This window comes from Wolbachia endosymbiont of Ctenocephalides felis wCfeJ (assembly GCF_012277315.1).
Classification (GTDB): Bacteria; Pseudomonadota; Alphaproteobacteria; order Rickettsiales; family Anaplasmataceae; genus Wolbachia.
Genome location: NZ_CP051157.1, coordinates 864,557 through 922,227, shown reverse-complemented (window position 1 = coordinate 922,227; position 57,671 = coordinate 864,557). Strand labels below are relative to the sequence as shown.

Below are 57,671 nucleotides of genomic sequence, written 5' to 3'. Positions count from 1 at the left end.
CTATGCAGCATGGAGAGGCCGCTTAGAGGTTGCAAGGTTCTTGATAGAAAAAGGATCTGATATCAATGCTGCAGACACTTCTACTGCTGGTAAAAAGCCTACACATGTTGCTGCTGAAAATAATAGTGAAAGTGTTATAGAGTTTCTTCTTGAAAAGGGAGTGAGCGTTGATGAGGCTGATAAAAATGGTTGGACACCACTACACTATGCTGCTAGGTTCGGCCAACCAGAGGTTGCAAAATTTCTGATAGAAAAAGGAGCTGATATCAATGCTAAAGATAAGAATGGTGGAACACCGTCAAATATCGCGATCGATCAAAAATATGACGATGTTGTAGAGTATTTACAACAAACACAATTAGGTTTAGATAAACAATTGTTGGCTGCAGTACAAGGTGGAGATTTTAGGAAAGTTAAAGATCTTGTTAATCAGGGTGCTAATGTTAATGCTAAAGGTGAGGATGGTGAAACACCTTTGCATTTTGCCGTTCAGGAAGGCAATCTGGATATGGTTCAATTTTTCCTTGATAAAGGTGCTGATATTGAAGTTAAAGACAGATATGAATGGACACCTTTACACTTTGCTGCTTCCAGTGACAAATTTGATGTAGTTAAGTTTCTATTTGATAAGAACGCTAATATTAAAGCTAGAGATATATACGGCAATATGCCTCTACATGTAGCTGCTCGGTATAGTAATAAGTTTGAAATAGTTGAATTTCTTTTAGATAAGGATGCTAATGACATTAATGACGTAACTAATGATTGCTCGACGCCTTTGCATGCAGCTGTGCAAGGAAACAAGTTAAGTATAGTCGAGCTCCTTCTTGATAGAGGCGCTAGCATCAGAATTAAAGACAAATATAATAGAACACCTTTAAACTTAGCTGCTAAAAAAGGTTACGTAAATATAGTACAAGTAATAGAACGAATGCAATTAAATTTAGATGAAGAATTGTTGGCTGCTGCAGAAAGTGGTGATCTCAATAAAATCAAAAGTTTTATCACTCAAGGTGCCAATTTAGATGCTAAAGATAGTAACGGTAGTACTCCTTTACATTATGCTTCCTGGAATGGTAATTTGAGCGTTGTAAAACATCTTGTGGAAAAAGGAGCTAATTTAAAAATTAAAAATCTTGATAATAGAACTCCTCTGTATGATGCTTCTTTAAATGGTCATTTAGATATAGTAAGGTATCTTGTTGAAAAAGGTGTTGATGTTAATGTTGCTGATGAAGAAAATAGGACACCACTTCATTGTGCTGTATCGGAAGGTCATTTAGGTATAGTCAAGTATCTTATAAACAATGGGGCTAATTTTAATGCTAAAAACAGTGATGGTAAAGTACCGTTAGACATTGCTAAAGTTAGTGAAGGAAGAGGAAAATCCGCACAACGCAAATGCCGTTATCATCATGGGGGTCACGATTGTTATCATGGTCACTTATCAAGTAATCAACCTGAGATAGCAGCAAGTAGTAGTACAAGACCATCTTTATGGATAAATGGTTTATTTGATTGGGTAAAGAGCTCAATAGGTGGATTGTTAAGTTCTAAACCTGTAGGAACATCAAATACTATAAATTCAATCTCACAAGCTGATGCGCAAATAGATGTAAATGGTACAATAATGTTACTTGATTTATTGATCAGAAAAGTTACGGGTCAAAAGTATATTTCTACAGAAGATCAGTCTATATCTCCACCAGAAGCACAGGGCTATGCATTAAATATTACGGAGGAATTTAAGAAAGTAGTAGAGCAAGCTGGATTAAAAAGTGGTGTATCAATGCATCGATTAAATATTGATTATATGGGAATGCAGAAAGAGATTACTAGAAAAGTTATGAGTGGTAAATTTAATGAAATTTCAGGGATTTTAAAATCTTATGTAGAGAAAGCGTGTCCTAGTGAAGAAGCTGGTAAATTAAGTCCGAAGAAATTTGACAAGTTTATAGCTCAATTTAATAAGGGTCTGCTAAATCAACCAATAGAGCAGATATTACACAACGGAGATGATAGATTAGAAGTTGATGGTGGAAAGCAAATGAGTTTAGAGCCTCAAAGTTATTTAAGTAATGCTTCTATTCAAAGCCATTCGAAGGACAAAGTATCAACTTGTCTTTCTGATGTAGGAGTAACCAAGCTTGGAAATACTTTGAGTAAGTAGATGAGAATATGGAAGATATGATACGTCAAATAGTGAAAAGATTATAATAGAATTTAAAGTAAGGGTAGCCAAAATAATTAGGGATACCAGACCAAGTTTGATGGTTCTAATACTAAAATGGGTGAAGTAGACATTAAATGCTAAGTGGTTAATGTACTTTCCATATTAAACTTACAGCACGTAGCTTTGATATAGAAGTTTGGGTAACGTTATGATAGTAATTTATATAATTCTATGTGCAATCTTTATAGCCATTTTAGACAGTTCACTAGATTCTTAATTACGGGATATATCTAACTTAGGAAAGGTTTTCATAAATGTTAAAGTGAATAAGTAAATATTATGTTTTTTCTTTGAGTTGTAAAATTTCAGAATGAGAGAGACCAGTAATTTGAGCTATAACATCTATAGAAACACCGGCCTTGAGTGAGTTTCTTGCAACTTCAATTTTACCTTCAATTTTACCTTTTTCATGGCCGATTTGGATGCCTTCTAGTCTACCTTTTTGAGTAGCATCATCGAGTTTTTGAGCAAGGACAGCCTGTTCGTCACGAATGCGCTTGATCTCTTGTTTATAGGCAATAAATTCTTTTTCTGACCAGTTGAACCTATTTAGTTCTTCATATGCTCTTTTAATTATTAGATCACTTCCTATTATTCTCTCTAGCTCTTCTTCACTAGTTTCATCTGCATATCTAAAAAAGTAGGCCCACTTTTCAACTATACTTGAAAAAAGAACATCAACAATGCTTTGTTTTTTAGAAGCAATATCAGGGTCTTGAATAGTACCTAAGAACTCTATATCCTGTATTGTACTTTTGCCAGTGGAGCCAAGAATATCATTAAGAAAGTGAATAAGGATATCTTTATTTTTTTCAGTGCCAAAGATGCGCTTGAACGATATATCATTTTTTGGATCGAGAAACTTCGAAAGAGCCATGAGAGAGTAAGGTAAAAAGCATTAATAATTATACACAATTCTGAAGAAATATTCAACTAAAATTAAACTACAGGAGAGCTTGCCATAAAATTTTGGCCTGGGTTTTTTACAATTATTTCTGTTTTGAAATTAGTGAAGATGCCTAATAGAGATTGATTTTTATTAACATTAAAGCTATATCTTCATCAGACTGAGAATTGAAAATATGGCAATAATTCTTTTAGACACAAAAACTATAAATCGTATAGCAGCGGGAGAGGTAATAGAGAGGCCAGCAAGTGTAGTAAAGGAATTAGTAGAAAATGCAATAGATGCTGGAAGTGCAGAAATAGAGATCAAAATAGAAAGTGGTGGGCGTAACTTTATCACTGTGACAGATAATGGAAATGGAATAGAAAAGGAAGATTTGGAACTTGCGTTTATGCGCCACGCTACTTCAAAATTAAGCGATAGTGAGTTAATAGAGATCAAGCACCTTGGGTTTAGAGGAGAAGCTTTACCTTCAATTGCAGCAGTAAGTAGAATGAAATTATCATCTAAGGCAAGTGGAGCAAAGGAAGCATGGTCTATAAGATATGAGGGAGGAGAAAAAATAAGAGAGATTACCCCTTGTTCTTTGTTGCAAGGTACATATATTGAAATTCGTGACTTATTTTTTGCCACACCAAATAGATTAAAATTTCTAAAAACCGAGAGGGCAGAAACACAAAGCATTGTTGACATTGTAAATAACTTAGCGATGATTAACTATAGTATTGGGTTTACTCTCACTTCCGGTAATAAAAAGCTCTTAAAATATGTTAAGCAAACTTCATTATTTAACAGATTATGTGAAACAGAAGAAGAATTTCAGAGCAATTCGCTGGAAGTTAAAGAGGAAGAAGACGGCATCAAACTTACGGGACACATCTGTAAACCAACTATCAATCGAGGCAATTCAACTCAGATCTATACGTTTGTTAATAGAAGGCCAATAAAAGACAATCTACTTGTTGGTGCAATTCGATACGCATATCATGATTTGATTCCAAGCGACAGATATCCTTTTGCGGTGCTGCACTTAGAAATACCATACGATCAAGTAGATGTAAATGTGCATCCAAATAAATCAGAAGTAAGATTTCAGAATAAGAGGCTAATATATGAAATAGTGAGAAGAGGGCTGATTAAGACATTATCAAAGAGAATAGGTAGTCCTGCAGCAAACGATGTTGGCGGATTAGGAATGACAGAAAAAATTGTGAGAAGAGCAGCTTTTGATGCTAGAGAAGGAAGCAATGAATTAATTAATAATATAAAGAACAGAAAAGAGAAAAGTAGAAAAGAGTTCTACGAAAGGAGACCAAGTTCTGTAGAGAATCGACTAATAAAAGAGTTTGCTGCACCGAATAAAGGTTTGTCAGAAGGGTCAGGATTGCTTGAAATGCAGAAACTTGCATCACAAAAGGAAACAATAGCCAAGGAAGAAAAACAAGTTAATTTAATAGAGAGCTACCCTCTAGGGTTTGTACGCTGTCAGGTCTACAACACTTATATAATTGCTGAAGGTCTAGACAAACTAGTTGTAGTCGATCAACATGCGGCCCATGAGAGGTTAGTGTATGAGTGCTTAAAACAAAAATCAAACATAAAAAGGCAAGAACTGCTTTTTCCTGAAATAGTTGAAATTAAAAATCAAGCAGGAATGGAGATGGTTGAAATTTATAAAGATAAGCTTTATGAAATGGGTTTTGAGATTGAGATCAAAGCAGAGAACAAAGTTATAGTGAAAGGGTTTCCAGCAATTTTGGGAGCAATAGATGTAAAAGAGATGCTGATAAATATAGTTGATAGATTAACAGAAATAGAAGATACGCTGCCTATAGAAGATAAAGTGAACAAAATATTGGCCACAATCGCGTGTTACGGATCAATTAGAGCAGGAAGAAAAATGAACTTTGAAGAGATGAATGAGTTGCTAAGGCAAATGGAAGAAACACCAAATTCTGGGCAGTGTAACCATGGCAGACCAACGTATATAGAAATGAAACGAAGTGATATTGAAAAATTATTTGAGAGGAGGTAAAAGAGCTCGAAATTTAACGTCAACATTTAGTGGAAATTTCATATTAACCTGTGTAATGTTTATTTTTGTGAAAAAGAGTGACCACTAATCACGATTCCTTAGACTATCAAGTAGGACAAAAAGTAAAATATTGGAGGTTGAAGCGAGGTTACACTCAGGAGGCTTTAGCTGAAAAAATTGGTACAACACGTCAGATAGTATCACAATATGAAAAAGGCACCCGTAGAATTTCGATTGAGAAACTATATGCCATAGTGGAAGCATTATCAGTAAGTATTAAAGATCTCATCCCAATACCAAAAGACTACCTTGCAAATGAAGGAGAAGAGATATCAAATCTGATGAAAGAATATAAAACAATTAACGATCAAGAGTTACGTAAAGTATTTTATTTATTAACCAAATCTACCCAACTTAGTGAAAAAAATAGTAGAAAAGCAGAAAGAATAGAAATAGCAAAAAATTTAACTAAAGCAGGAATTTCTGTTGATGTTATCTCAAAAATAGTCGGATTATCTGTTGATGAATATACCAAGAAAAAAAGCGGTTTTTCATTCTATAAAATAGGAGCAAAAATAAAGGAATGGAGGCTGAAACGTAAATATACTCAGGAAGATTTAGCAAAGAAAATTGGTGTAACACGTCACAAAATAAGCAAATACGAACAAGGAAAAACTACTATTCCACTTTATACATTATACGATATAGCAGAAGCATTATCGATTAGTATTATAGATCTATTACCTGAATTAACAGAAGACGACAAAGTAGAAAATGAGCTACCTAGTATAATTGAAGAATACAAGAAAATTGAGAGTCAGGAATTACGCCATGCGTTAATCAAATCGTTGTCTAAGGGCATACGAATTTATGAGAAAAAAATTAGAAAAGCAGAGAGGATAAAAGTCGCCAAGGATCTAGTAAAAGAAGGAATTTCAATCGATACTATTTTACAAACAATAGGTGTCTCTTTTGGTGAAATTCAATGAGCTGGAATTATTAATATTTTCTACCTTTACATAAAAAAATAAATAAAAAAATCTGAAAAATTGACTTGACTTCGCCCGGAAACCACGGTTTTATGCCAACGCTACTAAAAAAACAGTAGTAAATAATTAAAAATAAACAGTATTTAAAAAGAGGTAATTTTTATGAATAATAATAAAAAAAGTAAAGATAGTCGTAGACAAGAAATAGAGTTCAGAGCACTAGAAAGCGAAGGACAAGCACTACTTGATCGTGAAATAGTGGAAACATTTCTGAGTAAAGTGCATGACAATGAAGAAGCCCGCATTATTGCTAAAAGACTAATAGATAATTTTGGAATGAGAGGAATTTTAGGTCAGGAAATAGATGACTTAAGAATTGCAGAGGGAGTAAATGATTCCACAGTAGCAATAATTTTATGTCTGAGAGAGGCTTCAAAAAGAGCATCAAAAGAAGAATTAAAAAAAGGACCTGTGATGGATAACCTGGAAACCATTGTAAAATATTTAATAGTGAGTATTGGCTATTCAGATAAGGAAAAGGTAAAAATATTATATTTAGATCACAAGGGCTGTTTAAAAAGGGAAGAAGTGTTTACTGGTACAGTAGATCAGGCACCAGTGTATATAAAGAAAATAGCAAAAAAAGCATTACTACAAGATGCAACATCAATAATAATGGCACATAACCATACAGAAGGAAGTGCAGAACCATCTGACAAAGATAAAGCAGCAACTAAAGGCTTAGCTTCAGCATGTAGTACTGTAGACATTAGATTATTTGATCACATTATTATTGCGGGAGAACACTACTACAGTTTTAGGGAAAAAGGACTGTTATAGTTGAAAGAGAGAAGAATGTTTCTTATCTAACTGGAGAAGCTCTAAATTTCTCTCTTGAACAAAATGGTTGCAACAATGCTCACTTATGTTTATAATGAGCATAATAGTGTACACTTAAGTTAATAATAAAGCAACAAATGGTATCGTATACTTAGATGATACTTTAATATTGGAGGTTAGTATGGTCAAAATAAAAAGCTTAAAAGGCTTGAATAAAAAGCAACGGGATAAGTTACATAAAGATATATTAGCTGCTATGGAAAATAGCACTAATGTATACCAACCAATTGCTATAAACAAGGTTAATGAGGTTAAAAGACCTATGCCTTTTCCTAGTGGAGATAGCTTCGAAAACCAAATCAACTTGGGAAAAGGCATTGATCGTATTTATGGCACAAAACCTACGAAAAATCAAGAAGATTATCCGGAGGGTTTAAAAGCGTTACTTAGTAAGGTGGCAGAAGGAAAAATCAATAAGATTTATATTCATGCACTTGATCGTTTGTCACGTGATGGTAGAGATCAAAGAGATGTAATAGATGAATGTAAAAGAGCACAAGTAGAAATAATCTCTTTAGATTGTAAGATTGATAATACTCCATCATCCAATTTGCTAGTGGATGTAAAAGGAGCGGTAGCAAGGCATGAACTTAGACTAATCTTGGAGAGAAGTATGAGGGGAAAACTTCATGCTGCAAGAGAAGGTCGTATAAGTGTAATAGGTAGTGCGCCTTTTGGCTATGATCGTGTTAGGCATGTAGACAGAGAAAAAATAAAATTTGAAATAAATGAAGAGGAAGCAAAAATAGTGCGAGACCTGTTTAAGTGGGTAGGTGAAGAAAGAATAAGTATAAAAGAGGCTGTAAGAAGACTGAAAGAAAGGTGTATCCCTTCCCCGAGAGGTAAGAGAGTGTGGAATGTATGTACAATTCATAGAATATTGAGGAATCAATCATACAAAGAAGAAGCAGCATATGGTAAGACAAAAGTAGGTCCACTAAGAAAAGCAGTGAGAGCAAGGTGGAGAGTGCGCAAAAAAAAATATTCTGTGTATAAGAACAAAGAAGAAGATTGGATAAAAATAAGAGTACCAAGGATAGTTGAAGACGAATTATTTAATATAGTACAAAAACAACTTGATGAAAATAGAGAGAGAGCAAGAGTACGACAAAGTGGAAAAAAGCATCTATTACAAGGACTAATAGCATGTGGGTATTGCAAATATAATTATTATATAGCAAGAAATGCTATAGGAAGCAGATACTATCGTTGTAGTGGCATAGATGCAAATCGTTTTGGTGGGACGAGGGTATGTAACAGTAAATCAATCAGAGCAGAGATACTAGAAATAATTGTATGGGACGAAATAAAAAAGACACTAAAGGGTCCAGATGCAATTGCAAGGGAGTATAAACATAGGCTTTTAGAACATAAAAATGGACAACCAAATGATGAGCTTGAAAAAGAAAGAGGCAAATTAGAACAAGGTATTAAAAGACTAGCTTATGTTTATGCTCGAGGACACATAAGCCAGGAGGAATATGACCAAGAAGTTGAGGGAATGGAGAAGAGGCTAAAAGTAATTAGAGAGCAGCAGGAAAAAATGGTCGATGAAAAGGAGCTGCAGAGGAAATTAGATTTTACCATAGGTAGTATAGAAGGCTTTGTCTCTGGGATTAGATCAGAACTTGATCAAGCAGATTGGGAGATTAAACTTGATATAATTATAAAATTAGTTAGATACATTAAAATTGACCAAGATGATATGCATCTAGTGTTTCGATTTCAAGAACTCGCTATGGAAATGCAAAGAGAAAATGTTCAACATCATATCGGGATTCCTTGTCATTTTAACCTGCACAGATTGGGAAGTTAAACAAATAGCTTCAGTACTATGATAAGGGTAAGGGCGGAGGTTGTCAAGTAGTTTTTTATGCCGGAACTCTTGAACAAGTTTTTGTTCCTCCTGAGTAAATTAATGCTATTCTTTTATTACTGGTCTGAAGTTTTTTTATGTTCATACACTTGCGCGTTCACAGTGTTTATTCACTGCTTGAGAGTTCGGTTAAAATTGAGGAGCTGATAGGCCTTTGTTTACAGAATAAAATGCCGGCAGTTGCAATTACTGATTCAGGTAACCTGTTTGGTTCGCTCGAATTCGCAGAATATGCAGCAAGTAGAGGAATACAACTAATAGTAGGATGTAATATTGTAGTTCGCTACTCAGAACAAAATTTACCCATATTGCTACTTGCAAAAAATGAGCAAGGATACGCTAATTTGGTCACTTTGGTAAGTGAGTCCTTTAGAAAGCGCGAAAATAGCAACGATATTCCTTACGTTGATTTTGATGAGCTACTTAGTTTTAATACAGGGTTAATTGCTTTAACCGGTGGATATGATGGCATATTGGCTCAACTGCTATTTAGGCAAGATAAAGAAACAGTTGAAAAACTGCTTTCAGCATTCAATGGTCATTTATACGTTGAATTGCAGCGTCATGGGCTGAGTAAAGAGCTGGAACTTGAAGAAGTCTTTATAGACTTTGCTTACCAGCATGATATACCGCTGGTTGCAACGAATGATGTATTTTTTCCCAACAGGTCTGACTACGAGGCTTATGATATATTAACGTGTATATCAGAAGGAAGTTATGCTCTCGAGAATAACAGGAAAAAGCTAACCACTGAGCATTATTTCAAATCTGTGGCGGAAATGGAGGAGCTATTTAGCGATATTCCCGAAGCGATTCATAATACCTCAGTAGTAGCCAGACGGTGCTCTTATATGCCAAGAAGTAGGCAGCCTATTTTGCCTAAATTTCCTTGTCGAGAGAATAAAACTGAGAATGAAGAACTGAAGGAACAGGCAATTGCGGGGTTGAAGCTGCGTATTGCAAAATCCTCTTCTGTCACCAGAACACCCTCCACTGTCATCCCAGTACTTGATACTGGGATCCAGAGAGATTCCAGCGTCACGCGCTGGAATGACACCAAACCAGATGATGACACACAACATGATATCGATATCAAGCAATACTACGACCGGTTAGATTATGAACTGAGTGTAATAACTTCAATGAACTACGCTGGCTACTTTTTGATAGTTTCTGATTTCATTCGTTGGAGCAAAGCAAATGGCATTCCGGTTGGTCCAGGAAGAGGTTCAGGTGCTGGATCAATTGTTGCCTGGGCTCTGCAGATTACAGACCTCGATCCAATAAAATTTGGTCTGATCTTTGAGAGATTTTTGAACCCTGATCGTATATCAATGCCTGACTTTGACATCGATTTCTGCCAAGAAAAAAGGGATTTAGTTATTGATTATGTTCAAAAAAAGTACGGTTATGTCGCTCAAATAATCACCTTTGGAAAATTACAGGCAAGAGCCGTGCTACGCGACGTTGGAAGGGTATTGCAGATGCCTTATGCTCAGGTGGATAAAATATCTAAGATGGTTCCGTTTAACCCGGTAAACCCTGTAACTCTATCACAAGCGATAGAGTTTGATCAAGATCTGCAGAAAGAACGAGATAGTGATGAGGTAATTGCAAAACTCCTTGATATCTCTCTTAAGCTTGAAGGAATATATCGTCACGTTTCAACTCATGCGGCTGGAATTGTGATATGCGATCAAAAGTTAGAAAATTTTGTTCCTATTTATTACGATCCAAATTCGGCTCTGCCAATTACTCAATACAGCATGAAATATGTGGAGAAAGCTGGACTAATAAAGTTTGATTTTCTCGGACTTGGTACACTGACGCTGATAGATCATGTATGTCGTTTAATTAATCGTGATGAGAAAAAAATTGATATTTCTTCAGTTCCTTTGAATGATCAGAGAACCTATGAAATGCTCTCAAAAGGTGATTCAATTGGAGTATTCCAGCTTGAAAGTTCAGGCATGAGAGAGGCTTTAATCAAGTTAAAACCAGACTGTATTGAAGATATTATCGCTTTGATTTCCCTTTACCGCCCAGGACCAATGGATAATATTCCAACTTATATTGCAAGAAAACACGGGCTTGAAAAACCGGATTATATTCATCCGTTGCTTGAAGGAGTATTAAAAGAGACATTTGGAGTAATAATCTACCAAGAACAAGTGATGGAAATAGCACGTATTCTCTCTGGATATAGCTTAGCTGAAGCAGATCTACTAAGGCGTGCTATGGGTAAGAAAATCAAAGAAGAGATGGACAAACAACGTGAACTTTTTATCCAAGGAGCAACAAAAAATGGTGTTGACTATGATCGGGCAAGTTATATTTTTGACCTTGTTGCGAAGTTTGCCGGTTATGGATTTAATAAATCTCATGCGGCCGCATATGCGGTGATATCTTACCAAACAGCTTATCTTAAGGCTAACTATCCGTTAGAATTTTTTACGGCCTTAATGAATCTAAATATTGATGATAGAGATAAGCTAAATTTATTTTATCATGCTGCAAAGCTCTGTGGAGTCGTTGTCCTTCCGCCTGATATAAGCAAGTCTCAAGCTGAATTTTCGATAGAGGGTGAACACATACGCTACGGCATTGCTGCTTTGCGTAATGTTGGCTTCTCGATAGCAGAAGAAATAGTAAACGCACGTTCTAGTGCTTGTAAGGATATATGGGAATTCATTCAAAATTCAGGACATATAATAAATAAAAGAGCGCTAGAAAGCCTGATTAAATCTGGAGCGTTTGACAGTGTACATCAAAACAGAAAGCAGCTATATGAGTCAGTAGATACATTGATTTACTTTGCAAATAAAAACAGGCAAGATAAGGAATCGAATCAAGCTGTTTTGTTTGGCAATCTTGATGTTCTCAAGCCGAAACTTGAGGATGTAGAAGACTTCAATGAAGAAGAAAAATTAGAACATGAGTTATTTTCGCTGGGATTTTACTTAACTAATCACCCACTTGAAAAATTTAGAACCCTTTTGAAAAAACTAAATATCGGATTTATCGGAGAGAGTAGAACAGCAAAAACTGCTGGTGTAATATTAAATGTGCGTATGAGAACCTCAGAGCGTGGAAGATTTGTCATACTCACACTTTCTGATCCACATAATGTTTCTGAAATAGCGTTTTACAATAATGAAATAATAGAAGAGAAGAGGAATTTATTTTTACCCGGAACATTTGTTATCATTGACCTTGAGACTTCAGAGAATACGACAAGATTAGCGGGAAAGGATATATCTGAATTTACGGAAAGGATCACTTCTGTAATGAAGAGGTTAGTGTTAACTGGGTGTGCAAATTCACAAACAGTTGCTAAGGAATTAAGTTCGGTACTGAAAGATGGAGGCAGAACCAAAATCATGCTGGAACTTCTGCTTGAAAAGCATAAAGTGAGTATTTTGTTACCAGGTGCATATTCAATTACCCCTCAAGCTGTTTGTGAGATATCCAATTTAAGCTGGATTAAAGGCATAGAAATTGATACAAATAGCTTGCTTATATAAAAAAGCTTTATATAATGAAATATTTAATCGATATTAAAGGAAAGTATAGTGAATCTTTATGAATTTACTTTTATAGCACAACAGGGCTTATTACAGCAAGAAGTAGAAGAAATGGTCCAAGAGCTAGGTGTTTTATTGAAGAACATTAAAGCAGATGTTATGCTTCAGCAAATCAAGGGCATTCTCAAAGAAGGAAATAGCAAGCTTGCAAAACAGGAGTCAGAGGTACGTGCTAAAAACATACAAGAAAGTTTAGTTGATTATTCTAATTTTTTGGAAGATTTTGCAAAAATTTTATGGGTTGAGTTGGAAGAAGGTTTTTCAAATTTGAAAGAAGTAGAATCAAAAATTGATAAGGAATTGAAGGGTAGTCTAAAAGGTTTAGGAATAACACAAGATTTTATAAAACTTCCGGAGAGTAACAAGCAAGTTGCTAAGGGTGTATTTATTCGCAACACAGTAAATACTTTAAAGGAAAATATTTCAGAGCATCTAATGAAAATTTTTCAGGATGTTTTAAAAGATTATGAGGGTGCGGGTCTAAACCGGTTGAGTAAAGCATTAGAAGTGCTTTTAGGAAATATCGAGGCTTCAGGGTTGATAAAGTATGAATATTGGGGTCTGTTAGATTTCGCATATCCAATAAACAAGATGAAAAGTGGTCATTATTGTATGATGTGCATAAGTTCTACTTCAAATATTATGGATGAATTTGTGCGTAGAATAAAACTTAATGAGAATGTTATTCGCCACTTATCTGTACAGGTTGATAAATTTTTTGAGGGTAAATCTCATATGATGAATAAACAAGTTGAGGAGCAAAGCGCATAATGACAAGAAGAAGAAGTAATTTTAATGATTCTTATGTATCTGTAAATAATAGGACTGGGTTTAGGCGTTCTAAAGCTTGTCCTCTTGCTGCATCTGAAGACGAGGATATAGATTATAAAAATATAGACTTGTTATCTAAGTTTACCTCTGACTACGGTAGAATATTACCCAGAAGGTTAACAAGTGTGTGTGCAAGAAGGCAAAGGAAATTACGCTTGGCAATTATAAGAGCACGTTTTTTAGCCCTTGTTCCTTATTGTACTAAAAAAGTTTAGGTGATTTATGTTGGTGATTTTAAAGGAAAATATAAGAACCCTTGGTAAGTTAGGCGAAATTGTGAAGGTGAAGCCTGGCTACGCACGTAATTTTCTTTTTCCGCAAAAAAAGGCAGTTAAAGCCACTAAAGAAAGTATAGCAAAACTGGAGGAGCAGCGTTCCTTTTTAGAGGAGGAAAATATAAGAAAACTGAATTTAGCAAAGGAGCTAGCATCGTCTCTTGCTAATAAGTTTGTAATATTGGTGAAGCAAGCTTCTGAGGATGGTAAAATTTTTGGTTCTGTAACAACAAGAGAAGTTGCAAGGTCTTTGTCGCAAGAATGCGAGGTAGATCACCGTAAAATATCTTTTAATGGAATACAGATAAAAAATTTAGGTGAGTACCAAGTGAATATAGAGTTTCACAGTGAAGTGGTAGTACCAATTACTATGCATGTTGTTAGATCAGAAACAGATGCACATGAGTTGAGGCAAGTAAAATTGCAAAGTCAAAAGTCACAACAGGAGGGTCAGGAGCAAGAAGATACAAATAATGGTAGTAGTGAATAGAGATATATCAACTGTCCATGCCATTCTACTGCCTTCTCATGTCATCCCAGTGTCAAGCACTGGGATCCAGTTTTTTTCACCATGGACATTATTTTATACTTCTAAAATCCATTGTCCATTGAATAATTTGCAGATACTTTTATATCTGAATTCCAGTGTCAAGCGCTGGAATGACGCCATTTGCTATGTAAACTTCTTTCAGAATTACGGTGATTATATAGTTATTGGAAGAAATCAAAAATGATCCCACGCTATAGCCGAAAAGAAATGTCTTCCATTTGGGAGGAAAGCAACAAGTTTAGTATATGGCTTAAAATAGAAAAATTAGCGTGCAGAGCTCAAGCAAAGTTAGGAGTGGTTCCAAGTGATGTCGCTGAAAAGCTTTCTGGTGCTATTAAATTTGATATTGAGCGTATCAATGAAATCGAGTCCACTGTAAAACACGATGTTATAGCTTTTCTCACATATATTGCTGAAAAAGTGGGAGTTGACGTTCGTTATCTCCACTACGGGATGACGAGCTCTGATATATTAGATACGTGTCTTGCTGTGCAACTGAAAGAGTCATGTGATATTCTACTTGAAAATCTAAAAAATTTACTTGCAGCATTGAAAAAAAAAGCTGAGGACTATAAAGATATCGTCTGTGTTGGGCGCAGTCATGGAATTCATGCAGAGCCAACAACACTTGGATTAAAGTTTGCCAGGTTTTATGCAGAATTTAAACGCAACTACCAAAGGCTAATTAATGTACAAAAAGAGATCTCAACTTGCAAAATATCAGGTGCAGTAGGTAATTTTGCGAATGTTGACCCGTTTGTTGAAGAATATGTAGCAAAAAAAATGGGACTTATACCTGAGACTATATCCTCTCAAGTAATTCCTCGTGATAGGCACGCTGCGTTCTTTTCAATTTTAGGGGTGATTGCAAGTTCAATGGAAAATGTTGCTGTTGAAATTCGTCATTTGCAAAGAACTGAAGTTGGAGAAATTTTTGAGTATTTTTCCACTGGACAAAAGGGAAGTTCTGCTATGCCACACAAGTGTAATCCTATTTTAAGTGAAAATCTAACTGGACTTTCACGTTTAATACGTAGCTACGTATTTCCTGCACTGGAAAATGTTGCATTGTGGCACGAGCGAGATATATCACATTCGTCTGTGGAAAGATGTATTGCTCCTGATGCTTGCATAGCAATGGATTTTGCTTTAGTGAGATTGACAGATTTAATAGATAAATTAGTAATTAATGAGGAAAATATTAAAAAGAACTTAAATTCAGCAAAAGGTTTAATTTTCTCACAACGTGTATTGCTTGAGTTAGTAAATAGTGGTCTAACTAGGGAAGAAGCGTATAAAATTGTTCAGAGCAATGCAATGAAAGTGAAACAAGGCAACAGTGATTTTCTGTCCGAATTGAAGCAAGATAAATCCTTGCTTGGAGTTATTGACTTTGAAAAACTTGAATCTTTGTTTGATTTTGCTTATTATACAAAGCATATAGACCATATATATAACAAGGTCTTTAATTAGGCTGAGTAGCTCAGTTGGTAGAGCAGGAGGATCATAATCTCTTGGTCGTGGGTTCAAGTCCCTCCTCAGCCACTTATGTTGATATATCCGGCAGAATATTTGATTTGTATATTTTACGAAATTTGCACGTAGGTGTTATTTGCAATATATACTTGAATAAAAGTGAATAAGAAACCTTATTATACAGGTTTAGAGTTATAATTTATTTTTACATCTACACCTTGACCCAGTGTAACCAATAAGTTAAGCAAGTATTCTAGAGAGAATCCTTCAATTTTTGATTTATTAATCTGGGATACTTTAGGTTGATCTATTTTTAGAGCAGTTGCTGCTTTTTTTTGTGTTCTATATCTTTTATTTATTAGTTGTGCAACAATCTTTATCAATTTCAGTTTTGTATCTTTTATATCACCTAGCTCTATCACTATTGGATAACTTAATTGTAAATTTTGCATAACAAAAACTTCCTCATAAAAAAATTACTTTAATTTTTCTTCTTTAAATACTACATGCTTTCTGACTACTGGGTCATATTTTCTAAACTCCAGTTTTCTAGTAAGTTTTTTTGGGTTACGCTTTTTTACGTAAAAATAGCCCGTAGATTTTTCTTCGCCGGTACTTGTTGTCTTAGTTGCGCTGCTAACTAACTTAACAAGCAAAGAAGCATTTTTTTTTGCCATACTTAGTATAATAATATAAATTCTGTGCGAGTTTATTACATGAAACACTAAAAGTCAACTACTTTGTATCTTTGAAACAGTGTAGGTTGCAAAATTCTTGACAATCGACAGTACATCGAATAACATGAAATTAATTTCAGAACGAAAGGCAAACGGTAAATAAGTGGCAAATAGTGGTAAAAGGTTACTATTAATAGAAAATTCTATCTGCTCTGATGAAGTGAGAGTTGCTTTGTCAGTCAATAATAAGGTTGTAGAGTTTGAACAGGAATTCAAGGACAAAAGGCAGTTAAGAGGTAATATATACGTTGCTTATGTAAAGCGTATAGAGCCCTCTTTACAAGCCGTATTTATTGAGTATGGGAAAAATAAGCAAGGTTTTTTATCTTTTTCCGAAATATCTCCGGATTTTTTTAATATTCCAGATAAGGAGAAGGAAACTTTTTTTGAGAGCTGCTTAAAAGATGATTGTACAGAGGAGAGTAGCGGTACATCAGCAAATATTTTTTCAGATTCTATAGCTAATAAGAATGTCAATGAGTCTGGTAATGGTTTTGTGAGGGAAGTATCTCTACATAAGAAGTACAAATTACAGGATGTTATTGCAGTCAATCAAAAGGTGTTAGTTCAACTAACTAAAGAAGAACGAGGCAATAAAGGGGCATCATTTACAACTTACATAACTTTAGTAGGCAGATATTGCGTTTTTATGCCGAATTCCACAAGTAGGGGGGGAGTATCTCGCAGAATTGAAGACGCTAACATCAGAAAGCAGTTAAAGGATGTGCTTGATTCAATAGACTTGCCAAAAAGGTCAGGTTTAATAATAAGGACTGTTGGTGCAGGAAAAAGTAAAAAAGAAATTGAACAGGATTACAATTATTTATTTTCATTGTGGCAGGACATCCACAACAAAGCCTTTTCTGCAAATGTTCCATCGTTGATTTATAACGAGGCAGACTTGATTATGAGGTCTATTCGTGATTTTTATAGCAATGGTGTAGAAGTTATAGTATCTGGAAGGGAAGCTTTTGAAGCAGTAAGACAATATACTAGGAATGCATTAAAGGGTAGTAAGCTACGTTATAGGTTGTATAGGGGTTCTGTCCCAATCTTTACTTACTACGGAGTCGAAGATCAAATTTCTGAGTTATATAGCAATAGGGTAAAATTACCATCTGGTGGGTCCTTGATAATAACTTTAACTGAAGCATTTGTTTCAATAGATGTAAACTCGGGAAAAATGACAGGAGAAGACAGTATAGAAGAAACAGCTTATAGAACCAATATGGAAGCAGTGCCTGAAATATCAAGGCAGGTGAATCTGAGAGGCTTATCGGGATTAATAGTAGTAGATTTTATCGATATGTTAAGATATCAGTACTGTAGGGCTGTCGAGTCCGCTATTAGACAGGCGTTTAAGGATGATAAAGCGAGAGTCCAGTTTAGCTACATAAATGACTTTGGGTTAATGGTATTTTCAAGGCAAAGGATTAAGCCAAGCATACAGGAAATTAATACCACAGAATGTCCACATTGTATGGGAGTCGGAAAAGTAAAATCAAATGAAGTAATTGTTGCATCGATATTAAGAGACTTACAACACTTTGCTACTAGAAATCGCAATAGATCATTTGATTTGGCAGCACACGGTTCAATTATCTCACACATTTTCAATAATAAGCGCGATACAGTTTTTACGATCGAAAAAGAGTTTAATATTAAATTGAACGTTATTGCTGATAACGGTTTGAGTATTGACACATTCATTTTAAAACGAGGGGATGACGTTAGCGTAAATGATTGTAAGCCGCTACAAAACTCTGGTTACAAAATTGAAAGCGGTAACAATGAGAAAACTGATAATTCCGGTGGGTTACAAAATAACTTTTGGTTAACTAAGTGGCTTTCACGCCTTTTGAGTTCTAATAGTTAGCTAAGAATCCTAAAAGGGACTTGTAATTGACGAATTTCATACTTATATATTCTCATATCAAGTAATATTTATAAGGGAGTGTTCATTATGGGAAGAGCAATAGGTATAGATCTTGGAACGACAAACTCTTGTGTTGCAATAATGCAAGGCAAGGATACGAAAGTAATAGAGAATAAAGAAGGGGCAAGAACTACTCCATCTATAGTTGCATTTACTTCATCGGGAGAGAGGTTGATTGGTGCTCCTGCAAAAAGACAAGCAACTACAAATGCAAGCAATACCTTTTTTGCTACTAAGAGATTGATAGGTCGTCAATATAGTGATCCCGAGATAAAAAATCTAAATGTGCCGTATAAAGTGTTTGCAGCAAAAAGTGGTGATGCATGGGTTAAAACAACTGATAATAAAGAATACTCTCCTAGTCAAATTGGTGCATTTATACTGCAAAACATGAAAGAAGCAGCAGAGGCTTATCTTGGGGAAGAAGTAAAGGATGCTGTAATAACGGTACCAGCTTACTTTAACGACTCTCAACGCCAAGCAACAAAAGATGCAGGAAAAATTGCTGGATTGAACGTACTTAGGATAGTGAACGAACCAACTGCTGCAGCACTTGCTTATGGTCTTGATAAGAAGCATGGGCACACAATAGTAGTATATGACCTTGGTGGTGGTACATTTGATGTTTCAATACTTGAAATAGGTGACGGAGTTTTTGAGGTAAAAGCTACGAATGGCGATACTCATCTTGGCGGTGAAGATTTTGATAATGCAGTAGTAAATTATTTACTAGATGAGTTCAAAAGAAGTAATGGCATTGACTTAAAAAATGATCCGATGGCTATGCAGAGAATTAAAGAAGCTGCAGAAAAGGCGAAAATTGAGCTGTCAAGCGCAATGGAGACAGAGATAAATTTGCCATTTATTACAGCTGATGCAAGCGGTCCAAAGCACTTGAATATGAAATTAACAAGGGCGAGGCTTGAAAGCTTAGTGAATGATTTAATTGAGAGAACTATGGTTCCTTGCAAAAAGGCTCTTGAGGATGCTGGTTTGTCTGCTGGTCAGATAGGTGAAGTGGTGCTTGTTGGGGGCATGACTCGTATGCCAAAAGTAATAGAGAAAGTTAAAGAGTTTTTTGGCAAAGATCCTCATAGAGGAGTAAATCCTGACGAAGTTGTGGCAATTGGAGCTGCAATACAAGCAGGAATTGTTCAAGGTGATGTAAGAGACGTACTATTGCTTGATGTGACACCACTTTCTCTGGGTATTGAAACTTTAGGGGGAGTGTTTACTCCGCTTATTGAGCGTAATACTACGATTCCTACTAAAAAATCTCAGGTGTTTTCAACTGCAGAAGATAACCAAACAGCTGTTAACATTAAGGTTTATCAAGGTGAGAGGAAATTGGCAGTTGATAATAAACTACTTGGCCAATTTAGTTTGGAGGGGATCCCGCCTGCTCCTCGTGGAGTGCCTCAAATCGAAGTAACGTTCGATATAGATGCAAATGGAATAGTGCATGTTTCTGCGAAAGATAAAGCTACTAAGAAAGAGCAGAAAATACGTATTCAGTCTTCAGGTGGTTTGTCCGATGAGGAAATAAATCGCATGGTAAGAGAAGCTGAAGAAAAAGCACAAGAAGATGAGAAACGTAAGAAATTTATTGAAGTGAAAAACCAAGCAGATAGCTTAGTTCATTCTACGGAGAAGTCTCTGAAAGAATATGGTGATAAAGTTTCACCAGAAGATAAATCTGCTATTGAAAATGCAGTTAATGAGTTAAAAGAAGCTAGCAAGTCTGATAACATTGATGACGCTGATTCAATACAGCAGAAAGTTACCAGTCTCTCTCAATTATCTATGAAGCTTGGAGAAGCTATGTATAAAGAATCTCAACAACAAGGTAGAAAAAACTCTGCCAATTCATCCACAACAGGTAGTGAGGAAGAAAAAGTGGTAGATTTTGATTATCAAGACATAGATAATAAAGAAGAGAATAAATAAGGATGATAAGGGGAAGATGTTTTGATGACAGGAGAATAATGCAAGAAATTTATTTCAATCTTTGACTTTTTTGAAAACAATATAAGCTAAAGTGACTGAGGTTTACAATGATTTAGTGAATCATCATTACAGCTTGTTGTATGTATTCTTACGTAATAATTCTTTCATGAGTTGGTATTTCCAACGTATAATAAGAACATTTTCGTTGTGGTAAGGATTTCTAGTATGTATATTAATAAGTCTTGTATTCAATAAGTAATGAAAGTAATAATTGTTATGATAATGTTATTGTGTAACAGTTACGCAATGGCAAGCGAAAGAATAAGTCTAGTGGGTAAAAAATTGTCTCAAGGGTATGTAGCTCCAGTGCTTACAGAAAACAGTGTTATTCTGGCAGATAAGTATGGTACTTTATATTCTTTTGATGTTAATAACTCAAAAGTTCTGAATTGGAAATTGCACCTTCCACACAGAGAAAAAATCGGTAACATGAGTCTATCACGCTATGGAGGAAATGTTTTCCTTATAGTGGATAACGTTCTACACGTAATAGATGCAAGAACTGGTGAAGTCCAATGGGAAAAAGAGTTGAGAGCTCCAGCAAGAGGAAAAGCAGCAGTAATAAATAATAAATTGGTAGTATTAACCATTGATAACTACCTACATGTGTTTGATATAAAAGATGGCAACTCTATTTGGGCTTATCAAAATGGTATTAATGAGGTTAGGGGTTTATATTCTGTATCGCCTGCAATTTCTAATGATAAGATAATAGCGCCATTTTCAAACGGTGAGCTAATAGCTTTTGATGAAGATGGCAAAAAATTGTGGAGCCAAAAGTTGGTTACAAATCTTTTGGATACACAGCTTACAGATGTAACTACTACACCAAGAGTGCTCGGTGATATTTCAGTAGCAACAAGCAATTCCTATATCTATGGTATTGACGTAAAGTCAGGAAATATTTTATGGTCAAAACCCTTGCAAGCGAAAAGCGTATCAGATATTTTGTCATATTATAGTCCTCTTATCCCTGCGGATAAACAAAAATCCGGCGGTAGAATTTTTATAGTTACTAAAGATAATAAAATAATTGGCATTGATATACAAAACGGAGAAACAGTTTGGACGTCCGATTTAATAGAAAACACGCAATTGTTTGCTCCAATTATATATGCTCATACGTTATGGGTAACGAGTAATAAAGGTTCTATATTCGCTTTTCCTGGATCTAAAAGCACAGGAAAAGCAATCGAAGTACCTGGTAATGTGTTTCATGCTCCAGTATTTATCCATGACAAGATATATATAACAACTGAAGGAAATGGTGTTTATTCTTTAGAAAATAGGTTTGTTTTTTATGACTGATTATGATCTGATTGTTATAGGTGGTGGCCCAGGCGGTTATAAGTGTGCTATCACTGCTGCAAAGCTTGGATTGAAGGTTGCCTGTGTAGATAAGAACAGTATTTTTGGTGGCACGTGTTTGCGAGTCGGGTGCATACCGTCTAAGGCGTTACTTCACTCCTCTTATCAGTACGTTCACACGAAAAATGACCTGTCAAAACTTGGCATAAAAGTTAAGGATGTGAGTTTTGACTTAAAAGAAATGTTGAAATACAAGGACGCCAGAGTTCAGGAACTTGGAAAAGGCATAGAATATCTGTTCAGTCTTCACAAGATCACTAAAATCAACGGACTTGGGAAAATTACTGCTTTTGATCGGGATAATCTTGGAGTTTCAGTTGAAGGCAAGATGTTGAAGACAAAAAATATAGTAATTGCAACCGGTTCTGATGTTAGTTCTCTGCCAGGAATTAATATTGACGAGAAAAACATCATTTCTTCCGCCGGAGCATTATCTTTAACTGAAGTACCAAAAACTCTTGTTGTGATTGGAGCGGGAGCAATAGGACTTGAAATGTCCTCTGTATGGAGTAGACTAGGATCTGAGGTTACTGTGGTTGAGTTTCTTGATAGAGTTGCTCCAGCAATGGATAGAGAACTCAGTAAGTCTCTACTTTCTAGTCTGCAAAAACAAGGAATAAAATTCTTACTCAGCGCTAAAGTTGAGGAGATAAAACAAAATAGTAATTCTCTCAGTATAAAAGTTTGCTCTACTCAAGATAGCCAAATAAACACTATAGAGGCAAACAAGGTGCTCATTGCAGTAGGTCGCAAACCATGCACCGAGGGTCTTGGTATTGATGAGAAGGTGGAGAAGGATAATCGTGGTTTCATTCAAGTTAACAGCGGATATGAAACTAATGTGAAAGGAATATTTGCTATTGGTGACGTGATTGGTGGAGCAATGCTTGCTCATAAAGCAGAGGAGGAAGGAGTGGCAGTTGCAGAGATAATAGCAAAGCAGTCACCTCATGTTGACTATGGGATCATACCATCTGTTATTTACACTCACTCTGCGGTTTCTTCAATTGGTAAAACCGAAGAAGAGCTGAAAAGTACTGGTCGAAAATATAAAGTTGGCAAATGTCAATTTGCCGCAAATGGCAGAGCAAAAATCACCGATGATGCCGAAGGATTCGTGAAAGTACTAACTTGCAGCGCTACAGATACAATACTGGGTGTACATATCATCGGAGCATATGCTGACACACTCATTAACGAAGCAGCAGTTGCAATGGCATACGGCGCAGCAGCAGAGGATATATACAGAATTTGTCACTCTCACCCTGATATAAACGAAGCTTTCCGCGACGCATGTATCGATGCCTTCTTCAAAAAATAACCTCAGTTCGATCATCGAAAATTGGCATGAGTGGCTGAGGTGCAATAGGTCTTACTCACCTAACACTTTAGAATCATACATGAGGGATTTGAAAGATTTTATAAATTTCCTCGGTACTCATATTGGTGGAGAAGTAAATGTTGACTCTTTAGAAAAATTGAGCGTACCTGAACTCAGAAGTTGGCTGAGCTTTCGTTATGCGAGAGGCGTGAATGCGAGATCTAACACTCGTGCATTGTCAGTAATCAGAAATTTTTTCAGGTATATAAAAAACAATTATGAAATAAACAATGAGGCTGTATTTTCCCTATCAAGGCCGATTCAAAGAAAAACTTTGCCTAAAGCATTATCAATATCTGATATAAAAACTTTAGTAGACTTCTTCTTGCATAACTATTACTTGCAAGGGACTCACTCTTCTTTGTCATTCCAGCATGTAGTGAAGTTATCTGACCTTGGCAAACCTTGGGTAGTAAAAAGAGAAATTGCAATTATTGTTTTGTTATATGGTACAGGTCTGAGAATCAGTGAAGCGCTGAGTCTTAGAGTCAGTGATGTAAGTGGCGAGAACCTAATAATTACGGGTAAGGGAAACAAACAAAGGCAGGTATTTATTCTTCCGGTAGTAAAAAAGTGCATACAAGAGTATATAAAAGCTTGTCCCTATTTTGGCATTGCTAATGAAGAACAATATCTTTTTGTGGGAGTAAGAGGAAAAAAATTGAAAAGAACTTATGTCGCTAATCGTTTACAGAAAATAAGAAGAATATTAAATTTGCCAGAAATCCTATCTCCACATGCATTCCGTCATAGTTTTGCTACTCATTTGCTTCAGGAAAATGTTGACATAAGGTCTATACAACAACTGCTTGGCCATTCAAGCCTTGAAACTACCCAAGTTTATACTCACCTAAATTATCAAGATGTTTTTAACATGTATAAAAATTTTCAGAAGAGCTTGGAGAAGAAGCCAAAACCATTTTAATTCGAGGATTATCAGTAATGCCACTAGGTCCTATGTCTTGCTCATTTTTCTTGCATAAAAGATAACACCCTATTAAAAAAAGGCCCAGTGCAACAACAGCAAGCGGAATACATATTTCCAAGTCAGGTATTGTTAAACATGCGCCAACAGTAAATGCCCCAGACAATATAAAAAATACAGAAGCGTGGTTACTTTGCCTTTTACCAGGAGCGCTTGCCTCTGAGGATTTTTTGTTTTTAAAATTTTGGTTTTGAGCTCGAAGTTGAGCATTTTCTTTAGTAAGTTGATTTACCTGATTAGTAAGAGTCCTTATTCGTTTTTCTTGTTTTTCTTGGTTCAAATCTCTTGCACTATTTGCTTCTTTATGTATAATCGTGTCCAGTTCTTGCTCTTTTTTTGCAAGGTGAGCCTTTGTTCTTTCAAGTTCATCTCTAAGATTTTCAAGTTGACTTTTTTCCCTAGTCAGTTGGATTACTTGATCTGTCAGAACACTCATTCTTGTTTGTTGATTCAATTTCGCCCGTTTGATACTATTCAGCTCTCTTTCCTTTTCTGCAAGTTGAGCTTTTGCCTTTTCAAGTTCGTCTACAAGTTCTTGTACAAACTCTTCAAAACCTACTGGTGTATCATTCATGTCTGCTAAAGACTGTTCCACACTTGCAGGAAATTTTTCATTTAAATAATTCTTAATAGATTTAATTGGATCGCCAACATCTTTCAACGCAACAACAACAATTGCATAATTCATAAAGCGATTATCTTCTACTAATTTTTTCACATCATCTAAATCCTTGCTATTAATGGCATCAGTCAATTGCTCTGTCATAGCTTGTTTGATTATTTGTTTTAACCGTGGATTTTGCTCTATAGCTTGTATTGGTTTCATTTGACTAAAATCTAGCTCTTTATGTTTTAAAAGTTTAGTCAGTACTTCTTCTTTATTTCTCGTTACTATTTGTAAACACGATTTGATAATTAGGCTAAGTGGTGTTTCTATTTCTCCATTTTTGTTTCTTTCCCAGCAGTTAGGATTAAGCTTTTGGCTCAAAAGCATTTTCGCTTGGTAAATGCTTTTGCCAGCAAGAGCATCTAATAACTGCTTTCCTTTTTGTGCTTTTTGTGTTTCTACTGTAAGATGCGAGAAGTCTTTTCTCTGTTCTCTTCCAATTTGTTCAACATATTCTTTGGGAGTATAACTCCTGTTCATCCCATAACAATCATTATAATCATTTTTAATGTCTGAATTCAAATTAGGATGTGTAAATAATATCTGTACAAAATTCCTATTTTCCATGCGGAAGGCTAGATGTAGAGCTGTATTATTTTCTTTAGGCTCTTGAATATTAACATTTAAATCTTGATGCTGTAAAAGTAACATCATCATTTTCAAGCATATAGGGCTGTTATTGTTACTTATAATAATAGTCATTAGTGGTGTATATCCATCATCAAACGCATTAACATCTGCACCTTCTGCCAGAGCTTGCTTAAAATCTTCTAGGTTTTCAGCATCAATAGCGCCAAATAACTTTTTTGTTGATTCATCTAAATTAGACATATCAAATCCTCCTAATAACTCACTAATATCACCATACAATAAAAAAAAGAAAATAACAATGAACCTTTATTTCCTTTCAAAAAGAGCTATCTAGTATATTTTCTATTTTTTAACTCTTTGATCACTTACACATTCTAGAAATTTTTCTGCATCAAGTGCAGCCATGCACCCAGTTCCTGCGGCAACTACTGCCTGGCGATATATTTTATCCTGAACATCACCTGCAGCAAACACCCCTGCTCTACTAGTTAAAGTTGTTCCAGGTTTTGTAATTATATAACCCTGCTCATCCATTTTAACAAAGCCCTTAAAAACACTTGTATTTGGTGCATGCCCAATGGCAATAAATACCCCATCCAGTTTCAATTCCTGGATTTTATCGGTTTCCGTTGATTTAATTTTAATGCCAATCACTTTTTTTGGATTTTCTTCTCCATGAATTTGCTCCACAGTATGGTTCCAGATGACTCTTATCTTATCGTTTTTAAAGAGTCTATCTTGCATTACTTTCTCTGCTCTTAATTTGTCGCGCCTATGTATTAATATAACTTCTTTGGCAAATCGAGTTAAAAATATCGCCTCTTCAACAGCAGTATTTCCACCACCTACAACAGCTACAATTTTATTCCTAAAAAATGCACCATCGCAAGTTGCACATGCTGAGACTCCGTAACCTTGAAATTTCTTTTCACTCTCCAGTCCAAGCCATTTCGCTTGCGCACCAGATGCAATTATAACTGCATTTGAATAATAGTCGTGAGTATTACCGAAAGACTTAAACCTATGTTCATTAGAGCCGTCAAGTTGTTCGACACTCTTTATTTCATCATCTATTATTCTTGCCCCAACTTTCTCTGCATGCAACCTCTTTTGCTCCATAAGCTCTGGACCTTGTATCGAAATAAAACCGGGATAATTTTCAACATCTGTAGTAATCATAAGCTGACCACCAGGTTGCATTCCTGTTATTACAATCGGCTCCAAGTTCGCACGTGCTGCATATATAGCAGCAGAATAACCCGCTGCTCCAGAGCCAATAATAAGAACTTTTGTACTAAGTTGCCCCATCTATAATTCTTCACTATATGAATTTAGATAGTCGGCTACTCCTTCATCGCTTGCCTGCATTGCTGGCTTACCTTTCTTCCACCCTGCTGGACATACCTCACCATGCTTTTTGTTATGCTTAATTGCATCAATAATTCTAATAAACTCATCGATATTACGTCCTAAAGGCAAATCATTTATCGACTGATGACGCACGATAAACTCATCATCGATAACGAAAGTTGCTCTCAGTGCAACTGAGTCATCGTGTAATACTCCATAATCTCTTGATATAGACTTTTTGATATCAGACACCAAAGTGTAGCTAATTCCTCCAATACCACCATCATTAACTGGAGTTTCTCGCCATTTATGATGTGAGAACTTTGAATCTACGCTTACTCCTATAACTTCGACATCACGTTTTGAAAAATCCTCTATTTTGTTACTAAACGATATTAACTCAGTTGGACAGACAAAGGTGAAATCAAGTGGATAGAAAAAAAGGACAGCATACTTACCTTTTACATGCTTACTCAGACAAAAGTCATCAACCATTTCTCCGTCAGAGAGAACAGCCGGAGTAGTAAAATCGATAGCAGATTTTGTCACAAGATTCATAAACAACCTCTTCATTTTAAAACAACTGTAATTTTATACCATGATGAATTTATATGCAAGTTTTCTTTATCCTTTAAGAATTTTTCTAATTAGTCAGTTCTACCAATCCAGAAGATACCTCAAGCTAGCAATGGACCATCAGGTATATTACCAATTACATTAATTTGATTTAATATTTTATTAGTGGGGTAGAAATAGTTTTTTATAAATTCCTTATATATAGTTGTCAATTTGTGTATATCGTCCACTGACACGCATTCGTTTACCTGATGTGCAGTTTTATTGATCATCCCAAATTCAATCACTGGGCAAACATCTTTGATAAATGCAGCGTCAGATGTGCCGCCACTTGTGCTCAGTACAGCGTCGATATTGGTAACTTTATTTATTGCATCAAGCATAATATCAGTATCCCTCTCGGGAGTAGAGAGAAAAGCGTCCCTACTGTTATACATGGAGAGTTTATAATCGTTAGTCACACTGGAGCATATTTCATCAATTAACTTATATAAACCGCCAGGTGTTTGCATATTGTTGTAACGAATGTTGAAGTTTGCAGTTATTGAATCAGGTATTAGATTGTCGGTATCATTTCCAACATCAATAGTAGTAATCTCGCAATTTGAAGGCTGAAAATATCTATTACCATGATCAAAAGTAGTATTTTTCACCTTATCTAATATCGACATCATCTTATATATTGGATTATCAGCCAAGTCTGGGTAGGCAACGTGCCCTTGTTTTCCATGGCAAATTAATTTGAATGTTGCAGAACCTCTTCTGCCTATTTTTATAGTATCACCTAGTTTCTCGCTACTGGTTGGCTCAGCAACTATGCAATAATCTATCTTTTTTTGCTTACTTTCCATCCATTCTAAAACTGCCTTTGTTCCATATTCTTCCGTACTCTCTTCAGCGCTGGTAATCAATGCACTTATTGAACCATTGAATTGAAACTTTTCCTCAATTAAATTTACCATGGCAGTAATAAATGCGGCTACTCCACTTTTCATGTCAGATGCTCCTCTTCCATACAACATTCCATCCCTCACTTCCGGCTTAAACGGATCGGACTGCCAATCCTTCAATTGGCCTGGCGGTACAACATCAACATGGCCCGCAAAACATAAGTTTGGCACCCCATTTATATATTTAGCATATAGATTTTTGACCTTAGTTTCACTATCACCAAACTCTAAAATCCTACAGTCAAAACCACTTTTCTTGAGAATTGCTGCTATATGCTCTATTGCTCCATTATCCCTTGGTGTTATACTCTTAAAAGAAATCAATTTCTTAGTTAGTTCTACAGGGTCAATCTTCATATCAACCTTGAAATACTGATATTACTATATTGTAGACATCTTATGCACTATTTAAAGCAAATATTACACCAAGCCAAGCAAACTCTTATAAGGGAAGTAATAGTAGATCATCACCTCGTTGACAATATCTATGAAATATGCACACAACACGGAAATGATATTTTCTTAGTTGCAGACGAGAATACGGTAGAGCTTTTGAATAAAAACGTACTTAATAAAATCTCTCATCTAATTGTTCCTAGTAATACCATTAGGCCTCTTGCAAAATCCTATATCATCTCGGATGCTTCCAAAATTCTGTTATCCCAGTGCTCCGACACTGGGATCCAAAAAAAAGAAGTATGGATTCCAGTGTCAAGCACTGGAATGACACCAGGTAGAGAAACGACACCGAACAGTGTTGCTTCTCTCGAAACCGTCAATCTAGTTAGAAACAAGGCAAAAGATAACGACTTAATAGTTGCATTTGGTAGCGGCACTGTTAATGATATTTGCAAGTATGCAAGCTACCTCGAGAAAAAAGATTACATATCGTTCCCAACAGCAGCTTCTATGAACGGCTATACCTCTGCAAATGCTTCAGTATTAGTAGATGGGCATAAAAAATCGTTCGCAGCACATCTTCCCAAGGCAGTATACATTGACATCAATATAATCGCCAATGCACCACTGTGCCTTACATTAAGCGGATTTGCGGATTTTATCTGTCGTTCAACAGTAGAAGCCGATTGGCTATTATCTCATCTGCTACTTGGCACAGAATATAATGCATTACCTTTCGCACTTGTTCGCGATCTGGAGAAAATTTTGCTTAGAGAGCACCTAGCACTTGCAAAAAGAAGTAAAAAAGTGGTCTTATTGCTTATGGAAGCCTTACTAATCTCAGGACTGGGAATGGCAATATCAAAAGGTAGCCATTCTGCAAGCCAAGGAGAGCATATGATAGCTCATGCAATGGAAATGGTAACAAAAGATTATTCTTCACTACATGGTGAAAAAATTGCTGTTACAACGCTCACCATGGCTAATTTGCAGGAAAAGATATTATCAATACAAAATCCTACCATGAAACCAATAAACTACTCTGGTGTCATTCCAGCGCGTGACGCTGGAATCCAGAAAATAAAGTATGGATCCCAGTGTCTGGGCACTGGGATGACAGAAGATTTAGCAGAGTACTTTGGCAATACCGAATTTATAAAAATTTTAAAACATAAGCAAATTCTGCAGCAAAAAATTGGAGGGATCCTTCATAAAGAATGGAATAATATTTCCAGCTTGATTAAACAAAATTTACTGCCTGCAAAACGCCTACAGAAAATATTTGAAGATTTATCAATTCCACATTTGCCAGAGCACCTAAGTTGGAACAAAGAGCAATATTGCAAAGTGGTCAATCTTGCATTTGCAACAAGAGACAGGTTCACCTTTCTTGACTTGGCTCACTGCATAATAGAAGAAAGTGAAGTTTTGTAGCAAGAACAATCAGAAAATTATTGACACCTTATTCCCTGGTGAACGCTCTACTTTACTTTCCAGCTCCAGTTCTAAGAGAGCCATTAAAGCCAAATTTGTGGACAGTCCACTTGTTAAGATAAGCTCATCTATATCAATGGGTACTGAGTTGATATGACTCACTATAACGGACTTTGCTTGTTGCAATTTTTTCTGTTTCCCATTTTCCTGGTTAACGTGCTCAATATCAAATAGGCTCTTTTGCCGAGGAGGTAAACTAAACCTAATACTCTCTATTATATCGTCAGCGGATTCGATAAGTTTAGCACCATTCTTAATTAAATAATTGCTACCACTAGAGCGCAAGTCCAAAGGAAAACCAGAAACTGCAAACACTTCCCTTCCCTGATCCAAAGCAAAATTTGCTGTTATTAAAGAACCGGAACTTTTTGATGCTTCAATCACTGTTACACCGAGTGATAAACCAGATATAATACGATTCCTTTGAGGAAAATACTGAGGCTTTGGTTTAGTTGCAAATGGAAGCTCAGTTATAACCAATCCACCATCTTCAGTGATTTTCTTGTATAGATCAGAATTTTCTTTTGGGTACACTACATCAATTCCACTTGCTGTAACAGCAATGGTAGGATGATTTTTGTATATCACACTGTTCGCTGCAGTGTCGATTCCCCTTGCAAGCCCAGAAACAACAATGAACCCTGCTTCACTCAAATCAAGTGCCAGCTTGCTGGCAAAATTTCTCCCATTCACCGAAGAATTACGACCACCGATTATTGCAATTATCTCACGACTTAATAACGACACATCGCCAAGTGCAGTTATTACAGCAGGACAACCCGGTATATTTCTTAAAATGTCAGGGTAATCTGGATCACATGCAGGTATGATTTTAGCTCCAATTTTTTCCGCACTATCGATTTCTTTTCGTGCATCTTGAATGCTATATATCTTTTTATCGTTAGTAAGCCCATTCAGATATTTTAATGCTTCCTCCAACGATCCACACGCCCTTAGCACACTATAAAACTTCGTTGGTCCTAAAGCCCTAGCTAGGCTCAACCATATCTCTAATTTTTCATTATTCAATTTATTTATCTTCATAAAGGGATTTTCTTTCAATTACTTAGAAGATACCCAATATTTATTAGCATTTAAACTATAATAATAACCAAAAGACTTGAATTTCTTATTAGTTTAGTGTACCCAAGATGTACAAATATACATTACTTTATGACACATTTTGTTACGGATAAATGCATAAAATGTAAATATACAGATTGTGTAGAAGTGTGTCCTGTTGACTGCTTTTATGAAGGCAAGAATATGCTCGTGATTAATCCAGATGAATGTATTGATTGCGGAGTGTGCATACCCGAATGTCCGGTAGATGCAATTATAACTGATGATTCAATAAAAGAAATTTTAGAACTAGATGAAGAGTTACTGAGCAGTGAACAAAAAACTTTCAAGTTGTTTTATGACATAAATGTGGAATATTCACAGAAGTGGCCAAACATCACGGCTAAAAAACAACCTCTGGATGAAGCAGAAGAGTATAAAGAAAAAAAAGACAAAGCAGCTTATTTTGGCGAAAATCTAGAATAATGCTACTGAAAGAAAAGGAAACTCCCACGGTTGTTGTTTTTGATTGCTGGTAGTGGGGGTGTTGTTTATGTTTTTAATATTATTCAATACCAACTAATCCGTTAAAGCATAGTAGAACGGAGATTTGTCAAATCATCGGTAAATCTCAGTTACTTTAGCTATAACAGTAGGTTTCTATTGAAGGTAAGAGCACCTTTATGTATGCTATATAGTAAAATATAGAGTGACCATGGTTCTAACTATAGCAATTTTGAGTGGTGGATTCTCTCGTGAAAGGGAAATATCACTGATGAGCGGAAAAGCGGTAAAAAAGGCGCTCGACAACCTTTCGTATAATACAATAGAAATAGATGTTGACAGCAACATTACTGAAAAGCTGAAAAAAATTAATCCCGATCTTGCTTTTATTGCTCTGCATGGAACTTATGGTGAAGATGGCTGCATTCAGGGTTTATTAGAAATTTTAGGTATAAAGTATACACACTCGGGAGTCATGGCTTCAGCTATTGCTATGAATAAAGCAATGTCCAAGCATATATTCCGGTCCCTCGGTATTGATACTCCAAAAGGATACATAATTAGTCGAGAAGATGTACTAAAAAACAATATTAAAATTGAATATCCGTACGTCTTAAAACCAATTAATGAAGGCTCGAGCATTGGAGTGCACATAGTTTTCTTGCATGATGATTATTTAAAATTAAGAAACATGTTTTGTTCCATTCCAATGCGTGACCAGGAAAAAGAAAAACGGATCCCAGTATCAAGTACTGGGATGACAAAAGACTATTCAAGAGATTTGATGATCATAGAAGAGTATGTACCTGATGTAGAGTTACACACTGCTGTATTGCTAGATGAGGCAATTGGCACTATGGAAATACGACCAAAAAATAAATTCTATGATTATGAAGCAAAATATACAAATGGATTTGCAGAGCATATATTTCCTGCTGAAATTCCTGATGATATATATAAAATGACCTTGGAATATGCATTGAAAGTTCATCAGTTTCTAGGATGCAAAACTCTTTCTCGTTCAGATTTTCGTTATAACCCTAAGGATAACACTCTCAAAATGCTTGAGATCAATACACACCCTGGTTTTACTGAGTTATCGTTAGTGCCAGAAATTGCAAAGTTGACAAAAGGAATCAATTTTAATGAATTTGTTAAAATTATCGTTGAAGATAGTTTGCAGCATAAAAGTATTGGAGACCAAGTGAATGCTAAGCAGTGTTACTAGAAGCCAAAGGAGTTTTCTCCGTAAGTGTGCTTTGGTTATCATAACAGCACTCTTTCTTACGCTAGTACTCTATAGCTCACTTGATAAAATCACAAATCGATTTAATTATTACCTCACTTGGTGTAATGATCATTTATCCAGTTTGTTACTCAGCAGTGGATTTTCAATCGATGAAGTAGTTGTAACTGGCAATAAATTCACAAACGAAAAGGACATTTTAGGTTTAGTAGATAAAACGCAACCGATTATGTATGTATCGCTTTCAAGACTTGCTGATAACATACAGTCCGCAAGCAAATGGATAAAATACGTAAGAATTTATAGAACTTTGCCCAACACCTTACATATTAACATAGATGAACATAAACCGTTTGCTCTATGGAAAGATGGTAACAGGACTTCAGTAATCGATTACGAAGGTAAAGTGATTGTAGATGACTATCCAATAGATAATCTTGTTGTGATTACAGGACAAAACTCGCTATCGAACCTAAAATTTGTTCAAGATATATTAAAGAGCAAAACTCAATTAAGAGACCATATTTCTTCTTGTGTTTATGTAGGGGGAAGAAGATGGAACATCATACTTGATAACGGTTCCACAGTCAAACTGCCTGAAGATAATCCTAATGGCGCATGGGATTACTTAGGCCATCTGCAGAATACAACTGATTTCACTTTTAGCGATTGGAGCATAATTGATATGCGTATTATTGATAAAATCTTTGTAAAACGCTAACTCTACATCTAATGCTTTAGTGTGTCCAGCTCAGAAAAGTTACCGTCTTTATCTTTTACAGAGGAAGATGGTGTACTATTTCCTGTATCGTTCTTGATTGGAATAGTGGGCCGTATCAAAGCAATTTTTATCACTTCATCAATGTTCTTGACAAAAACTATGTTGACCTTTTCCTTAATATTTATAGGAATTTCTTGTATATCCTTTTCATTTTCGCTAGGTATAATCACAGTTTTGATAGACCCTCTGAGTGCTGCAAGCAACTTTTCTCTCAAGCCTCCAATAGCCAAAACTCTACCCCGCAACGTTACTTCACCTGTCATAGCAACACTTTTATCAACTGGTATATTTGTCATAAGAGAAACAATAGACGTACATACTGCGCTACCAGCAGAAGGTCCATCTTTTGGTACAGCACCTTCAGGTATATGCAAATGTATATCGTTACTTTTAAATTTTTCAGGCTTTATTCCAAAAAACAGACAATTTGACCGGATATAACTATATGCGGCTTTTATAGATTCTTGCATCACCTCTCCAAGTTTTCCCGTGTATTTTATTTCTCCTTTACCTGGAATCAGGACTGACTCTATCGTTAAGATATCACCACCTGTTTCAGTGTAGGCAAGTCCAGTTACCACTCCTACCAAACTCTCATTTTCTGCAATACCAAAGGTATATTTACGTACCCCTAAATAATCCTGTAAATTGTCAGTTCCTACAGATATTTTCTTACTTTTATCAGTCAATATTTTTTTAACTGCTTTTCTCATGAGCTTCGCAAGCTCCCTTTCCATACTACGAACGCCACTTTCACGTGTGTACAAACGTATCAACTTATAAAGCGCATCGCCAGTAATACTCCATTCCTTTTGACGCAAACCATGCTCTTCCTTCAACTTGGGAATCAGATGATATTTAGCAATACTAACTTTTTCATCCTCAGTATAACCAGACAATTGTATGATTTCCATCCTATCACGTAAAGGATACGGCAAGTTTAAACTGTTTGCTGTAGCTACAAACATCACACTTGAAAGATCAAACTCAACTTCTAAGTAATGGTCCGTAAAGTGCTTATTGTGCTCAGTGTCCAAAACTTCAAGCAATGCAGATGCAGGGTCACCACGCGAATCAGAACCCATCTTATCTATTTCATCAAGTAAAAAGAGCGGATTGCATGAACTGGCTTTTTTCATGTGTTGAATAATTTTGCCAGGCATTGAACCAATGTAAGTTTTCCTATGGCCACGTATTTCAGATTCATCACGCACACCACCAAGAGCGATGCGGACAAAATCTCTTCCTATTGCTTTTGCCATAGATTTAGCTAAAGAAGTTTTACCAACACCAGGTGGTCCAACTAAACAAAGTATGGGACCCTTTATCTCTTTTACCCTCTTTAATACTGCTAAAAATTCTATTATCCTATCTTTTACTTTCTCTATACCATAATGATTTTCATCTAGGATTTTTTTAGCTGCGTTTAAATTAATTTTTACATCCTTGTATTTGCCCCATGGCAGGTCAAGTAACCAATACAGATAATTAGATATAACTGTAGCTTCAGGAGAAATGGGATTCATTTTCTTATATCTCTTCAACTCAGTGATGACTTTTTCTCTTGCTTCCTGGGAAAGTTTTGTTTCACTTATTTTTTTCTCAAATTCATTTATTGTATTTCCTTCTTCTCCATTTTCAAATTCGCCTAATTCTTTCTGTATGGCTTTTAATTGCTCGTTAAGATAGTAAGCTTTCTGAGTGCTCTCAACTTGTGATTTAATTGTTTTATATAAACGGTTTTGTGCATTCAAAATGCTTATTTCTCTCTCAATCAAAGTAAAAGCTTTTCTTAAACGCTCTCCTGGACCGTAAGTCTCAAGTATACTTTGTTTATCTGATGCTTTTATATTTAAATATGAAACTATTGTGTCCACGAGCTGATCAATTTCTTTGATTTGCTCTATGGGATTGACAACAACTTCAGGCTGATTTTTCTTGTTCAGCTTGCACCAACTATCAAATGCATTTATAACAGATCGCCTCAAAGCCTCCAGATCAACATTATCTTCATTTTCTTCACATTCATCATGATGACTTAACTCCACTTTAGCTTGCAATAAGGTATGAGAGCTAATATACTCTAAAATTCTTCCTCTACTTACTCCTTGGATTACAACTTTTACTGCATTGTCAGGTAATTTTATTAATGGTTGTACAATATTTGCTAGCACGCCTACTTCATAAAGGTCTTGTGGCCCTGGATTATCAATGGAACCATCTCGCTGCGTCACAAGAAAAATCTCATTTTTACGACAAACATTATTAATTGCATACTCCAACGCATTAATAGATTTTTCTCTGCCTATAAATAAAGGAACCACTATATTTGGAAAAATTACTACATCTCTTAAGGGTAACACTGGTAATACAGCAAAACTAGAGTCTACAGCACATTCAATGTTCATAACACATGCTCCCAATTAATCATTAACTGTTATAACACTGCTTTTGTTACCATGATTAATCACTGCTTTTCCTAATTCTACCATTTCCTTAGTGATTATTATTGTACTGCCTTCAAGACCTCCATTTCCAGCTGTATACATAACATCAAGCAAAAGTGATTCTAAAATAGCACGTAACATTCTTGCGCCTGTTTTATAACTCATAGCCTTTTTAGCAATCGCAGATATTGCTTCATCTGAAAACTCAAGGTTTACTTTGCTAAACGCAAGTAATGCCTTGTATTGTTTTATTAGTGCATTTCTTGGTTCTATTAATACATGTATTAGATCTTCATGATCTAACTCATCTAAAACAGCAGTTATTGGAACCCGCCCCACAAATTCCGGTATTAAACCAAATTTGATCAAATCTTCAGGTTGAACATCATGTAAGGTATTTTTTTTCCTTTGCTCTTTAGACCGGCTGATATCCGCCCCAAAGCCAACTGATGTTCCTCTTTCTCTCGCTTCAATGATTTTATCTAAACCTTCAAAAGCTCCCCCACAGATAAACAATATATTATTAGTGTCCACTTGTATAAATTCTTGCTGTGGATGTTTCCGTCCCCCATGCGGTGGAACATAAGCAACCGTGCCTTCCATAATTTTAAGCAAAGCTTGCTGCACTCCCTCACCTGAAACGTCACGTGTTATTGAAGTGCTCTCAGATTTTCTTGTGATCTTATCTATTTCGTCTATAAACACTATACCGCGCTGTGCTTTTGCAACATCGTAATTTGCAGCTTGCAATAGACGTGACAACACACTTTCTACATCATCACCTACATAACCGGCTTCTGTCAAAGTTGTTGCATCAGCCATAGCAAATGGTACGTCTGAGACTTTAGCGAGTGTTTTAGCCAATAAAGTTTTACCAGAACCAGTGGGACCGATGAGCATTACATTCGATTTTTCGATCTCAATGTCACTTATAGAGTGAATTTGTGCCATGGATTGACAATGGTTATACATAGCTACGGACAAAACATGCTGTGCATGTTCTTGACCGACAACATGTTTGCTAAGAAAATTTTTTATATCCTCAGGCTTCTTTAGTAGCAACTTTACATCAGACATATAATCTGAATTGAAAGGTCCCCCTTTCTTTTGGCTTATTGCTTTATGAGATAACTCTATGCACTCATTACAAATAAACACTTTCAAGCCATCCGAAGAGTTAGTTATTAATTTATCTACTTCGTTTTGTGCTTTGTTGCAAAAAGAACAATAGTGCAAATCATCATTGTTATCCATTAACTCACCTTCTACTCAACTTTAATATCTTTACGCTCAGCTATCACTCTATCAACCAAGCCAATTTTCTTAGCTTCTTCAGAATCCATGAATTTATCTCTTTCCATCATTTCTTCAATCTTCTTTAGTGAATTTCCAGTATGTTTCTCATAGATCTGATTCAGCTTTTTCTTAACTCGCAAAATTTCATTAGCATGTATTTCTATATCAGTTGCCTGGCCCTGATAACCCCCAGATGGCTGATGTATCATAATTCTTGAATGAGGCAAAGAGTAACGCTTACCTTTTGTGCCCGCTGCAAGTAACAGAGAACCCATAGATGCAGCTTGGCCTATACACAGAGTTGAAACATCTGGCTTTATATACTGCATTGTATCATAGATCGATAAACCAGCAGTAACAACACCACCTGGCGAGTTAATATACATATAAATATCTTTATCAGGGTTTTCCGATTCTAAAAACAAAAGCTGTGCCACTATTACGCTAGCCATATTATCTTCAACAGGACCAGTTACAAAGATTATTCTTTCTTTTACTAACCTTGAATATATGTCATAAGCACGCTCACCACGACTAGTTTGCTCAATTACAATTGGTATAAGAGTCATACCCTTCCCTACTAAATATTATCAAATAATTCTTTTAACTCTTTCACAGAAATAATCTGTTCTTCTTTATTAACCTTTTCTATTATATAATCTGTAACTTTATGCTCAAGGGCTTGTCCCCTAACTAACTCTTGAAACTGCCTGTCTGATTTAAAATGCTTAACCACTTTATCAAACGGCGCACTTTTACTTACATACTGATTTATAATAATATTTAAAACATCATTCTGAGTTAACGATATTTTATGTTCTGTACTAAACTTCATAAATAACATTGCAAGTTTTACGCGCTTTTCAGCCTCTTTATAAGAGTCATTTTGAGAGTTCAATTCTCCTTCCACTCTCTGTTGCTCCTGTTTTACCACGTCTTTAGGTAAATCAAAACTATAACTAGAATCCAAATAGTCAAATAGCTCCTTCTTAATCAAGAGATCTCTCATTTCTTTACACTGACCACCAATCACTTTTTTTGCATAATTTTTCAGTGACGAATAATCTTCAAACCCCATTCTCTTGGCTGCTTCATCATCGCTTCCAGCGTCTTGGGTAACTTTAATATCATTAACTAAAACGGAAAAATCAGCCTCCTGTCCTGCAAGAGAGATTGCCTGATAATCTTGAGGAAACTTCAACTTAAAGCTTTTCGTTTCTCCTTTTGTCATGCCAATCAATTGATCTTCAAAACCATTAATAAATGTACCAGACCCCAAAGTAACCTCAAAATTCTTTCCACTGCCACCTTGGAAAAGTTTGTTCCTAATTCGTCCTTCAAAGTCAATTGTCAGCTTATCCCCATTTTGCGCTTGATAAGAAACGTCGTCAACAGAGACAAGATCAGGAAACTCTGTCTTTATAGAGTCAATAAATTCTTTGATATCCTCCTCTTCAATTTTTACCTCGATTCTCTTCAAGTTTATCTTATCAAGATCTATTGCTGGCACCTCCGGCATTGATTCAAAAGATAGTTTATATACAAAACTGCCCTTCTCATCCTTTTTATCCAGATCTGGTAATGATATAACATCAACCTTAGGATAAAGGTGAGATTTAACCTTGATTTTTTCCATTAAATCATTTGAGCAATAGTCAATTGTATTATTTATCACATGGTTCAAAGCTTCACTTTTGTAATTTGTCACAATAAGATCGTAGGGCATCTTTCCAGACCTAAACCCAGGCAGCTTTGCGTTTTTTGCTATTTCTTCTAATTTAGAATCCACCTTCTGTTCTATATAGCTACTATCCACTGTGATTTCATACTCATGCTTAAGTTTATCTACACTGAGTTTCCTGTAGGTATATATGCTACCTGATGTATCTATTTCGACTGCATTTTGAGGTGTATTACTAGACATTACAATCCATTTATAAATATTTTAATTCATATCCTAACAAAGCCATTTTACCAGAATTTAAGTTAAATACAATCCTTAAGAATGGGTTTTTTATATAACTAAAAATGTATTCAGAGATTATAAATTTTTTCTTAAAATACAATGGATTTCTTGCATAATCTAAGCTAAACGGAAAAAAAAGCGAACTGGTTGGTATCTATTTTAAAGTTTTTTGGTTTTTAATGCTAGCAGTTTTTAAACTGCTTTACTCAAATGCCTAGAAATTTTACCGAATGGGAAAAAGGCAAAAGCTTGTTTGTATAGCTACTCATAATTTTAACTGAGGCTTTCAACCGGACGGTAAGCTATCACTAAATTCATTAAATATTTAGCTGGGGCTATTAACAAGATATTAGAAAGTTAATAATCAAGGGAGGGTTAACACTAGACAAAGTAGCTCTTTCATGCACCCCTTAACAGATATATACTGAAAATGAAGTCTGTCATTTAATTTGTACTAAAATTTTTTCATTTAATAAATGCAGTAAAACAACAAACTTAGCAAACATACACAATATCTTTACCATTATGCGATTGGACTATAACCTGTTCCAGCGTTAAACTCCTGCATTTGGCATCTTTGCTGTGATTTTCCTTCAGAACATTTATCCTTTCCTGTTTTATTTCTTCAATAAATTTTTCATTAATGTTTTTAGTTTCAATCTTGTCTTGAGAAGACATCAGGTTAGTACAATTTGTTTTTCTATAGTAATGTACGCCAAGGCATATGATGAATATTGCAAGTACACCTGATCCTATAAGCAATGATAATCCCACATTATTAGTCAGAGGATTACGGTAAAATTTTTGTACGTTATCAATACCATCAACAGCAAGTATTCCTAAAGGTAACATTATGTTTGTAGCAACTACACCGGTTAGTAATGCAACAAGTAGAGGCCTATCATTGATGATGGATTCTGTTTTAGTGGTTCTACTGATTACCTTTTTGTTAATCTCAATGAAACCATTTTTAGATTCCAAAGCGTTGAGTGTAAAATTTGAATGAGTGCCATTACTATATTTCAGCCTTATAGATTTTATCACTTTGTCTTTTGGCTGACAACTCAACACTTTATCTAAAATTTCATCTGCATCTTTTCCTTGAATTTGACACTCCTCAGTATCTCTAAATTGATTTATTGCACAAAATATTGAACTAGCTACAAGCAACGAAACAAGTACAATGACTGGTATAGTCACATAGCTTGGACTGTTTTTGAAAAACGCAATGAACTTTACTTTGTCTTGCAAATATATTGAAGCTGTAGATATGCCAAGTATCAAAGCACTTGTACTCAAAACTATAAAGCCTTTCTGCTGCAGAGCATATTTTATTCTTGGCCAGATTCTGTTTGTTTTATTTGGAGCTTTATTTGCATTCACATCTGACCCACCATCTGAGGACCAAGACTTTCCAAGCTTATATGTAGTTGTTCCCATTGTTGTGCTTTAATTACTGCTTCTACTATCCTATTATCTAAATTCATTTCCAGAGGTTTTGAACTTGGATTCATAGTTACATAAATAGGTTCTTCTGTCAATTGTTCTTCTTTCTTTGCATACTCCTTCGAGATATCAATAAATGTTGCTACACTAGACTTCAGTCCACTGTCTTCTTTTTTGAGAGCCTTTACATTACTTAAAATGAGCTTCAGTGTAGGTACATCCGTTTGATAGTTTAAGTTAATTAAAACAACTAAATTACAAGTATCCAGAAGAATATTTAAGCATTTAATCGCATTGCAAGCAGAGGTTTGTTGAATATCTAGGCTCTGTGAACAAAATTTCGTCATGAAAAAATAAGGAAAAATGTAGTAAGATCTTAATGGTGACAGACTTCTTGCATTATGGTCACGAACATTGCAATCAGCAGGTAATTTGCAGGTGTCCATCCCTGTAGCCTCTACGATGTCATCCGAGTAGCCCAATGATGTCATCCAAGTAGCCTAATAATGTTATCCCAGTGCCCTCTTCTTGTCATCCCAGTACTTGATACTGGGATCCACTCTTTTTTTCACTGGATTCCAGCGTCACGCGCTGGAATGACACCCTTTGATGAACATAAGAGACCTCTTATTTTCGATTTTGCGTAAAAATGAAAATAAGGCTGGGTTCCAGCGTCACGCACTGGAATGACAGAGTTGTGGATTCTAGCTGTTACACGTTGTAATGACAGGATTGTGGATGTCACCCGAATGGCCCAGCGATGTCATCCAAGTAGTCTTTTTTCTGTCATCCCAGTACTTGATACTGGGATCCACTCTTTTTTTCACTGAATTCCAGCGTTACGCGCTGGAATGACACCATTTGATGAACATAAGAAACCTCTTATTTTCGATTCTATATAAAAATGAAAATAAGGCTGGATTTCAGCGTCACGCGCCGGAATGACAGAGTTTAAGAAATTTACCAAATGAGAAAAAAAGGCAAAAAAAGCCCCGTTGGTGGCTAATTATTTATATTAACTTTATAAACTGGCGTTTTTTTATTCTAAACGTCTAATCTCGCTGCTTTTAAACCGCAACTGATCTAAATTTAAACGTTAAGAAATTTACTAAGCAGAAAAAAGGCAAAAAAAACCCTGTTAGCTAGTTATTCACTATCTATCTTTTAATCGGCGTTTTTTACTGTTTTAAACGCTTTAACAAGCGCATTTTAGCTTATATAGGTAAAAACCTTGAAAGTTTATTAAAGACATAAGTGCACATAGTGCAAAAAATTAAACATGAGACGCCAAATACATTGAGTTTTTTGTCATTTTATCTGCACAGACTGAAGATAAATAAATAGCTTCAGCCACATGATAAGCAGACTTTTTGAAACTGTCAAGTATTTTATTTCTATGACTAAGAATCCGAATGCTAGTTAGCTACTTGGGCAACAGGAACGTTGATTACGCCAGCTCCATCTGCTATATATAGTCTTTTAAGAAAAAGATAATATGGATGAATATGATATTGCAGTGATGGGTAGTGGCCCTGGTGGCTATATAGCGGCAATTAGAGCAGCGCAGCTTGGGTTTAAAACTGCAATTATTGAAAAAGAAAAGAATTTAGGTGGTGTATGCTTAAATTGGGGATGTATACCGACAAAATCTCTGCTTAGAGCATCTGAAGTCTATGGGCTTATAAAAAAATCGGAAGAATTTGGTATAAAAATAAAAGATGCAAGCTTTGATATCCAGTCGATAGTGAAATACTCAAGAAACGTTGTTGATAAGTTATCAAAAGGTGTTGCGTATTTGATGAAGAAGAATAACATCAAAATTCACCAAGGACTTGGTAAACTTGTAGGCAACTGTACTATTAGGATTTCTAATGATAAGAAGAAACAAGAAATTTCTTCCAAGCATATTATTTTAGCAACAGGTGTAAGAGCGCAAAATCTGCCTGGAATAGAGGTGGATGGAGAATTAGTATGGAATGCGCAACATGCTATGGTTCCAGATAAATTACCAAAATCACTACTAATTATAGGATCTGGTGCAATTGGAGTAGAATTTGCAAGCTTTTATAATACTTTGGGAGTTGATGTTACAATTATAGAGGTAAAAGACTCTATTTTACCACTGGAAGACAAGGATATTTCAAGTTTAGCGCAAGAGATATTTACAAAACTAGGAATAAAAATATACACAAGCAATAGTGTAAAAACTTTTACTAAAAATAAAGACTCTGTCAAAGTGCAGCTAAGTAGCGGTGAGAGCAAAGAATTCGATAGAGTAATTGTTGCAGTTGGCGTTCAGGCAAACACTGAAAACATAGGGTTAGAAAATACAAAAGTTAAATTGAGCTCTTCTGGGTTTATTGAAACGAATGAATGGTATGAAACAAGTGAACCTAATGTGTATGCGATAGGCGATGTAGCTGGCCATCCATGTTTAGCACATAAGGCAAGTCATGAAGCTGTGATCTGCATTGAAAAGATCGCTGGTAAAAATGCCCACATATTGAAAAAAGAGTGCATACCAAATTGCACTTACTCTCACCCGCAAATAGCAAGTGTTGGCCTAACTGAAGAACAGGCAATAAAAAGTGGGTATGATGTAAAAATAGGGAAGTTTCATTCTAATTTTAATGGTAAGTCTATTGCACTCAATGAAACTGAAGGGTTAATGAAAACAGTAATAGATAAAAAAACAGGCGAACTTCTTGGCGCTCACATGATAGGAGCAGAAGTAACAGAGTTAATTAGCAATTTTGCTCTTGCAAAGCAACTAGAAGGAACAGACTCCGACATAAAGTCTACGATCTTTCCTCATCCGACCATTTCAGAAATGATACACGAATCGATACTTGCTGCAGATAATGAGTCATTAAATAGTTAAACTAACGTTCTATTACTTTGGAGCTGCCAACTTCTTTGGTAGTAGTTTTATTAGGTACCTCAATTTCAGATTGATTACTAGTATCAGATTTTTGCCACTTTTCTTTCAATCCTTTAGCTGCTTCTTTCACTTCAAGCTTTGCTTTTGGATTAAGATCTTCTGGACTTTTTCCTTTACTATCTGTACCTTGTTGTCGATCAGTACTTTTCAATTTATTGTATTGCTCTTGCTGAGGTAGATCAACGACCGAATTGAAGAGAGCTTTTATTATGTTTCTTAGCAATTCTACAAAACCTCGGCTTCTACTTTCTCTTTGTTCTTGAGGTTTACTTTTCTCATTTTTACCATTATTTTCGGACATTGTTAATTCTCTATACAAAGCTTAATAAAATTTTACGTGCAAATTATTAAATAATGATTAACAATCTAGTATAAATTTAATATACACAGATGGATATCATTCTTGCAACAGGTGGCACAGGCGGACACATTTTTCCAGCTATAACCTTAGCAAGAGCACTAAAGATACAAGGATATAATAGCACATTATTTACTGATAAAAAAATAAGTAAATATACTGATATCAAGAACTATACCCTCCCGCTATGTAAACCAAGTAACAACAAATTTAAATTTTCCCTTTTGTTAACATATAGCTGCATGTTAGCATTATATCAAATGAAAAAATTAAAACCAAAGCTAGTTATTGGCTTCGGTAGCTATGCTTCTTTTCCAACTCTTCTTGCAGCAAAGATTCTTTCTATACCTATAATTTTGCATGAACAAAATACAGTGTTAGGGAAGGTAAACAGATTCTTTTCCAAAAGTACAAAATTAATTGCAACTAGCTTTCCAGAGACTAAATATACGAGGAACAGTAAATGTGTTTTTACAGGGAATTTCGTTAATATAAAGGCGCAAGGCTATTCTTGTACTGAAAAAACCCTAAACATATTAGTAATAGCAGGTAGTCAAGGTGCAAATTTTTTTGATGATGTAGTAAGTGACGTGATTTGTAGTCTGCCTACTGAAATGAAAGGGAAGATTAGAGTAACACAGCAATGCACGAAGAAAAATATGGATAGAGTTAGGGGCCTATATGAAAGTGAAAGAATCGATTGTGAATTAAGTGAGTTTTTTGACGACATGGAAAGTAGGTTGGCAAGTGCTCATTTGGTAATTAGCAGAGCAGGAGCAACCTCGATAGCGGAAATCACTCTTGCTGAGCGCCCCGCTATATATATTCCTTATCCTCACTCAAAAGATAGTCATCAATTTCATAACGCAAAATATATTGAAGATTCAAGGGCGGCTGTAACAGTTGAGCAAAACAGTGAAGTGAAAAAAAATTTAAGAGAGTTGCTAGTTGATCTATTACAAAATTGTCAAAAATTGCGTGATATGGCTAGTAATACTAAGAGAACAAAAATAAGAAATGGGGTCGCTGAATTTATTAAGATACTAGCTCAAAAATTTAGTTGGCAAATATGACTGTTTGCTTTTTTTTCAAACTCATCCCATAGTTCTTTTTCTAGCGATATATTATATAATTTGTTAATGTAAACTACCCCCGTAGGTGAAGTTGTGTTAATTTCGAGAAGAAAGTCACCTATAATATCAATACCAACAAATATTAGCCCTCTTTTCTTCAATTCAGGGCCAATTTTATTACATATTTCATTATCTCTGTCATTCATTTTGGCAGGTTCAAAACTCGCTCCAAGCCGCAAGTTTGTTCTGATTTCTCCATCTCTTGGAACTCGTTTCATTATTCCAATTGGTTGGCCATCGAGTAACAATATTCTTTTATCTTTATCTATATTTTTGCAAAACGCTTGTGCAATTACAGGACATTCATATTTTGCAATCATAAGCTCTACTACTACTTGAATACTATTTTCATCCTGTATTCTTATTACATCGTTTCCTCCATAGCTATACAATGGTTTCAGAATAATATCTCTGTAATCATGGTAAAAATCTCTAATCATCGATACATTCTCAGTAATTAAAGTTGGTGGAGTTAGTTCTGGAAACAGTGAAGTAATTAGTTTTTCGGGACAGTTTCTTATCTCCGTTGGATTATTAATTACTAGTGCGCTAGTTTTTTCTAAAATATAGGTGGTTGTAATATAACGAACATCAAAGGGTGGATCCTGTCTGATAAATATGATGTCCATTTCATTCAAATTGATGGTTACATCTTTTTTAGGGGTGAAACTGGAATCATTAGCACTAACTCTCTGAGCAAGAGCAATTGGCTGGTTTAACTTTAATGCTAAATTGTTAGGGACATAGATAAAAACTTCGTGCTTCCTTATTTGCGCTTCCTTTATCAATGCAAATGTAGTATCGGTTTCAAAGTTTATGTTTTCATCCATTTGAAAAGCGACTTTCATTTACATACCATCCTCAACATAAAATTGTCATTTAGAGACTAAGTTTCCATTAATGACGTAGCTTGCTGTGCCTATAGCGTACATAACTTACAACTTGTTTTACTCCCTTTACCTTTCTTGCAATTGCTATTACAGCTTTGAGTTCTGCTTTACTTTGAGCTATACCCATCAAATAAACAACTCTATCAACCGTATTAACGCTATAATTAATTGATTTGATATTTCTTTTCCCTAAAAGTCTTGTTCTTATTTCCGCCGTTATCATACCGTCTACGGTAGTGTCAAGCATGGAAGTCGTTTGAATTGGTGTTACTCTTATTTCATTTATTACTTCTTTAACTTCTTTTTGTTGCCAAGCTATTTTTTCTGCTGTAAGTTGCTTTTCAGGGGTATCAACATTTCCAATGAGCAATACTCTTCCTTCGCTTACTTTAACCTTTATAGATGAAAATAGTCCATGTTTTAAGAGACACTTATTGATTCTGATTACCATAGTTGTATCGTCGACAATATTTCCCAGAGATTTGTCTTGCATTGCTACTGCTGTCGCTGTTGTAGCCACTACACCACCTATTATAAGGGTTGTACACCCACTCTGTGTAATCAAAAAAATTACGAGTAAAAAGCTTGCTATTAGTCTCATTGTTGATTCTCAGGGTTTAGAATTTCCATTAAGAAATGTTAATAAGCTTTTTTGATTGTGTAAATACCATAAATTGGGTAAGACTTTAGATCTTGAATATTTTGGTATAGTACTTATAATGTAAGTTGAAGTAATTTAGGCTTGCTTAAATAGTGAATTAATCAAATTGTAAGTTGTCATTCCAATGTACAACACCGGAGTCTAGCCTTTAAATTGGATTCTATCATAGGATGACAGAAATAGTTTTGTTAGCCATAAATTACTGAAAAGTTCTTGCGGATATGGCGAAATTGGTAGACGTGCCAGGTTTAGGTCCTGGTGAGCTTGCTCGTGGGGGTTCAAGTCCCTCTATCCGCACTTAAAGTCATATTAGACATACTGTAATTGTTGTTAAGCATGAATGCCATGACCTTAGCTCTCATACCTTATGTTATGAAGATACAAGCGTTATAAGTGTTGTGGGTACGATAACATAGCTATGGCCAACTCCTTTTTTTGTGTATAATCTTAAAAAAAACTTTTTATATAAAAATGAAGAGAGCTTTAATATCAGTTTATGATAAAACAAATATAATTGATCTTGCATCATTTTTAGCAAAGCAGCAAATAGAGATTCTCTCAACAGGGAATACATATAAAATTCTATCTGATGCAGGAATAGAAACGCAAGAAGTCTCAGATTACACACAATTTCCGGAAATGCTAAGCGGTAGGGTGAAAACTTTACACCCCAAAATTCATGGGGGAATACTATGCGATCGGGAAAAGCACAAAAAAGAAATGCAAGGTCTAGGAATTAAGCCTATAGACCTGCTGATCATTAATCTCTATCCATTCTGGGAGACAGTAAGTAGTGGGTCAAATGAGGAGCAAATTATAGAGCAAATTGATATAGGCGGAGTAGCGCTAATTAGAGCTGCAGCAAAAAATTTTCATTTTACTTCGATCGTTTCTAGTATCCAAGACTATGAAACATTGAAAGCTGAGATGGTCAAAAATAACAATAAAACAACATTAGAATACAGAAAACACCTAGCAACTAAAGCATTTGCTCTTACTGCGTACTATGATTCTAATATTTATAGTTGGTTTCTATCCCAGAATAAAAGCAATGAGTTACCAGAGTTTTTTACCCTATACGGACGTAAAGCACAAGAATTAAGGTACGGCGAAAACCCACACCAAAAAGCTGCATTTTATAGCAATCAATTTACCAGATATCCATTGGAAAAACTACATGGAAAAGAGTTGAGTTATAATAACATAGTAGATATAGAATCTGCACTTAACATAATTTCTGAGTTTCAAGAACCTGCAACAGTGATAATCAAGCATAATAATCCATGTGGGGCTGCTATTGGTGATAGCGCTCTGGCAGCATATGAAAAAGCTCTATCGTGTGATGAAATAAGCAGTTTTGGCGGTATAGTTGCTTTAAATCGGGAGGTAGATTTAAATCTAGCAGAAAAATTAAGTGAGATATTTTTGGAAGTAGTAATAGCACCATCAATAAACAACGAAGCATTAAAAATTTTACAAAAAAAGAAAAATTTAAGAGTAATTATTTATACGCCTTTTCAACAAGATGTGAAATATCAAATCAAAAATGTTGTTGGTGGGTTTCTAGTACAAGAAAATAATAACCACACAATAAAGGTAGAAGAAATGAGCCAAGTAACAGAGCACACCACAACGGAGAGAGAAGATTTAATTCTCGCTTGGAAAATATGTAAACACGTGAAATCCAATGCAATAGTCATAGCAAAAGGCGGTTGTACCATTGGTATTGGTGCAGGACAAACAAGTAGAATAGATAGTGTAAGCATCGCAGTAAAAAAGGCAGGTGAAAGATGTAAAGGTGCTGTTCTTGCTTCGGATGCATTTTTCCCATTTCCAGATAGCATAGTAGAAAGCGCAAAACATGGAATCACAGCCATAATTCAACCTGGGGGCTCACTGAAAGACCAAGACGTGATAGCAGCCGCAAATGAAAATAAAATCGCTATGTTTTTCACCGGCGTTCGTAGCTTTTTTCATTAGGTTTTGGCCTTACCCAGAAAAAGTTTCAAAGTTTGTCAAGCAATTTTTTATGAAAAAAATGAGGCGGGTTAAATTCTTAACTAATCCAAAAAAAGACAAAAGGAACCCCGCAATGTGAGTTGTTTACTGTTCTCTCAAAAACTTAGCGCCCAGTTCTCTCTTACATCGCTTATTAGGCGAGGTCCAGCCAATGTAGACAAAAATTTATGAAAGACATGCAGTGTCCATGCTGCAAAAATTAAACATAACACTCCTTGTTTTATACTGTGCTTTTGTCACTTAATACAAAGATTAAAGATAAATTTTAGGCCTAAAACACCCATAATTCTATGATAAAAGGCTTGATGAGGATTGTCAAGGGGTTTTTATTCCAATTACTACTTTATTAATGTTGTTTTTTTACCCACAGTTTATACCTCAGTTCCGCCTACTGTAATTGCGTCAACTTTGAGTGTTGGTTGACCAACTCCAACAGGCACGTTTTGTCCATCTTTTGAACATGTACCAATACCAGGATCTAGCTTTAAGTCGTTGCCAACCATGGATACTTTTTTCAGCACTGTTGGACCGTCACCAATTAACGTTGCCCCTTTGACTGGCTGAGTAACTTTGCCGTTCTCTATCAAATAAGCTTCTGAAGATGAAAAAACAAATTTTCCTGACGTTATATCAACCTGCCCACCACCAAAATTTACTGCATATAGACCTTTCTTCACGCTAGATATTATTTCTTCCGGTGTATGTTTCCCTGGCAACATATAGGTGTTTGTCATGCGCGGCATAGTAACTTCCTTATAACTTTCCCTTCTACCATTACCAGTTGGATTTACCCCCATGAGTTTAGCATTCATATGATCCTGCATATATCCTTTGAGGATTCCATCTTCTATCAACACATTATAACCAGAAGGAGTACCTTCATCATCTATGCTAATAGAACCACGCAAATTAGGCAGAGTTCCATCATCAACTACTGTGATGCCACTAGCTGCCACTTGTTTACCAATAGAATTTGAAAATGCTGATACTCCTTTACGATTAAAATCGCCTTCGAGTCCATGACCCACAGCTTCATGTAACAACACTCCTGGCCAGCCTGGACCCAAAACAACTGTCATCTCTCCAGCCGGAGTTGGCACTGCTTCAAGATTTACTAATGCTTGTTCTAAAGCCTGTTTTGCAACTTCTTTCCACTTTTTCTCAGAAATAAACTTACTATAAGAATCCCTTCCACCGTGTCCTGCAGAACCTTTTTCAATGCGACCGTTTTTTTCTACAATCACTAGCACATTAAAACGTACTAGAGGCCTGATATCACTTAATCTGTGATCACCCTTTATTACTTGTACGACTTGCCATTCTCCACTTAGAGTTATTTTTACTTGCTTCACGCAGTTATTTTTGGATCTTACATACTCATTAACTTCGCCAAGCAGCTTAATTTTTGAGCTTAGATCTATTGCACTTATGGGATTAATTCTTGGATATAGGCTTTGTGTCTCCCTGTTCAAGCTTATTGAATTTGTCTTATTTAAAGACACCGAACTCTTTACTATAGAAGCAGCATTACTAATCTCTTTTTCGCTGATCTCAGAAGAACAAACAAAAGACGTACTGTCCTCGCAAAAAGACCTCAGGCCAAATCCCCTTCTGGTATTCAAATCCATGTGTTTTAATATATTATCGTCAAAGACTAAGGACTCTGATTGGCAAAATTCTAAAAACAGTTCACCACCATCACTATTGTTCAAAGCGCTGTTGACTATTTTATATACGTTATTAATATTAACATTGTTTTGAGCAAAAAATATTTGATCTAGGTTTGTATTGTCTGGCATCATCTTTGGACTAAAAATTGCTTAAGTATATTATTTAATTTTAACATAGTAAACTATAAAAAGCCCGGGTGGCGGAATTGGTAGACGCGCTAGCTTCAGGTGTTAGTAACTTTTCAGGTTGTGGAAGTTCAAGTCTTCTCTCGGGCACTCTCAGTTTCCAATTTGATTTTTGAATTAATTAATGCCATAATGGAATATATTAAGCATACCTAAGTTTATGGGCTATGAAAAAAAGAGGCTTGTTGACAGAAAGAAAATACGCGCTTATTCAAAATGCCTAGTTACCACCCTATCCATTGCCTCTTTTATTGGGTATATAGCATCACTAGTTTTTGGTCTTCCTAGCTTAAACTTGTGCTCTGCTGCTTTGAGTATTGCATTAAGTATAGTTTCACTCAGTTTGAATATGTGGTCATATGTTGACCACTGTCGAAAGTGCAACCTTAATAGTCAGCTTGGTATAGGAAACACTTCAGGACAAGAAAAGCTAACGAAAATCCATATCAATATTGCGTCTAGCGCCTTGTTTCTCATAGGGGGGGTTGTACCTATATTACCTTTTGAATCCCCTATTGTCCCTTTCATTTCTATTACTTTTTTCATTTTGGGCTGTGCTGCTATGGTGGCTAATATCGTTCGGACTATGGTCAGTGAGCTAAAGGTAAAAGAGTTGAGCAAAGAAGGAAATCTCCAAGAGGTGTGATAGCTGGAACCTAGTCGCTAAATCACTAATAAATTAACTTATTTGACTTATATGGAAATATTGGTTATTATATTAATAGTTTATTAATATAATAGGTCAATATTATGATAGATTTTATAGATTCTTCCACAGAGTTTTCTGAGGAAAATATTAGTTCAGTTGAGCTTAATTACGCAGATTATACAACTGAATACGACAGTTTTTCTGACAACTACTGTAACTTTTTTGCAAAAGATACAAGTTATGTCGTGTCTAGGTTTGATGAGAATAATCAAAAATCCACAGATGACGCATATACAGTCATTGAGCACAATAAAAATGGTTTGACATTGAAAAATACATTAGAAACAGAGTATGGAACTGTAGAAAGGTACATAATACTTGATCTAAAATCTTCAATAATGGAAGAATGGATGGAAGTTAGCAACGAATATGGATGCCACATAAGTGGATACTATAAGATGGAGAAGATAAATTTATCTTCGGACGAAAAAGAACTAACGTTTGTGCTTAAAACTAGAGATAGCTTACAAACAGTAATAAAAATTGGAAAACTTTAAGCTCATAGGAGTACCAAGTATTCCTATCGTTGTTATAGCTTAAAAATTTCTATTCAGTAATTTATTTATAAAGGTATTATCTTTACCTAGAGTAAAGCAGATTAGAATGAAGTCTATTTTATTAACAAGGCCTTTATTAGATTCACTGAATACAAGAAATACACTGAGAAAATGTGGGTATAAAGTATATATAGAACCAATATTCACGGTAAAGTATCTGCATCCTGACATATCTGCATATGAATTTGACGTTGTAATATCCACAAGCAAGAACAGTGTGAAAGCGTTTAGTCAGATATGCAAAGTAGATAATCTTACAATCGTTACAGTTGGTAATTCAACGATGCAAACCGCAAAGGATTTAGGATTCTCTGATATCATATCAGCAGACAGTAATGTTGATGGGCTGATATCATTTATAAAAAATCACTACTCAACAGAAGTAAAGTTTTTGTATATAAGGGGACAAGAAGTATCATGCGATTTAAAAAAAAGGTTATCTGAAGAAGGTTTTAATGTAAGAGAAGTTATACTCTATAAGACAATTATTAAAAGGAGTCTAACTAACAGGTGTAAAAATTTGCTATCAGGTGGCGAAATCAATAGTGTTGTTTTTTTTTCCTCACAGACAGCAAGAATATTCTGCTCCTTGGTTCTAAAAGGTGGTTTATCAAATGCAACAGGTAATATAATTGCATATACTATGAGTAAGAATATTGCTGACAGTTTAAAGTCAGTTAAATGGAAAAAAATTGTAACATCAAGATTACCTACTCAGGAGAGTCTAATTGATATAATTAATAAGGATTACTGATGTTAAAAATTGCAACTTGGAATGTGAATTCTATACGCAAGAGGGTTAACCAAATTTATAATTTTATAGTCGATAGTCAAATAGATATAATTCTACTGCAAGAGATAAAATGCACAGAAGAGCAGTTTCCTTATGAAGAGGTAGAAAAGTTGAGGTACAAGTGTGCTGTCTATGGTCAAGTTGCAAGAAATGGTGTTTGTGTTTTATCTAAATATCCGATACTAGAGCAATTTAAAATCGACATTGTAGAAGGTTACCAAGAAGCACGTTATATAGAATGTTTAATCAAGCAAGATAATCAGAATGTAAGAGTAGTGAGTGTATACGTTCCAAATGGTCAGAGTCCGGACTCTCACACGTTTGCATATAAACTCAAGTTTTTTGATAACCTACATGAAAGAATGGGCAGTTTATTGAAAAATGAGGAGTTAACTATCGTAGCTGGTGATTATAATGTTGCGCCAGATGAAATTGATGTTTTTGACCCAATTTTATTAAATGGTCAAGTGTGCTTTCATATAAAAGAACGTGAGAAGCTAAGAGCAATTTTGAATCTTGGATTTAAAGACGCATTTAGAATATCTCATCCGAGTTTACAGCAATTTACTTGGTGGCACTACCAAGGTAATTCACTCCGAAATAACCAAGGAATGCGAATAGATTATATGCTGTTATCACCGCAAGCTGCTGACAGGTTAGAAGCATGCTACATAGATGACAGGTTGCGTAAGTTAGAAAATCCCTCTGATCATACGCCTGTTGTATGTGTTATGGAATAAGGAATTATTTTAAGGGAAGAAAGATTGCATATTTGAATTATCCGTTGTAACAACAACATGCACCCTAGACCCTAATAAAAATAGGCAAACTTTTTTTTTCTAATTTATAGAAAAAATTACTCCCATTTTTTTGACTTGATTATAATTAAAATCAGAGATATTTTTAGAGCTCAAAAATTTATCTCTGTCTGTAGACTTTTCATTAAATAACTAAATTCAGTAAAAAGTGTGCCTATTCCAGCAAAGGGTGTGTAGGTGCATATACACCCCTGCGCCACACTTTCCCTGAATCTTTTCTTTCACAAGAGGGTCATTATGCCTAACATGCTAAACTACGCTTATAATTAGCTTAAGCGTTAATACACATAAAAAACCAAAAAGCGCCTATAGTTTTTAACTTAGACAACAAACTTTATGCAATAACACAGGGTTCTTTTGCCTTTTTTCATTCAGCAAATTTCTATATGTTTACACTTAACACACTTCTGCATTATCTATTACCTTTTAAGTATACTATCGCTAAACATATAAAGCAAGACTTTTTTTGGAAAAATGAGCTTATTAAATAGTAACATCTGTGAACAACTAGATATCACACTAATCCAGCAATATAGTTTTCTAAAGACATATTAAAGGATGTAAACAGCCTTTCTTTTTTGACTCCAGACTTGAGGAACTTATCAAAATTATTATCTGTTGTAATCCCAATAAAATCTATACCGCAATATTTTGCTGCCTTATAATCCCATTCTGCGTCTCCAACATAAATGATCTTGTTGAATTCTCCGTAACACTTCTTAAATTTATCAATCGTATATTTTATAATATCCCCTCTTGTCGCACCATTTTCCGAAAATCCACCTATAAATCCACTACCCCAACTTACATTTAATGATAACAATTTTAACTTAGCAATTTCCATCCAATTACCAGTTGCAATACCTGCCTTCATATTTTTAATTCTGATTAATTTATTGAGGAAAATAGACGCTCCATGAACCTCTCGAAATATTTTTGGGTTATGGCTTAAATCTTTTTTAAATCGTGAAAGAATATTATTCTTAAAGCTATCTAGTTCAACTACATTTGGTGACCTTTTAAAATTTGATTCGAAAATTTCTTGGAATATTGCTGTGTCTATTTTATTTTTGTAGTTGGACCAATTTGAATAAATAGGTTTAATTTGAAACATTTCACTGAGAGCTGTTGTCCAATAGTTGGTTTCATGCTTATTATGCTGTAAAAGGGTTCCGTCAATGTCAAATAATAAAAGAGAATTCATAACGAACTACCTCATTTAATGTACTTAGAATTTCAGTAATATTGTCTACTCACTTTGAAATAGCAGAAACTTACAAAAATTGACTGTGAGTTTAGCAAGGTAAGTCAATATCGATACTGCTACCAGACTACCAATCCATAAAACAACAAACCACAGCCATTGTTTAGTCTGAGGATGACGCTTTAACCATGAGATTACTAGCTTATTAATATGTGTGTTCATTACTTGATTTTCCACGAAAAACATAATAGGAATACCCAGTGTAAGTTAAAATAAGCGGTAAAAGTGGTACCGTAACAACCAACATCAAAGATAAACTTGGCCCAGAAGCAGCCGCATCAAGAATAGTATAGTGAAAGGGTATAATCCATGGATAGATACTAATTCCTAAGCCTAAATACCCCATAAAAAAAATAGCAATACTGAGAAAAAATGGACGGTACTCCCGTTTAGCATCCTGGAGATCAAGCCACAATATGAAAAATAGCAAAGATGTTAGTAGTGGAACAAAAAATAAATAATAAAAATTCGGTACACTAAACCAAAAGTTTTTAATACCCTCATTTAAAAATGGGGTCACTATACTAACTAGTGCCATGAAAATGCCCACAAAACTAAGTGTATAGGAAGCAACCTTGCGTGCCCATTTCTGTGTTATATCTTCTGTTTTCATTATGAGCCATGTAGAACCTAAAAGCGCATACCCAAACACTATAGCAATGCCTGTCATTACACTAAAAGCGCTCGCCCAATCAAATTGGCCGCCAGAAAAGTTGCGTCCGGTTACTTTTACACCATGTATAAATGCACCTAAAATCATGCCCTGACAAAATGCAGCGCTAAGCGATCCATAATGAAAAGCATATTTCCACAATAGTCTAGATTTTCCTTCTGCCTTAAAATAAAACTCAAAAGATATACCACGCATGATAAGGCCAAGTAGCATAATAATTATAGGGATGTAAAAAGCAGGCATTAATATTGAATATGCGAGAGGAAAAGCAGCAAATAATCCCGCACCACCTAGCACCAACCATGTTTCATTTCCATCCCAAAATGGTGCGATTGAATTTATCATATGATCACGACATTTATCTGACGGGGCAAAAGGAAGTAAAATACCAACACCTAAATCAAACCCATCCATTAAAACATAAAACAGAACAGCTATAGCTATTAGTAATCCCCAGATTAATGGTAAGTTAATTAATGAAGAAAAATCAAACATGATCACTGCTCTTTTCAGATGTACCGGCTTCAATTACTGAAGCTCCAATACCGTGTTTATAAAATTGCTCTTCTTCTTTAATGACAGGAATTCCTTTGTATATCAGCTTTAAAATATAATAACTGCTTGCTCCAAATATATGGATATACATAACAATAAATGCAATTAAAGACCATGCAACCTGAGGACCAGTAATTGCAGGTGAAAATGATTCGATTGTACGTAGAATTCCATATACAGTGTAAGGTTGACGACCAATTTCAGTAGTAAACCAGCCCGCAAGTAATGCTATAAATCCAGAAGGCATCATTAACATCCACCATCCATGCAGAAAACAACTTTGGAATAATCTGCCACGAAAATATTGTATAGCACTAATTAACCCAATCATAATCATTAAGAATCCGATTCCAACCATTGCACGAAAGGACCAAAACACCCATACTACAGGTGGTCTATCCTCCTTTTTCCATTCTTTTAACCCTTTTACTTCTCCTAAAAAATCATGTGTTAAAATTAAGCTGGCAAGATTAGGAACTTTTATCTCATAGTGATTAATTTCATTCTGTTGATCCGGATAAGCAAACAAACGCAGACCACCACCCTTCTCGGTTTTCCATATACCTTCCATTGCAGCAATTTTAGCAGGTTGATGCTTTAATGTATTGAGTCCATGTATGTCTCCCACAAGCAGCTGAAACGGCGCAGTCAAAGCCACCATAAAAGTTGCCATACTAAGCATGATTTTTGCTTGAGGAACATGTCGCTTTTTCCAAAGATAAAATGCCCCTACACCGCCCACCACAAACGCTGTTGTAAGGTAGGCTGCTGTTACCATATGAACAAAACGATAAGGAAAAGAAGGATTAAAAATAACTTCTAGCCAATTGGTTGGGTATAGAAGTCCATCCTCGCCAACTGAGAATCCAGCAGGTGTTTGCATCCAACTATTGGCTGCAAGAATCCAGAAAGCTGAAATAAGTGTCCCCACTGCAACAATACAAGTAGAAACAAAGTGCATACGAGGACTTACCCTATTCCATCCAAACAGCATAATGCCCAAAAAAGATGCCTCTAGAAAGAAAGCTGTTAAAATTTCAAAGCAAAATAGAGGACCAAGAACATTAGCTACACGATCAGAAAAGACCGACCAGTTAGTGCCAATTTGATAAGATAGAACAACTCCAGATACTACTCCCATGCCAAAAGCAACGGCAAAAATCTTGACCCAGAATCTATAAACATCACGAAAATGCGTATTATCAGTCCTAAGCCAACGCCATTCTAAAAAGGCTAAAAAACTCGCAAGTCCGATTGTGAAAGCAGGAAATATAATATGAAAGCTTATTGTAAAAGCAAATTGAACCCGAGCTAGCAGTAAAGGATCAAATTCAAACATTGTATCTAATATCTACATATCACAAGTAATAGCTAAAATTGCCTATAGATCAACTCTTTTTTAAAAAATATTATAGTCAAACCATCATGCCAATTTAGTGCCATGTATGGCTTAATTATATGAATGTAGACCTACAAACACTAATTTCACTCGGGTGGTACTGGAATGAAACTAAGTATCTTGAAGAAAGCAAAAAAGACAATAAATCCTTAGAGTAGGTAGAATATAGAGAGAACTAGGACAGTGAACTTAAGTTGTGC

The 57,671-nt window shown here is 35.4% G+C and carries 51 protein-coding genes and 3 tRNA genes (1 of these 54 cut by a window edge); 30 read left to right on the top strand and 24 right to left on the bottom strand.

What is annotated here, in order from left to right; translation table 11 throughout:
* Positions 1 to 2,170 carry the 3' portion of an ankyrin repeat domain-containing protein gene (locus tag HF196_RS04475; RefSeq protein WP_369799949.1) on the top strand. The gene continues 1,064 nt to the left of window position 1, outside the view, so 2,170 of the gene's 3,234 nt are visible here — the last part of the coding sequence; its start codon lies beyond the left edge, outside the window; the stop codon is at positions 2,168 to 2,170.
* 340 nt (positions 2,171 to 2,510) lie between these two features.
* On the opposite strand, the gene HF196_RS04470 is transcribed toward HF196_RS04475, so the two are convergent.
* A complete protein-coding gene (locus HF196_RS04470) occupies positions 2,511 to 3,110 on the bottom strand; it encodes an Rpn family recombination-promoting nuclease/putative transposase (protein ID WP_168455998.1) in 600 nt (199 codons plus the stop codon).
* 205 nt (positions 3,111 to 3,315) lie between these two features.
* Between HF196_RS04470 and mutL the strand changes: the two genes are divergently transcribed.
* From mutL to HF196_RS04415, 11 genes are all read left to right on the top strand, one after another.
* A complete protein-coding gene (gene mutL / locus HF196_RS04465) occupies positions 3,316 to 5,175 on the top strand; it encodes a DNA mismatch repair endonuclease MutL (RefSeq protein WP_168455997.1) in 1,860 nt (619 codons plus the stop codon).
* 77 nt (positions 5,176 to 5,252) lie between these two features.
* Positions 5,253 to 6,164, top strand: a complete 912-nt coding sequence (gene wmk / locus HF196_RS04460; protein ID WP_168455996.1) for a WO male-killing family protein Wmk — start codon at positions 5,253 to 5,255, stop codon at positions 6,162 to 6,164.
* Positions 6,165 to 6,326: 162 nt separating this feature from the next.
* On the top strand, positions 6,327 to 7,004 hold the full coding sequence (locus tag HF196_RS04455) for a JAB domain-containing protein (RefSeq protein ID WP_168455995.1): 678 nt from the start codon (positions 6,327 to 6,329) through the stop codon (positions 7,002 to 7,004).
* Positions 7,005 to 7,185: 181 nt separating this feature from the next.
* A complete protein-coding gene (locus HF196_RS04450; RefSeq protein WP_168455994.1) occupies positions 7,186 to 8,880 on the top strand; it encodes a recombinase family protein in 1,695 nt (564 codons plus the stop codon).
* A gap of 137 nt (positions 8,881 to 9,017) precedes the next feature.
* Positions 9,018 to 12,464, top strand: coding sequence for a DNA polymerase III subunit alpha (gene dnaE, locus HF196_RS04445; protein ID WP_168455993.1), 3,447 nt, complete (start codon positions 9,018 to 9,020; stop codon positions 12,462 to 12,464).
* Positions 12,465 to 12,959: 495 nt separating this feature from the next.
* A complete protein-coding gene (rpsF, locus tag HF196_RS05915; RefSeq protein ID WP_246198628.1) occupies positions 12,960 to 13,295 on the top strand; it encodes a 30S ribosomal protein S6 in 336 nt (111 codons plus the stop codon).
* Entirely contained in the window at positions 13,295 to 13,570 is a 276-nt protein-coding gene (gene rpsR, locus HF196_RS04435; protein WP_168455991.1) for a 30S ribosomal protein S18, read from the top strand. The genes rpsF and rpsR overlap by 1 nt, the downstream gene beginning before the upstream one ends.
* Before the next feature lie 7 nt (positions 13,571 to 13,577).
* Complete coding sequence (rplI, locus tag HF196_RS04430) at positions 13,578 to 14,120, top strand: 50S ribosomal protein L9 (protein WP_168455990.1); 543 nt, start codon at positions 13,578 to 13,580, stop codon at positions 14,118 to 14,120.
* Entirely contained in the window at positions 14,113 to 14,364 is a 252-nt protein-coding gene (locus HF196_RS04425) for a hypothetical protein (protein ID WP_246198530.1), read from the top strand. The genes rplI and HF196_RS04425 overlap by 8 nt, the downstream gene beginning before the upstream one ends.
* Complete coding sequence (gene purB / locus HF196_RS04420) at positions 14,361 to 15,653, top strand: adenylosuccinate lyase (protein ID WP_168455989.1); 1,293 nt, start codon at positions 14,361 to 14,363, stop codon at positions 15,651 to 15,653. The genes HF196_RS04425 and purB overlap by 4 nt, the downstream gene beginning before the upstream one ends.
* Positions 15,653 to 15,725 (top strand) — tRNA-Met (locus HF196_RS04415). Before purB ends, HF196_RS04415 begins: the two co-directional genes overlap by 1 nt.
* 107 nt (positions 15,726 to 15,832) lie before the next feature.
* Here the strand turns inward: HF196_RS04415 and HF196_RS04410 are convergent.
* Together HF196_RS04410 and rpmG are read right to left on the bottom strand one after the other, a co-directional pair.
* Entirely contained in the window at positions 15,833 to 16,108 is a 276-nt protein-coding gene (locus HF196_RS04410) for an XRE family transcriptional regulator (RefSeq protein ID WP_168455988.1), read from the bottom strand.
* A 24-nt stretch (positions 16,109 to 16,132) separates the two neighbouring features.
* The gene (rpmG, locus tag HF196_RS04405) at positions 16,133 to 16,333 is read right to left on the bottom strand and encodes a 50S ribosomal protein L33 (protein WP_168455987.1); all 201 of its coding nucleotides are present in this window, start codon (positions 16,331 to 16,333) and stop codon (positions 16,133 to 16,135) included.
* A gap of 163 nt (positions 16,334 to 16,496) precedes the next feature.
* Between rpmG and HF196_RS04400 the strand changes: the two genes are divergently transcribed.
* From HF196_RS04400 to HF196_RS04380, 5 genes are all read left to right on the top strand, one after another.
* Complete coding sequence (locus tag HF196_RS04400) at positions 16,497 to 18,269, top strand: Rne/Rng family ribonuclease (protein ID WP_168455986.1); 1,773 nt, start codon at positions 16,497 to 16,499, stop codon at positions 18,267 to 18,269.
* Between the two features lie 87 nt (positions 18,270 to 18,356).
* Positions 18,357 to 20,276: a molecular chaperone DnaK gene (gene dnaK / locus HF196_RS04395; RefSeq protein WP_168455985.1), complete on the top strand. Its 1,920-nt coding sequence runs from the start codon at positions 18,357 to 18,359 to the stop codon at positions 20,274 to 20,276.
* Between the two features lie 258 nt (positions 20,277 to 20,534).
* Positions 20,535 to 21,644, top strand: a complete 1,110-nt coding sequence (locus tag HF196_RS04390; RefSeq protein ID WP_168455984.1) for an outer membrane protein assembly factor BamB family protein — start codon at positions 20,535 to 20,537, stop codon at positions 21,642 to 21,644.
* Positions 21,637 to 23,025 (top strand): dihydrolipoyl dehydrogenase, encoded by a 1,389-nt coding sequence (gene lpdA / locus HF196_RS04385; RefSeq protein ID WP_168455983.1) that lies wholly within the window; start codon positions 21,637 to 21,639, stop codon positions 23,023 to 23,025. Before HF196_RS04390 ends, lpdA (HF196_RS04385) begins: the two co-directional genes overlap by 8 nt.
* Entirely contained in the window at positions 23,006 to 24,010 is a 1,005-nt protein-coding gene (locus HF196_RS04380) for a tyrosine-type recombinase/integrase (protein ID WP_168455982.1), read from the top strand. Before lpdA (HF196_RS04385) ends, HF196_RS04380 begins: the two co-directional genes overlap by 20 nt.
* Here the strand turns inward: HF196_RS04380 and HF196_RS04375 are convergent.
* From HF196_RS04375 to dapE, 4 genes are all read right to left on the bottom strand, one after another.
* Positions 23,955 to 25,568 carry an ankyrin repeat domain-containing protein gene (locus tag HF196_RS04375; protein WP_168455981.1) on the bottom strand — a complete coding sequence of 538 codons (1,614 nt, stop codon included), beginning with the start codon at positions 25,566 to 25,568 and terminating at the stop codon, positions 23,955 to 23,957. The two genes, HF196_RS04380 and HF196_RS04375, sit on opposite strands and share 56 nt — an antisense overlap.
* 102 nt (positions 25,569 to 25,670) lie before the next feature.
* Positions 25,671 to 26,636, bottom strand: a complete 966-nt coding sequence (gene trxB / locus HF196_RS04370) for a thioredoxin-disulfide reductase (protein WP_168455980.1) — start codon at positions 26,634 to 26,636, stop codon at positions 25,671 to 25,673.
* Positions 26,637 to 27,236 (bottom strand): peroxiredoxin, encoded by a 600-nt coding sequence (locus HF196_RS04365; RefSeq protein ID WP_168455979.1) that lies wholly within the window; start codon positions 27,234 to 27,236, stop codon positions 26,637 to 26,639.
* A gap of 119 nt (positions 27,237 to 27,355) precedes the next feature.
* Entirely contained in the window at positions 27,356 to 28,561 is a 1,206-nt protein-coding gene (gene dapE, locus HF196_RS04360; RefSeq protein ID WP_168455978.1) for a succinyl-diaminopimelate desuccinylase, read from the bottom strand.
* A 42-nt stretch (positions 28,562 to 28,603) separates the two neighbouring features.
* On the opposite strand from dapE, the gene HF196_RS04355 reads away from it, so the two are divergent.
* Positions 28,604 to 30,037 (top strand): iron-containing alcohol dehydrogenase, encoded by a 1,434-nt coding sequence (locus HF196_RS04355; RefSeq protein WP_168455977.1) that lies wholly within the window; start codon positions 28,604 to 28,606, stop codon positions 30,035 to 30,037.
* A gap of 9 nt (positions 30,038 to 30,046) precedes the next feature.
* On the opposite strand, the gene dprA is transcribed toward HF196_RS04355, so the two are convergent.
* Positions 30,047 to 31,141 (bottom strand): DNA-processing protein DprA, encoded by a 1,095-nt coding sequence (gene dprA / locus HF196_RS04350; protein WP_168455976.1) that lies wholly within the window; start codon positions 31,139 to 31,141, stop codon positions 30,047 to 30,049.
* Positions 31,142 to 31,270: 129 nt separating this feature from the next.
* Between dprA and HF196_RS04345 the strand changes: the two genes are divergently transcribed.
* The 3 genes from HF196_RS04345 (at position 31,271) to HF196_RS04335 (ending at position 33,630) form a co-directional block, all read left to right on the top strand.
* Entirely contained in the window at positions 31,271 to 31,645 is a 375-nt protein-coding gene (locus HF196_RS04345) for a ferredoxin family protein (RefSeq protein WP_168455975.1), read from the top strand.
* Between the two features lie 223 nt (positions 31,646 to 31,868).
* Positions 31,869 to 32,891 (top strand): D-alanine--D-alanine ligase, encoded by a 1,023-nt coding sequence (locus HF196_RS04340; protein WP_174855514.1) that lies wholly within the window; start codon positions 31,869 to 31,871, stop codon positions 32,889 to 32,891.
* Positions 32,872 to 33,630, top strand: coding sequence for a cell division protein FtsQ/DivIB (locus tag HF196_RS04335; RefSeq protein ID WP_168455973.1), 759 nt, complete (start codon positions 32,872 to 32,874; stop codon positions 33,628 to 33,630). The genes HF196_RS04340 and HF196_RS04335 overlap by 20 nt, the downstream gene beginning before the upstream one ends.
* A gap of 8 nt (positions 33,631 to 33,638) precedes the next feature.
* Here the strand turns inward: HF196_RS04335 and lon are convergent, their stop codons facing one another.
* From lon to HF196_RS04295, 9 genes are all read right to left on the bottom strand, one after another.
* Positions 33,639 to 36,098, bottom strand: coding sequence for an endopeptidase La (lon, locus tag HF196_RS04330; RefSeq protein ID WP_168455972.1), 2,460 nt, complete (start codon positions 36,096 to 36,098; stop codon positions 33,639 to 33,641).
* A 15-nt stretch (positions 36,099 to 36,113) separates the two neighbouring features.
* The gene (clpX, locus tag HF196_RS04325; RefSeq protein ID WP_168455971.1) at positions 36,114 to 37,391 is read right to left on the bottom strand and encodes an ATP-dependent Clp protease ATP-binding subunit ClpX; all 1,278 of its coding nucleotides are present in this window, start codon (positions 37,389 to 37,391) and stop codon (positions 36,114 to 36,116) included.
* An 11-nt stretch (positions 37,392 to 37,402) separates the two neighbouring features.
* Entirely contained in the window at positions 37,403 to 38,002 is a 600-nt protein-coding gene (gene clpP, locus HF196_RS04320) for an ATP-dependent Clp endopeptidase proteolytic subunit ClpP (RefSeq protein ID WP_168455970.1), read from the bottom strand.
* 11 nt (positions 38,003 to 38,013) lie between these two features.
* Entirely contained in the window at positions 38,014 to 39,357 is a 1,344-nt protein-coding gene (gene tig / locus HF196_RS04315; protein ID WP_168455969.1) for a trigger factor, read from the bottom strand.
* 537 nt (positions 39,358 to 39,894) lie between these two features.
* Positions 39,895 to 40,839, bottom strand: coding sequence for a hypothetical protein (locus HF196_RS04310; RefSeq protein WP_168455968.1), 945 nt, complete (start codon positions 40,837 to 40,839; stop codon positions 39,895 to 39,897).
* Positions 40,779 to 41,336 (bottom strand): hypothetical protein, encoded by a 558-nt coding sequence (locus tag HF196_RS04305; RefSeq protein ID WP_168455967.1) that lies wholly within the window; start codon positions 41,334 to 41,336, stop codon positions 40,779 to 40,781. The genes HF196_RS04310 and HF196_RS04305 overlap by 61 nt, the downstream gene beginning before the upstream one ends.
* Positions 41,337 to 41,413: 77 nt before the next feature.
* Positions 41,414 to 41,590 carry a hypothetical protein gene (locus HF196_RS04300; RefSeq protein ID WP_168455966.1) on the bottom strand — a complete coding sequence of 59 codons (177 nt, stop codon included), beginning with the start codon at positions 41,588 to 41,590 and terminating at the stop codon, positions 41,414 to 41,416.
* On the bottom strand, positions 41,550 to 41,672 hold the full coding sequence (locus HF196_RS06030; protein WP_256359372.1) for a hypothetical protein: 123 nt from the start codon (positions 41,670 to 41,672) through the stop codon (positions 41,550 to 41,552). The genes HF196_RS04300 and HF196_RS06030 overlap by 41 nt, the downstream gene beginning before the upstream one ends.
* On the bottom strand, positions 41,669 to 41,812 hold the full coding sequence (locus HF196_RS04295) for a hypothetical protein (RefSeq protein WP_168455965.1): 144 nt from the start codon (positions 41,810 to 41,812) through the stop codon (positions 41,669 to 41,671). The genes HF196_RS06030 and HF196_RS04295 overlap by 4 nt, the downstream gene beginning before the upstream one ends.
* A 528-nt stretch (positions 41,813 to 42,340) precedes the next feature.
* Here HF196_RS04295 and lpdA (HF196_RS04290) point away from each other — a divergent pair.
* Positions 42,341 to 43,726: a dihydrolipoyl dehydrogenase gene (lpdA, locus tag HF196_RS04290; protein ID WP_168455964.1), complete on the top strand. Its 1,386-nt coding sequence runs from the start codon at positions 42,341 to 42,343 to the stop codon at positions 43,724 to 43,726.
* 1 nt (position 43,727) lies between these two features.
* Here lpdA (HF196_RS04290) and HF196_RS04285 read toward each other — a convergent pair whose 3' ends face one another.
* Positions 43,728 to 44,087, bottom strand: a complete 360-nt coding sequence (locus tag HF196_RS04285; RefSeq protein WP_168455963.1) for a hypothetical protein — start codon at positions 44,085 to 44,087, stop codon at positions 43,728 to 43,730.
* Positions 44,088 to 44,176: 89 nt separating this feature from the next.
* Between HF196_RS04285 and HF196_RS04280 the strand changes: the two genes are divergently transcribed.
* Positions 44,177 to 45,217: a UDP-N-acetylglucosamine--N-acetylmuramyl-(pentapeptide) pyrophosphoryl-undecaprenol N-acetylglucosamine transferase gene (locus HF196_RS04280; RefSeq protein WP_168455962.1), complete on the top strand. Its 1,041-nt coding sequence runs from the start codon at positions 44,177 to 44,179 to the stop codon at positions 45,215 to 45,217.
* Here HF196_RS04280 and gshB read toward each other — a convergent pair.
* Positions 45,193 to 46,125, bottom strand: a complete 933-nt coding sequence (gshB, locus tag HF196_RS04275; protein ID WP_168455961.1) for a glutathione synthase — start codon at positions 46,123 to 46,125, stop codon at positions 45,193 to 45,195. The two genes, HF196_RS04280 and gshB, sit on opposite strands and share 25 nt — an antisense overlap.
* Before the next feature lie 49 nt (positions 46,126 to 46,174).
* Entirely contained in the window at positions 46,175 to 46,768 is a 594-nt protein-coding gene (locus HF196_RS04270; RefSeq protein WP_168455960.1) for a BON domain-containing protein, read from the bottom strand.
* Between the two features lie 275 nt (positions 46,769 to 47,043).
* On the opposite strand from HF196_RS04270, the gene HF196_RS04265 reads away from it, so the two are divergent.
* Both HF196_RS04265 and purH read left to right on the top strand, forming a co-directional pair.
* Positions 47,044 to 47,125 (top strand) — tRNA-Leu (locus HF196_RS04265).
* 168 nt (positions 47,126 to 47,293) lie between these two features.
* Positions 47,294 to 48,808, top strand: a complete 1,515-nt coding sequence (purH, locus tag HF196_RS04260; RefSeq protein ID WP_168456294.1) for a bifunctional phosphoribosylaminoimidazolecarboxamide formyltransferase/IMP cyclohydrolase — start codon at positions 47,294 to 47,296, stop codon at positions 48,806 to 48,808.
* A 410-nt stretch (positions 48,809 to 49,218) separates the two neighbouring features.
* Here the strand turns inward: purH and tldD are convergent, their stop codons facing one another.
* Positions 49,219 to 50,646, bottom strand: a complete 1,428-nt coding sequence (gene tldD / locus HF196_RS04255; protein ID WP_168456293.1) for a metalloprotease TldD — start codon at positions 50,644 to 50,646, stop codon at positions 49,219 to 49,221.
* A 62-nt stretch (positions 50,647 to 50,708) separates the two neighbouring features.
* Between tldD and HF196_RS04250 the strand changes: the two genes are divergently transcribed.
* The 5 genes from HF196_RS04250 (at position 50,709) to HF196_RS04230 (ending at position 53,502) form a co-directional block, all read left to right on the top strand.
* Positions 50,709 to 50,793: transfer RNA gene (locus HF196_RS04250), tRNA-Leu, on the top strand.
* 70 nt (positions 50,794 to 50,863) lie between these two features.
* Positions 50,864 to 51,349 (top strand): hypothetical protein, encoded by a 486-nt coding sequence (locus HF196_RS04245; protein WP_168455959.1) that lies wholly within the window; start codon positions 50,864 to 50,866, stop codon positions 51,347 to 51,349.
* Between the two features lie 104 nt (positions 51,350 to 51,453).
* Positions 51,454 to 51,909, top strand: coding sequence for a hypothetical protein (locus tag HF196_RS04240; protein ID WP_168455958.1), 456 nt, complete (start codon positions 51,454 to 51,456; stop codon positions 51,907 to 51,909).
* Between the two features lie 106 nt (positions 51,910 to 52,015).
* A complete protein-coding gene (locus tag HF196_RS04235; protein ID WP_168455957.1) occupies positions 52,016 to 52,723 on the top strand; it encodes a uroporphyrinogen-III synthase in 708 nt (235 codons plus the stop codon).
* Entirely contained in the window at positions 52,723 to 53,502 is a 780-nt protein-coding gene (locus tag HF196_RS04230) for an exodeoxyribonuclease III (RefSeq protein WP_168455956.1), read from the top strand. The genes HF196_RS04235 and HF196_RS04230 overlap by 1 nt, the downstream gene beginning before the upstream one ends.
* 592 nt (positions 53,503 to 54,094) lie before the next feature.
* Here HF196_RS04230 and HF196_RS04225 read toward each other — a convergent pair.
* The 3 genes from HF196_RS04225 to HF196_RS04215 all read right to left on the bottom strand — a co-directional run bounded on the left by HF196_RS04225 (position 54,095) and on the right by HF196_RS04215 (position 57,411).
* Positions 54,095 to 54,784 (bottom strand): HAD family hydrolase, encoded by a 690-nt coding sequence (locus tag HF196_RS04225; protein WP_168455955.1) that lies wholly within the window; start codon positions 54,782 to 54,784, stop codon positions 54,095 to 54,097.
* 205 nt (positions 54,785 to 54,989) lie between these two features.
* The gene (gene cydB / locus HF196_RS04220) at positions 54,990 to 56,012 is read right to left on the bottom strand and encodes a cytochrome d ubiquinol oxidase subunit II (RefSeq protein WP_168455954.1); all 1,023 of its coding nucleotides are present in this window, start codon (positions 56,010 to 56,012) and stop codon (positions 54,990 to 54,992) included.
* The gene (locus tag HF196_RS04215; protein WP_168455953.1) at positions 56,005 to 57,411 is read right to left on the bottom strand and encodes a cytochrome ubiquinol oxidase subunit I; all 1,407 of its coding nucleotides are present in this window, start codon (positions 57,409 to 57,411) and stop codon (positions 56,005 to 56,007) included. The genes cydB and HF196_RS04215 overlap by 8 nt, the downstream gene beginning before the upstream one ends.
* Between the last annotated feature and the right edge of the window lie 260 nt (positions 57,412 to 57,671).

What these genes read in the sequence shown, in the direction of transcription:
- HF196_RS04450 (WP_168455994.1), top strand. Translation starts at nt 7,186, where the DNA reads ATGGTCAAAATAAAAAGCTTAAAAGGCTTGAATAAAAAGCAACGGGAT.
- rpmG (WP_168455987.1), bottom strand. Translation starts at nt 16,333, where the DNA reads ATGGCAAAAAAAAATGCTTCTTTGCTTGTTAAGTTAGTTAGCAGCGCA.
- HF196_RS04470 (WP_168455998.1), bottom strand. Translation starts at nt 3,110, where the DNA reads ATGGCTCTTTCGAAGTTTCTCGATCCAAAAAATGATATATCGTTCAAG.
- rplI (WP_168455990.1), top strand. Translation starts at nt 13,578, where the DNA reads ATGTTGGTGATTTTAAAGGAAAATATAAGAACCCTTGGTAAGTTAGGC.
- HF196_RS04230 (WP_168455956.1), top strand. Translation starts at nt 52,723, where the DNA reads ATGTTAAAAATTGCAACTTGGAATGTGAATTCTATACGCAAGAGGGTT.
- dnaE (WP_168455993.1), top strand. Translation starts at nt 9,018, where the DNA reads ATGTTCATACACTTGCGCGTTCACAGTGTTTATTCACTGCTTGAGAGT.
- HF196_RS04375 (WP_168455981.1), bottom strand. Translation starts at nt 25,568, where the DNA reads ATGTCTAATTTAGATGAATCAACAAAAAAGTTATTTGGCGCTATTGAT.
- HF196_RS04240 (WP_168455958.1), top strand. Translation starts at nt 51,454, where the DNA reads ATGATAGATTTTATAGATTCTTCCACAGAGTTTTCTGAGGAAAATATT.
- mutL (WP_168455997.1), top strand. Translation starts at nt 3,316, where the DNA reads ATGGCAATAATTCTTTTAGACACAAAAACTATAAATCGTATAGCAGCG.
- HF196_RS04390 (WP_168455984.1), top strand. Translation starts at nt 20,535, where the DNA reads ATGAAAGTAATAATTGTTATGATAATGTTATTGTGTAACAGTTACGCA.
- rpsF (WP_246198628.1), top strand. Translation starts at nt 12,960, where the DNA reads ATGAAAATTTTTCAGGATGTTTTAAAAGATTATGAGGGTGCGGGTCTA.
- HF196_RS04355 (WP_168455977.1), top strand. Translation starts at nt 28,604, where the DNA reads ATGCACTATTTAAAGCAAATATTACACCAAGCCAAGCAAACTCTTATA.
- HF196_RS04455 (WP_168455995.1), top strand. Translation starts at nt 6,327, where the DNA reads ATGAATAATAATAAAAAAAGTAAAGATAGTCGTAGACAAGAAATAGAG.
- clpP (WP_168455970.1), bottom strand. Translation starts at nt 38,002, where the DNA reads ATGACTCTTATACCAATTGTAATTGAGCAAACTAGTCGTGGTGAGCGT.
- HF196_RS04365 (WP_168455979.1), bottom strand. Translation starts at nt 27,236, where the DNA reads ATGAATCTTGTGACAAAATCTGCTATCGATTTTACTACTCCGGCTGTT.
- lpdA (WP_168455964.1), top strand. Translation starts at nt 42,341, where the DNA reads ATGGATGAATATGATATTGCAGTGATGGGTAGTGGCCCTGGTGGCTAT.
- dapE (WP_168455978.1), bottom strand. Translation starts at nt 28,561, where the DNA reads ATGAAGATTGACCCTGTAGAACTAACTAAGAAATTGATTTCTTTTAAG.
- dnaK (WP_168455985.1), top strand. Translation starts at nt 18,357, where the DNA reads ATGGGAAGAGCAATAGGTATAGATCTTGGAACGACAAACTCTTGTGTT.
- trxB (WP_168455980.1), bottom strand. Translation starts at nt 26,636, where the DNA reads ATGGGGCAACTTAGTACAAAAGTTCTTATTATTGGCTCTGGAGCAGCG.
- tig (WP_168455969.1), bottom strand. Translation starts at nt 39,357, where the DNA reads ATGTCTAGTAATACACCTCAAAATGCAGTCGAAATAGATACATCAGGT.
- lon (WP_168455972.1), bottom strand. Translation starts at nt 36,098, where the DNA reads ATGAACATTGAATGTGCTGTAGACTCTAGTTTTGCTGTATTACCAGTG.
- lpdA (WP_168455983.1), top strand. Translation starts at nt 21,637, where the DNA reads ATGACTGATTATGATCTGATTGTTATAGGTGGTGGCCCAGGCGGTTAT.
- HF196_RS04310 (WP_168455968.1), bottom strand. Translation starts at nt 40,839, where the DNA reads ATGGGAACAACTACATATAAGCTTGGAAAGTCTTGGTCCTCAGATGGT.
- purB (WP_168455989.1), top strand. Translation starts at nt 14,361, where the DNA reads ATGATCCCACGCTATAGCCGAAAAGAAATGTCTTCCATTTGGGAGGAA.
- HF196_RS04235 (WP_168455957.1), top strand. Translation starts at nt 52,016, where the DNA reads ATGAAGTCTATTTTATTAACAAGGCCTTTATTAGATTCACTGAATACA.
- gshB (WP_168455961.1), bottom strand. Translation starts at nt 46,125, where the DNA reads ATGAAAGTCGCTTTTCAAATGGATGAAAACATAAACTTTGAAACCGAT.
- cydB (WP_168455954.1), bottom strand. Translation starts at nt 56,012, where the DNA reads ATGTTTGATTTTTCTTCATTAATTAACTTACCATTAATCTGGGGATTA.
- dprA (WP_168455976.1), bottom strand. Translation starts at nt 31,141, where the DNA reads ATGAAGATAAATAAATTGAATAATGAAAAATTAGAGATATGGTTGAGC.
- HF196_RS04345 (WP_168455975.1), top strand. Translation starts at nt 31,271, where the DNA reads ATGACACATTTTGTTACGGATAAATGCATAAAATGTAAATATACAGAT.
- rpsR (WP_168455991.1), top strand. Translation starts at nt 13,295, where the DNA reads ATGACAAGAAGAAGAAGTAATTTTAATGATTCTTATGTATCTGTAAAT.
- HF196_RS04285 (WP_168455963.1), bottom strand. Translation starts at nt 44,087, where the DNA reads ATGTCCGAAAATAATGGTAAAAATGAGAAAAGTAAACCTCAAGAACAA.
- HF196_RS04410 (WP_168455988.1), bottom strand. Translation starts at nt 16,108, where the DNA reads ATGCAAAATTTACAATTAAGTTATCCAATAGTGATAGAGCTAGGTGAT.
- HF196_RS04225 (WP_168455955.1), bottom strand. Translation starts at nt 54,784, where the DNA reads ATGAATTCTCTTTTATTATTTGACATTGACGGAACCCTTTTACAGCAT.
- HF196_RS04215 (WP_168455953.1), bottom strand. Translation starts at nt 57,411, where the DNA reads ATGTTTGAATTTGATCCTTTACTGCTAGCTCGGGTTCAATTTGCTTTT.
- HF196_RS04335 (WP_168455973.1), top strand. Translation starts at nt 32,872, where the DNA reads ATGCTAAGCAGTGTTACTAGAAGCCAAAGGAGTTTTCTCCGTAAGTGT.
- HF196_RS04380 (WP_168455982.1), top strand. Translation starts at nt 23,006, where the DNA reads ATGCCTTCTTCAAAAAATAACCTCAGTTCGATCATCGAAAATTGGCAT.
- HF196_RS04280 (WP_168455962.1), top strand. Translation starts at nt 44,177, where the DNA reads ATGGATATCATTCTTGCAACAGGTGGCACAGGCGGACACATTTTTCCA.
- HF196_RS04245 (WP_168455959.1), top strand. Translation starts at nt 50,864, where the DNA reads ATGGGCTATGAAAAAAAGAGGCTTGTTGACAGAAAGAAAATACGCGCT.
- HF196_RS04305 (WP_168455967.1), bottom strand. Translation starts at nt 41,336, where the DNA reads ATGACATCATTGGGCTACTCGGATGACATCGTAGAGGCTACAGGGATG.
- clpX (WP_168455971.1), bottom strand. Translation starts at nt 37,391, where the DNA reads ATGGATAACAATGATGATTTGCACTATTGTTCTTTTTGCAACAAAGCA.
- HF196_RS04270 (WP_168455960.1), bottom strand. Translation starts at nt 46,768, where the DNA reads ATGAGACTAATAGCAAGCTTTTTACTCGTAATTTTTTTGATTACACAG.
- tldD (WP_168456293.1), bottom strand. Translation starts at nt 50,646, where the DNA reads ATGCCAGACAATACAAACCTAGATCAAATATTTTTTGCTCAAAACAAT.